Origin of the sequence: Angustibacter sp. Root456 (assembly GCF_001426435.1) — a bacterium.
Lineage (GTDB): Bacteria > Actinomycetota > Actinomycetes > Actinomycetales > Angustibacteraceae > Angustibacter.
The window spans coordinates 399,808-444,421 of the sequence record NZ_LMER01000001.1 but is presented as its reverse complement, the minus strand read 5'-3'; the positions used below and the strand labels follow the sequence as shown (position 1 = coordinate 444,421).

The following is a 44,614-nucleotide window of genomic DNA, read 5'->3' as shown; positions in this document are numbered from 1 at the left end:
CGTGCACTTCGGGTCCGAAGTGCACGCGCGCCGCGCCTCAGGCGTACACGTTGGATCCAAGGTGCACGCATCCCAGCGGCGGTGTCGGCGGCGCGGGCGTAGCGTCGAGTTCATGAGCGACCCGACCGTCCCGCGCTGTGCGCTCTGCGAGCGCGATGCCCCGCACGACGGATCCTGGCGCCTCACCTGGGTGGCGGGGCTCGAGCGCGGACGCGAGGTGTGGACCTGCGACCGCTGCGCCCGCACCCACCTGCGCAGCATCGAGGCCAAGATCGACACCGCCTGGTGGTGAGTGGCGGCTAGTGAGCCGTCAGGGTTCGGGGTCGAAGCCGGGCAGGTGCTTGCGCAGCACCTCGCGGACGGCGACCTCCCCCTCGATCTGGCACAGCACGCCGATGCCGCCGAGCCACACGCGGTGGATCAGCAGGTACTGCGGCGGCAGGTTGAGCTTCAGCCCCACGCCCCACTGCGGCCGGCGAGGGTCGTTGATGTGCGCGAACAGGTCGCGCAGGAACTCGCGGGTGAACCGGAAGGTGTCGTCGCGGGCCGGCTCGAGGAACGGCTGGAGGTAGGTCAGCAGCGCCTTGCCGTCGACGTTGATGGACGGCTTGATGAACCCGTCGTCGCGCAGGCCCTGCACGACGGCCTCGTCGTCGCCGTCCAGCGCGCGCGCCAGGAGTGCACCCATGTGCGGTGGCAGCCCGTCGGGCAGCCGGTTGACCGCGCCGTAGTCGAGGATGCCGAGCCGCCCGTCGTCCGTCATCCGGAAGTTGCCGGGGTGCGGGTCGGCGTGCAGCAACCCCGCGCGCTGCGGGCCGGCCAGCAGGAACTCCAGGTAGCGCGCGGCCGCCGCGTCGCGCTCCTCGACCGTGCCGCTCGCGATGATGCGCGACAGCGGCGTGCCGTCGAGCCACTGCGAGACGATGACGTGCTCGGTGTTCGCGACGACCGCCGGGATGGCGAAGCTGTCGTCGCCCTCGAAGGCGGCGTGGAAGCCGGCCTGGGCCTCGGCCTCCATGGTGTAGTCGAGCTCCTCACGGGCTCGGGCGATCAGCTCGTCCATGATCGGTTTGATGTCGATTCCGGGCACCCAGCCAGCCGACACGCGCGCGACGCGCGACACCTGCGTGAGGTCGGAGATCAGCGCCTGTCCCGCCCCGGGGTACTGGATCTTCACCGCGACCTCGCGGCCGTCCTTCCACACCGCGCGGTGCACCTGGCCGATGGACGCCGCCGCTGCGGGCTTGTCGTCGAACGACGTGAACTTGCGCCGCCACTGCCGGCCCAGCTCCTCGGCCAGCACCTGGTGCACCGTGGCCGCCGGGAGGGGAGGTGCGGCGTCCTGCAGCTTGGTGAGCGTCGCGCGGTAGGGGCCGGCGATCTCCTCGGGCAGGGCTGCCTCGAAGATGCTCATCGCCTGGCCGAACTTCATCGCGCCGCCCTTGAGCTCGCCGAGCACCTTGAACAGCTGCTCGGCGGTGCGGGCCTGCACCTCGGCGGCCACCAGCTCGGCCGGACGGCCCCCGACGCGCCGCCCGAAGCCGAGCGCGGTGCGGCCGGCGAAGCCGAGCGGGAGGCTCGCGAGCTTCGCCGTGCGCGTCACGGCCTTGCGGGGCAGGTCAGTCACGTCCGCCATTGTGGGTCACGGCACCGACGCGCGCATGGGTGCCCCGCTCCCGGCGCTCCCGGCGCTGCTGGCGCTGCTGGCGAGAGCGCGAGGGATGGCGAGCGCCTGGCACCCGCACGCCGAGTGCGGCCGCCACCGCCGTCGTTCGACCAGCCCGTCGGGCAGTTCCACCTCGAGCGTGCGCCCCACGGACGCTGGCACGGCGCATCTGTCGAGCTGGGTGAGCACCTGCAACGACGCCAGCCCGGCGGCGAGCACCGTCGACGCCGTCTCCCGCGGCACCGCGCCGGTTCGCTGTCGCACCAGCTGGGCGACGACGTGCGGCCAGGCGGGGTCGCGGTCGGCGCGGTGCAGATCGAGGCAGCGCAGGCACGCCGAGCGTCCGGGCAGCACCATCGGCCCCACCACGAGACGTTCGCCGCAGACGAGCACGGCCAGGTGCACCTGGTCGGTGGCCACGAGCGCGTCGGCCTCGCAGACGTCGACCGCGTCGGTGCGCACGAGCACGTGGACGTCGGCGCGGGGGGTCTGGGCGCTGCGAGCTCGTGAGACCGTGCCGACGCCCGCTGCGGCGAGGGTGGTCGCGATGGCGTCCGCCAGCGGCCCCGCGCCGTCGACGAGCACGTGCCGGCGCGTGCGGGCGGCCACCAGCGCGATGCCGTCGGCTGCGGTGGCTTGGGGTTCGGTGGGGTAGACGCCGGCCCACACACCGGCGTCCGGCGCCAGCCGCGCGCGGCGCTGGGGGCCGAGGCGGGTGACGTCGTCGCGCTGCTCGCGGGTCAGGTTCGGCGCGGCCGCGGCGTCCGAGATGACTCCCGCGCTGGCCAGCACCGCGAGCAGCGCGTCGACCCGCTCGGCCGACACGCCGATCGAGGCGGCCAGGCCGTGCAGCGCAGCGAGGTCGCGCAGGCCGTCCATCGCCTCGACGAGCACCTCGTCGCCCGGCTGCAGGCCGCTGACGACGACCCCTCGCTCGGGGCGCAGGCCGACCTGCAGCGTGCTGCGGTCACGCCACAGCACGCGAAGCGAGGGATCCAGTCGGGGTCGAAGCACTCTTCGAGCCTGGCAGGTCCGACGTCCGGGCCGCGGCCGCCGTCCACAGCCCCCACCGTGCGCCGCGTGGGTTTGGCGCGGTGGCACCCCGTCGCCTACCTAGTGAAGTAGGGGCACCCAGCGGCCACCAACGAATGAAGTGAAGCGCCCCAGTGACAGCGAGACGGCGTCGCCACGCGCGTCGACGGTGGGGAAGATCGCTTCACTCGGCGATGGCCACTGGGTGCCCCTACTGCCTTAGGAGTGCAGCAGGGTGCCACCGCGCTCACAGTCGGGGGCGGGCGCCGCCCTCGCCCGGACACGCCGAAGGGCGGCCCGCCGTGCGGACCGCCCTTCGGTGCTGTCGAGCTCGATCGAGCCGACTGCGTAGCTCAGGCCTTGCCGAGGATCCGGTTGAGGTTGGTGCCGCACACGGGGCACACGCCCTTGGCCATGCGACGGCCGTTCGTCTCGACGACCTTGCCCTCGGCCTCGCGCTTCTCCTTGCACTTNNGGGGTCGTTCGGTGGCGGTCGGCGCCCGAGCGGGTCAGGGCTCGTGCCTGGCCGCCTGTCGGGGTTGTCCACCTCCGGACGCAGGGTCCGGACGGCGCACCGAGCCTGGGGCGTGCGCCCTCGTGCTCACCGATCGGCCCTCACCATAGACCAGTCCGTGCTCAGGTGAGGGGAGGCGGGGTCCCCACGACACGCGCGAAGCCCCCTGGGGCGCGCGCGGGAGCCACCCGCATCTTCCCCAAGTGCAGGTGGTCCCGGGTTATCCCAGGGGGCCTCGTTGAACGCAACGCTAGGACCGCGTCACTGGCGCGGTCAACGTCGTCGGCGCGTCGCCTGTGCACAACCTGTGGACAAGCTGGGGACAAGGGCTTCCACGCCTGTGGGACGCCGGGGGACGGCCCTGTGGACAACCGGGGACGACGGCTGCCCGCGACGCGCTGACCTGCAGCGGGAGCGTCCACAGACTGTGGACGGAAAGTTCTCCGGACCTAGCAGCCGGGCACCGCCACGGTCACGGCGTCGGACGTCTCGTCGCGCGCCTCGAACCACATCGGCGGTTGCACCGCCAGCGCCTTGCGGACCACCCGCTCGGGGCCAATCTGGAGGGTCACCGTGAAGGCCGTCCGCGGGAATGGTTTCGCGACGCCGTTCGGGCTCGGACGCCGGTCGATGCCGGGAGTGAAGGTCATGTCGCCGTCGTAGCTCTCGGCCATGGTGCGCGGCACGTTGTTGAGGTCGTTGCCGCTCGCGCCGCCGTCGATGGCGTAGATCTGCCCGTACACCAGCCCGACGGCTCGCACGTGCGCAGTGAAGTAGCCGTCGGTCGGGGGCTTGGCCGCGCAGTCGCGCCTGACGTCGGTGACCTCGAGCGTCGGCGTGGGCGCGTGCCACACGCCGTCTCTGCACGACGGGACCACCACGGCGTTCGGGTGGGCAAGCGCCTTGGTCGAGTCCGCCGTGACCAGGACGACTCTCCAGCCGGAGGACTCGCCCGCAGTGATCGCGGGTCCGGCCACCTGGCGCAGCGTCCAGGTGTCGCGCAGTCCGTAGGACGGGACGCTGCCGTCGCTCCCCGGCCCGGCGTCGGTCATCGACGGCAGCCTCGCGCTCGACCGCAGGAGCCGGCCCGCTCGGTCGATCATGAGCAACCGCACCTGCTGGCGGCGCAGCTCGCCCACCTTGAACCGCACCTGCACGGCGTTCGGCGCCGTGCACGAGCGGCTCACGGTCAGCACGCGCTGCAGCCCGTCGAAGTGCCGCTCGTCGAGGTTTCTCACGTGGACGCCGGGGGCCGTGGTGCCGGGCGGCGCCGCCACCTTGCTCGTGGCCGACGCGGTGGCGGTCGGTGACCCGCTGGCCGTCGTCATCGGGCTGGTCGCAGTAGTCGAGGTAGCGCTCGCCCCGACCGCGTGGGTGTTGCCGGCGACTGCGCTGCCACAGCTCGACACGGCGAGTACCGCGGCGGCGACGCACGCCAGCGTCATGGTCATGCGTCGTCCCGCCACGTCGGCCCCCTCGCGCGCTGCGTTCGTGGGGTCATGGTGACGCCCTGTGGACACGCTGCACAAGGACCCGGGAATGTCCGGAGCGCGAGGTACCGTCCACCTATGGCCACTGAGGTCGAGGTGCGTCGCAGCCGGCGCCGGCGCCGCACCGTGAGCGCCTACCGCGACGGCGGGCGCACCGTCGTGCTCATCCCCGCCCGGTTCACCCGGTCGGAAGAGGCCGAGTGGGTCGCCGCCATGGTCAAGCGGCTGGAGGCCCAGGACAAGCGCCGCCGGCCCAGCGACGCCGCACTCGCGCGCCGGGCCGGTGAGCTGTCGGCCCGCTACCTCGGCGGCCACGCGCGGCCGGCGTCCGTGGCCTGGGTGAGCAACCAGAACTCCCGGTGGGGGTCGTGCACGCCCATGGACGGCACGATCCGGATCAGCTCGCGCGTGCGCGGCATGCCGTCGTGGGTGCTCGACTACGTGCTGCTGCACGAGCTCGCCCACCTGCTCGAGCCGCGGCACGGCCCGAGCTTCTGGGCGCTGCTGCAGTCCTACCCGCGCACCGAGCGCGCCCGGGGGTACCTCGAGGGCGTCTCGGCGGCGTCCGGCCTCGACGTCAGCGACACCGACGACGAACTGGGCGACGAGCCGGACGACCAGCCCGACGCCCAGCCCGACGCCGACCCCGACGACCAGCCCGACGCCCAGCCCGACGCCGACACCGCGGGGTGAGCCCGCCCGCGGTCGATCCGCCGTCCGGTGTCGACGCCCTGCTCGCCGAGGCGCGCCGTGGGCTGCGGCGCTACTCAGCGCGCGAGGCGTACGCCGCCCTGGCGCGCGGCGCGCTGCTCGTCGACACGCGCACGCCGGAGCAGCGCCGCGAGCAGGGTGAGCTGCCGGGGGCGGTGGTCATCGACCGCACGGTGCTCGAGTGGCGGCTCGACCCCGCGAGCGGTGTCGCCATCGCGGAGGCGGGGCCCGACGTCGAGGTGATCGTGATCTGCCGGCAGGGGTACAGCTCGAGCCTTGCCGCCCGCAGCCTGCGCGACCTCGGCCTGCACCGGACCACCGACGTCGTGGGCGGTGTCGAGGCGTGGCTGGCAGCCGGCTTACCAGTGGACGACGGCCCCGCTGACGTCCGCCGCTGACTCGCAGACCCGCAGACCCGCAGACCCGCAGACCCGCAGACCCGAAGTGCACGCGCGGGCGCTCAGGAGTGGGCGGCCAGGCGCAGGGTGCGAACGGCGGCCGGCAGCCGCACCGGCAGGTCGACGACCACGTTGTCGGGCAGCGCGTCGAGCGGCCACCACGCGACGTCGTGGCTCTCGTCGCTGACGGCCGGCACGGCGTCCGCGTCGGCCACGGCAGCGAACGCGACGTCGAGGTGCTCGCGACAGCGCCCGAACGCCGGCGGCAGCGCGTGCCGGTTGAGGTCGACGATCGCGGGGGCCCCGGCGAGATCGCCCCCGACCAGGCGCAGCGCCACGCCCGACTCCTCGGTGCCCTCGCGCAGCGCCGCCCCGGCGAGCGTCGCGTCGCCCCGCTCGAGGTGACCGCCGAACTGCACCCAGAAGTTGCCCTTGCGGTGCAACGTCATGAGCGTGCGCTCGCCGGCGGGGTCGAAGACGAAACAGCTCGCCGTCACGTGCTCCGGTGGCCCCTCACGCCAGATCCCGTTGGGGTGCGCGGCCAGGTGGGCGAGGTAGTTCGCGCGCAAGGCCGACTGCGCGTCGTCCGGCGGCGACCAGGCCGACAGGGTGCGGACGACGTCGGCCAGCAGGTCGCTCACGCGTCGTCGCCGGAAGCGTCCTCGCCCGACAGCAGCCGCTCGATGGCGGCGTCGACGTCGGCCGAGGTGGCGTCGGCGTCGGCGCGCCGCTCGGCGTAGCCCATGGGGTCGTCGAGGTCGTCGGCCGTGGGCATGAGGTCGGGGTGCGACCAGACGCCGTCGCGTCCCTCCACACCGCGCGAGCGCTCGATCACCTGCCACAGCGCGGCGGCGTCACGCATCCGCCGCGGCCGCAGCTCGAGGCCGACGAGCGCCGAGAACGTCTGCTCCGCCGGGCCGCCGATCGCCCGGCGCCGGCGCACCGTCTCGCGCAGCGCGCTCGCGTGCGGCAGCGCGGACGCCGAGGCGTCCGTGACCACCTCGACCCACCCCTCGAGCAGCGCGAGCGCCGTCTCGAGCCGGTCGAGCGCGGCCTGCTGCGCGGGCGTGCGCTCGGGCTCGAACAGCCCGCTCGACAACGCCTGCTGCAGGCCCGCGGGGTCGCTCGGGTCGGCCTCGCGCAGCGCCGCCTCGATGCGGCTGGTGTCGATCGTGATGCCGCGCGCGTAGTCCTCGACGGCGCCGAGCAGCCAGCCCGCCAGCCACGGCACGTGCGCGAACAGCCGCGAGCGCGCCGCCTCGCGCAGCGCCAGGTAGAGGCGCACCTCGTCGGCGGGCACGTCGAGCCCCTCGCCGAACGCCGCGACGCCGGCTGGCAGCAGCACCACGGACCCCGCCTCGACGAGCGGCAGGCCGATCTCGGTGCCGCTGACCACCTCGGTGGCGAGCGTGCCGACCGCCTGGCCCACCTGCATGCCGAACACCGACCCGCCGACCTGGCGCATCATCTGCTGCGCCGAGCCGCCGAGCATCGCGCCGAGCGGGCCGCCCAGCTGGGCGGCGAGCTCCGGCGGCGCCTGCTGCGTCATCGCCTCGGTCATCGCGTTGCCCACGCTCTCGGCCACCGGCTCGACCAGCCGCCGCCACACCGGCCGGGTGCCCTCGACCCACTCGGCCCGGCTCCACGCGAGCGCGCGGGCCCCGGCGGCGGGCAGGCTCGTGTGGTCGTCGAGCCAGGTGTCGGCCAGGCGCAGCGCCTCGGCCACCGCCCGCTCCTCGGACGCCGACACGCTGGCGTCACCGTGCTCGCTCACCACCTGGCGGGCGATCTCGATGGCGAGGTCCCAGTTCACCGGGCCCCCGTCGCCGGGCGTGGCGAGCATGCGCTGCACCTGGCTCATCATCGCCGTGACCTGCGCGGCGTCGACGGGGCCGGCGCCCGCGGCCTGCAGCGCCTGGGCCAGCGCCTCGGGGTCGCCTGCGCCGCCGAACAGCGCCGCGAAGGGGTTGGCGCCGTCGCCCGGCTGCTCGTCACGGTCTCGGCGGTCGCCGTCGCCGCGGTCGCCACCGCCGCCGTCGTCGTCGTCGTCGGGGCCCGCCGGACCGAAGCCCATCGGTCGGTTCATCGCGCACGCTCCTCGCTCGTGTGGGCTCGCTCGCGGACGGCGAACCGGGCGGTCGTCGCGCCCGCCGCACGGGGTGCCTGAGAGGATGGCGCCCCAGCAGGTGCGATCTGGGCCTGTCACGACCTTAACCAGGGAGGTGCCCGGTGAGTTCCCCCGCCGAGGGTGCCTCCACCCAGGGTTCACGCAGAGCGAAGTCGGCCCCGCGCCGCGGAGCGCGTCGGGGCGGGCGTGGCGGCCGCCCCACCGTCGCCGTCGTCGGCGCGGCCGACGCCCTGGGGACGCTCGTCGTCGAGCGGCTGCGCGCGCGGGCCGAGGCCGGCGAGGTCGGCAAGATCATCGCCCTCGACGTCGAACGTGGGCCGGCCGACGCCAGCTGGCGGATCGGGCCGCTCGACGTCCCGGAGGTGGCCGGGCGGCTGCGCGGCGCTGACGTCGTCGTGCTGCTCGCGGCGGCCACCGACCTCGCCGCGGCGCTGGCCACGCCGTCGGGGGAGCGGCGCGACCACGCCGTCCGGCAGGCGCAGGCGGTAGCCACCGCTGCTGCGGCCGTGGGGGCAAGCCGGCTCGTCGCCGTCACCAGCGCCATGGTGCTCGGTGCCACTGCTGACAATCCCGTGCCCCTGCCCGACGACGCCCCCGTCGCCGCGCTGCCGGACGGCGGGGTGGTGGGCGACCTGCTCGAGGTCGAGCAGGTGCTGGCCCGGGTGAGCCGCACGCACCCCGGCGTGTCGGTGACCGTGCTGCGGCCGGCCGCGCTCGTGGGCCCGGGGGTCGACACGGTCACCACGCGGCACTTCGAGGCTCCCCGGCTGCTCGCCGTGCGCGACGCCGGCACGCGCTGGCAGTTCTGCCACCTCGCCGACCTCGCCGAGGCGGTGGCCGTCGCGATCACCGCGGGGCTCGACGGCTCGCTCACGGTGGGCTGCGAGGGGTCGCTCGAGCAGGGCGAGGTCGAGAAGCTGTCGGGCATGCGGCGCGTCGAGCTGCCCGCGTCGCTGGCCTTCGGGACGGCGGAGCGGCTGCACCGCGTGGGGGTGCTGCCCGCGCCGGCGAGCGACCTGGCGTTCGTGGTGCACCCGTGGGTCGTGGCGGCGTCCCGGCTGCGCGAGGCGGGCTGGGCACCGACGTATGACAACCAGACCGCCCTCGGCGAGCTCCTGGAGCAGGTGCGCGGGCACCACGCGCTGGCGTCGCGGCGGCTCGACCGGCGCGACGCGGCGCTCGGCGCTGCGGGTGCGGCGGTGGCCCTGGTGGGAACGGCGGCGATCGTGCGCCGTCGGCGGCGAAGGGAACCCTGATGACGGACGCGACGGTGCGGCTGGTCGACATCCGCGAGACGGCCCTGTCGGTCGACGAGGTGCACGCCGCCGTCGCCGACCCGCGCGCCGGTGGCCTGGCGCTGTTCGTGGGTTCGGTGCGCGACGCCGACCACGAGCGCGAGGTCAACGCGCTGGCCTACTCGGCGCACCCGACGGCGGCAGAACGACTTCGTGAGGTCTGCGAGCAGGTGGCCGCACACCACGACGTCGTCGCCGTGGCCGCGGTGCACCGGGTGGGTGACCTGGCCATCGGCGACCTGGCGGTCGTCGTCGGCGTGAGCGCCGTGCACCGCGGCGAGGCCTTCGACGCGGCGCGCGACCTGATCGACACGCTCAAGTCGACCGTGCCGATCTGGAAGCACCAGGAGTTCGGCGACGGCACCCAGGAGTGGGTCGGCCTGCCGTGAGCGGCAGTTACGCTCGTGAGGTGAGTGGCCGTGGGTGAAGCGATCGAGGCAGTGACGGCGCCGTCGGCGCGCGCGTTGGCGTCCGGGGTGTCAGTGTCGAGCGCGCCGTTCTGGTTCTGGTGGCTCGTGCCGGTCGTGCTCACGCTGCTGGTCGTGGCGGGGGTCGCGTTGGCCCGGCGTGAACGGCCCCGCAAGGGCGTGGAGGCGGTCGACGACTACGCCCGCTTCCGCCAGGCGATGGCGCAGGTCCGCGAGAGCACACGGAGGAACGGGTGAGCCGAGTCGACCAGACGGTGCCGGTGCTCGGGAGGCCACCGTCGTCGTCCGGGCTGTCGCCGCGGGCGCTGACCATCCTCATCACGGGGGTGCTCGCGATCGCGCTCGCGGCCATCGTCGCGCTGATGCCCGCGCCGTACGCGATCTACTCGCCGGGCCCGGCCACGAACGTGCTCGGCAAGGTGGGCGGGACGCCGCTCATCAGCATCGACGGGCAGCCGAGCTATCGGCCGACGTCGGGCACGCTGGACATGACCACGGTCGCGGTCTCCGGCGGCCCGGGCCACGAGGTGGGTCTCGGCGAGGTGCTGAGCGCGTGGGTGTCGCCCACGCAGGCGGTGATCCCGGTGGAGCAGGTGTTCCCGCCCGGGCAGAGCGAGCAGCAGACCGAGCAGGAGAACGCCGCCGAGATGTCGCAGTCGCAGGAGGACGCGACGGCGGCGGGGCTGCGCGAGCTGGGCGAGAAGGTGCCCGAGGCGGTGAAGATCGTCGAGGTCAGCAAGGACGTGCCGGCGGCGTCGGTGCTCAAGGCCGGTGACGTCGTCCTGACGCTGCAGGGCGAGCCGGTGAAGACCGCCGAGGGCCTGCGCTCGAGGATCCAGGGGCTGAAGCCCGGGCAGAGCGTGCAGCTCACGGTGCGCCGCGACGGCAAGCCGGTGGACGTCACGACGACGACCACGACGTCCGACGGGCGCACGGTGCTGGGCGTCGGGATCTCGTCGTCCTACGACTTCCCGGTCGACGTCAAGTTCGCGACCAAGGACGTCGGTGGGCCGAGCGCGGGCATGATGTTCGCCCTCGGCATCTACGACCTGCTGACGCCGGGCAGCCTCACCGGCGGCGCGAAGATCGCCGGCACCGGCACGATCGACGGCGCGGGCGAGGTAGGGCCGATCGGCGGCATCGCGCAGAAGCTCGTGGGCGCTCGCGACGCGGGAGCGCAGTGGTTCCTCGCGCCGGCCAGCAACTGCGACGAGGTCGTGGGCAACGTGCCCGACGGCCTACGGGTGGTGCGCACGTCGTCGCTGCACGAGTCGAGGCTGGACGTGGAGAAGATCGCGAGCGGGCAGGGAGCGTCCCTGCCCACCTGCACCACCGCGGGCTGACCTGCCTCGAGCAGGACGCCGGAGGGTCAGTCCTCGAGGGTGGCGGCGAGGGCGGCGACCAGGCCGGGCACCAGCTCGGGCCCGACGGCCACCGACCCGGGCTCGTCGTGCGTGCGCTGACGCAGGCCGCACTGGTGCTCACCGGAGCGCAGGACGGCGACGGTGAGCCGGACGTCCTCGCGCTGCGGGTGCTGGGCCAGGTGCTCGACGGCCTCCTCGGGCCGCGAGGGCAGGTCTCGCTCGGCCTCCGGCGGGACGACGAGCCGCTCGACCGTGAGCGCCACGCCGTCGACGTCGGGCCCCCACGCCATCTGGCGCAGCATCGACTCCAGGCTGCTGGTGGCGGGTAGCCCTTCCTGCTCGACGGCGATGAGGTGGCCGGCGTCGGCGTCCGCGGCGGCGATCGTGCCAGGATCGAGCTGACCGCGCAGCGCCGGCTCGCGTTCGAGCAGCGACGCGGTGCGCACGAGGGCGAACAGCCGCGGCGGCTGGTCCCAGCCGGCCTCGGCCACGTGGCGTTCGGTCTCGAGCAGGGCGCGCGTCAAGGAGTCCACGCCTTCGATTGTCCCAGGCGCCGACCGCGTCGATCACGGCGGGAACCTCAGCGGCCGCCGGTAAGTTGAGTCGTGGAGGGCGCTGCTGCGCGCCCCGAGGGCAGCCGGAGAGGGAACGCCGTGAGCTTCAACCCACCCTGGGGTGGATCGTCGCGTGGGGGCGACCGGCCGGTGGTGCGGCCGCGCAAGCGCAGCCCGCTGGTGCCCACGATCGTCGTGGTGGTGGCCGTCATCGTGCTGGCGGTGTTCGCCTCGCGGCTGTGGGTCGACGTCCTGTGGTTCGACTCGATCGGCTACCTGAAGGTCTTCACGACGACGCTGGGTGCGCGCGTGCTGTTGTTCGCGGTGGCGGCGGTGCTCACGGGCGGCGCGGTCGCAGCCAGCCTGTCGATCGCGTATCGCACCCGGCCGGTCTACGCACCGGTGTCGCNCGAGCCTCGACCACTACCGCGCGCAGGTCGAGCCGCTGCGGCGGGCGGCCGGCGTCGTCCTGCCGGTGGCGGTGGGCCTGATCGCGGGGGCGGCGGCGTCCGGCAAGTGGCAGGTCTACCTGTTGTGGCGCAACCGCACGCCGTTCGGGGTGAAGGACCCGCAGTTCAAGATCGACCTCGGCTTCTTCGTCTTCACGATGCCGTTCCTGCGGCTGGTGCTGAGCGTGCTCATGGCCGCGGTGGTGCTGTCGGCGATCTCGGCGTTCGTCGTCCACTACCTGTACGGCGGCCTGCGCCTGCAGGGTGGCGACCAGCGGACGACGAAGGCGGCGCGGGTGCACCTGTCGGTGCTGCTGGGCCTGTTTCTGCTGCTGCGCGGCGCGAGCTACTGGCTCGACCGGTACTCGCTGACGACGGCGCAGCACTCGCTGGCGCGGGACTTCACGGGCATGACCTACACCGACGTCAACGCGGTGCTGCCGGCGAAGATGTTCCTGGCCATCGCCTCGGTGGTGGTGGGGCTGCTGGTGATCGGTGCGATCTGGCTGGGTTCGTGGCGCTTGCCCGGGCTGGGCGTGGCGCTGCTGCTGATCTGCGCGATCGTCGTCGGTGGGCTGTATCCGGCTGCGGTGCAGCGGTTCCAGGTGAAGCCGAGCGAGTCGTCGCGCGAGACGCCGTACATCGCGCGCAACATCGCGGCGACGCGCGAGGCCTACGGGCTGAAGAACGTCGAGATCCAGGAGTTCGACGCCAAGACCACCGCGACCAGCGGCCAGCTGCGCGACGACGCCGAGACGGTGCCGGGGATCCGCCTGCTCGACCCGGCGCTGGTGTCGGACGCGTTCCGCCAGCTGGAGCAGGTGCGGCAGTACTACGCGTTCCCTGACTCGTTGGACGTCGACCGCTACACGATCGACGGCAAGTCGCGCGACACGGTGCTGGCGGTGCGCGAGCTCGAGCTCGACGGCCTGGCCGACGCGCAGCGCAACTGGGTCAACGACCACACCTACTACACGCACGGCTTCGGAGTCGTTGCGGCGTACGGCAACCAGCGCGAGCCCGACGGCAAGCCGCGCTTCTACGAAGGTGACATCCCGCCGTCCGGGCAGCTGGGGGAGTACGAGCCGCGCATCTACTTCGGTGAGAAGTCGCCGTCGTACTCCATCGTCGGCGCGCCCAAGGGGACGACGCCGGTCGAGCTCGACTACCCAGACACCAGCGCGTCGGGGCAGAAGAACAACACGTACACCGGCAAGGGCGGCGTAGCGATCGGGTCCTTCGCGCGGCGGGTGGCGTTCGCGATGGCGATGCAGGAGTACAACATCCTGCTGTCCGACCGCGTGAACTCGCAGTCGCGGATCCTGTTCGACCGCAACCCGCGACAGCGCGTCGAGAAGGTCGCGCCGTGGCTGACGGTGGACGGCGACCCGTATCCGGCCGTGGTCGACGGCCGGATTCAGTGGATCCTCGACGGCTACACGACGTCGGACATGTACCCGAACGCGCAGAAGGCCCTGCTGGGCGACGTCACGGCCGACTCGCTGACGGCGCAGACGACGAGCGTCGCGGCGTTGCAGAACAGCCGGATCAACTACATCCGCAACTCGGTGAAGGCGACCGTCGACGCGTACGACGGCTCGGTGAAGCTGTACGCGTGGGATGACTCCGACCCGGTGCTGAAGTCGTGGATGAAGGTGTTCCCCGGCACGGTGCAGCCGCTGTCGAAGATCTCGGGCGATCTGATGTCGCACCTGCGCTACCCCGAGGACCTGTTCAAGGTGCAGCGCTCGCTGCTCGCGCGCTACCACGTGAGCGACCCCGGCGCGTTCTACGGCGGCTCGGACTTCTGGCGGGTGCCGGACGACCCCACGCACACCGGCGCGGTCGACCAGCCGCCGTACTACCTGACGCTGCAGATGCCGGGGCAGAAGCAGCCGTCGTTCTCACTGACGTCGACGTTCATCCCCAGCGGTAGCGGCACGCGCAACGTGCTGACGGCGTTCGCCGCGGTGGACGCCAACGCCGGCTCCGAGGCGGGCACCAAGCGCGACGGCTACGGAACGATCCGGGTGCTGCAGCTGCCGAAGGACACGGTCGTCTCCGGCCCGGGCCAGGTGCAGAACAACTTCAACTCCAACACCACGGTGTCGAACACGCTGAACCTGCTGCGACAGGGCGGCTCGACGAAGGTCGAGAACGGCAACCTGCTGACCCTTCCGGTCGGTGGCGGCCTGCTCTACGTGCAGCCGGTGTACGTGCGGGGCACCGGCACCACGTCGTACCCGTTGCTGCAGAAGGTGCTCGTGAGCTTCGGCGACAAGATCGGCTTCGCCGACACCCTCGACGAGGCGCTCGACCAGGTGTTCGGCGGCAACTCGGGTGCGTCGGCCGGGGACGCCGGCACGGGCGGCTCGACGGGCGGCTCGACCGGCGGCGGCACCACCACCGGCGGCGGGACGACGGGTGGCGGGGCTTCGGCGTCCGCTGACCTGAAGCAGGCGCTGGCTGACGCGCAGAAGGCGATCCAGGACGGCCAGGCGGCGCTGGGCAAGGGCGATTTCGCGGCCTACGGCGAGGCGCAGAAGCGCCTGCAGGACGCGCTGCAGCGGGCGGTGGACGCCGAGAACTCGTCGACGCCGGCTCCGACCGCGACGGCCACGCCGACGCCTTCGCCCAGCGCGACGCCGTGAGCGTGCGGTCGTAGGTGCGGCGGGGCGGTCGCGATCGCGACCACTCCGCCGCGCCCATCACCGCACGTCGGGCCGGATTTGGCGCTCTCGCCGGAGTGTCGTAACCTAGAGGAAGTTCGGCCGCGAGGCTGACGGCGCGGGGTGGAGCAGCTCGGTAGCTCGCTGGGCTCATAACCCAGAGGTCGCAGGTTCAAATCCTGCCCCCGCTACCACCGACGAACGGCCCTCACAGCGACTGTGAGGGCCGTTCGTCATGTCTCGGCGTGCGCACGCTGTCCAGGCGGCCGGGCGCCGAAGAGCGTCAGCACCGACCCGGCCACGAGCAGCCCGGCGGTGAGAGCGACGCCGCGAGAGCCCCAGGTCGCCAGCAGCTGCGCGCCCACCAGGGCGCCCCCGGCGATGCCGACGTTGAACGCGGAGTTGACGACGGCGGAACCGGCGTCGGGTGCCGTCGGCGCGCTGCGCAGGGCCAGGGTCTGGACCACCGTCGGCAGCGCGCCGAACCCGAGTCCCCACACCACCAGTGCGGCCGCGCCGACGAGCGGCGAGGCTCCGAGGGCCCAGAGGCCGAGCAGGGCCACGACGACCAGCACGCCTGCTGTGCGCAGGGTGCCGGTGAGGTGCCGGTCGGCTGTGGCGGCCGCCACCAGGACGCCGGCCACCCCGGCGACGCCGTAGCCGAACAGGGCGGCGCTGAGCGCGAGGGGCCCCAGCCCGGCGTCCGCCATCAACACGCTCACGTAGGTGTAGGCGGTGTAGTGGCCCAGCATGAGCAGCGCCACCAGGGCCCCGACCCGGAGGATGGCGCGGCCCCGGACGGCGGTGAGCACCGGCTCGTGCCCCTGGTGGGCGGGCGGGGGCGTCGCGGGCATGACGACGCTCACGATGACCGCGAGCAGGGCGAGGGCGAGGCCGACGAACCCGAAGACCCAGCGCCAGCCGACGACCGCGCCCACCGCCGTCCCGACGGGTATGCCGAGCGCCACCCCGAGCGCGTTGCCGGCGCTGATCACGGCGACCGCACGTCCGACGAGCTGCGGCGGCACGGCAGCCGCGGTCGCGGCGAAGACGACGGAGAAGAAGGCGGCGTGAGCCAGGCCGCCGACGAAGCGGGCCGCGAGCGCGACCTCGTAGCGTCCGGCGAGGGCGAACCCGATGCTGCTCAGCGACAGTCCGGCCAGCGCGACGGCCAGCACCCGACGCCGGCTCCAGCGCATCGACAGCGCGGTCAGCGGGATGCAGGTGACGGCCACGACGACGGCGTAGGCGAACACCAGGAGGCCGCCCACCGACTCGCTGCTGCCGAAGGTGCGGCTGATCTGGGGCAGCAGGCTGACCGGCAGCACCTCGGTGGTGATGGCAGCGAAGACGGCGGCCCCGGCGGCGCCGAGGAAGGGCCACGGCAGGCTGGTCAACCGGCCACGTCTCAACCGGCCACGTCTCAACCGGCCACGTCTCAACCGGCCACGTCGCCGTCGAGCCACTCGCGGAGGGCCTGCGTGTGCTCGCCGAGCATCGGCGGCGGCTGGTGGGCTGCGCGCGCGGTGGAGCGGCCGTCGGCGTCCTCCAACCGCAGCGGCGGCCCCGGCAGGTCGACCCGACCGAGCACCGGGTGCTCGACCTCGACCAGCAGTCCCTGGCTCGCGACCTGGTCCCACGCGTACACCTGGTCGAGCGTGCGCACCCGGCCGGCCGGTACGCCCGCCGAGCGCAGGCGAGCGAGCCAGGTGGCCGCGGGTTCGCGGCTGAGGGCTGCCTCGAGCTCGTCCTGCAGCTCGGTCCGGTGCGCCACGCGCAGGGCGTTGCTGACGTAGCGCGCGTCCTGCGCATCGACCCCGACGACCCGCGCCAGCGCGAGCCACTGGCTGTCGTTGCCCACGGCGATCTGCAGCAGCTCGTCAGCCGTCCGGAACGCGCCGTAGGGCGCGATCGACGGATGGTGGTTGCCGCTCGGCTCAGGCACCTGCCCGGCGACGGTGAACCGCGTGCCCTGGTAGGCGTGCACGCCGACGAGCCCGGCGAGCAGCGACGTCCGGACGACCGTGCCCCTGCCGCTGTGCTGGCGGTCGACCAGGGCGCTCGCCACACCGAAGGCACCGTGGATCCCGGCGAGGAGGTCGGCGATCGGGACGCCGACCTTCGTGGCGGCGCCGGCCGCCGCCCCGGTCAGCGACATCAGGCCGGCTTCGCCCTGGGCGATCTGGTCGAAGCCCGGCCGATCCGCGTCGGGCCCGTCGTGGCCGAAGCCGGTGATCGACAGCACGACGAGCCCCGGGTTGAGCTCGTGCAGCCGGCCGGTCGACAGCCCCAGCCGGTCCATCACGCCAGGCCGGAAGTTCTCGATGAGCACGTCGGCCCGCTGCACGAGCGCCTCGAGCGCCTCGTGGTCGCTCGGGGACTTCAGGTCGAGCTGGATCGACTCCTTGTTGCGGTTGGCGCACAGGAAGTACGTCGACACGGGGGAGTCCTCCGGCCCGACGAAGGGCGGTCCCCAGCTGCGCGACTCGTCTCCGGTCGGGGACTCCACCTTGATGACGCGTGCCCCCATGTCGCCGAGCATCATCGCCGCGTGCGGGCCGGCCAGTGCCCGGGAGAGGTCGACCACCACGACGCCGTCCAGCGGACCGGCCGGAGACGGCTCTGTCACCGAAGACTCCTCCCGAGACGAATGGAAGTAATGAATATGTCTTACCAGGCGACGCAACGCCAGGGGGCTAGCGAGGGTGACGCCGAACTCGCATAATGGTTATGTGCGCAATCACCCCAGCCCGACGCTGCTGACGGTCGGGCGGATCAACCTCGACCTGTTCGCCGAGCCCGGTGCCGGTGGCATCCGGGCCGCTCGCTCCTTCGCGCCGTCCGTCGGCGGAAGCCCCACCAACAGCGCGATCGCTGCTCACCGTCTCGGAGTCCCCTCGGCGGTGCTGACCGCCGTCGGCGACGACGAGGTCGGCGACCTGGTGCACGACCAGCTCGAGGCGACCGGGGTCGACGTGCGCTGGGTGAGCCGCGTCGCGGGTCGCCGGACCTCGATGGCGTTCCTGGCCACGCTCTCGGCCGACGAGGGCGACCGGGTCTTCTACCGACAGAGCGCTGCCGACACCTGGCTCGAGCCTGCGGTCGTGTCGACGCTGCCGTGGGACACCCTCAAGGTGGTGCTGCTTTCGCTCGACTCCCTCGCCGCGGGCAGCACGCCGGATGTCGTCCGCCTCGTCGCGCAGTCAGCCCACGAGCGCGGCGTGGCCGTGTGGTGGGACCTCGACCTGCGACCTGACAGCTGGGCGTCGTCGGCCAGGTACGCCGACGCGGGCGCCCAGGCTCTCGTCGGTGCCGACCTGGTCATCGGCACCGAGGAGGAGTTCGCCGAGCTGTTCGGCATCGCTGCCGCCGCCTCGGCGGCCGACGTGCTGACGGACCGCGTCCGCCGGTTGGAGGCGCCGGTCACGGTGCTCAAGCGTGGCCCGCGAGGCGCCACGCTGATGCGGGCCGGTCAGGACGATGTCGACGTCCCGGCCGTTGCGGCGCAGCCGGTGTGCACGGTCGGCGGGGGAGACTCCGCCACCGGCGGACTGGTCGCCGCCCGCCTCGCCGGCTGCTCCTGGCTGGAGGCGGTGCAGCTCGCGATGCTCGCAGCCGGCCACACCGTGGGCCAGCCCGGCTGCTCGCAGGGCTTCCCGTCACCGCAGGACCTCGGGCTGTCGGCAGTGCAAGCGGATGCGTTGGCGCGCTTCTCGACGCGGTCGTTGACCCCCCGTTCAACCGGCGAATACGTTCAGCGCCAGTAGCCGCCGCGGTCGTTCCCATCCTTCCTGGTCCCCTGAGCGGAGGCGACGCATGTCAGGCAGCAGCCACACCACGTCCCTGGCGATGGTGGGTGTCAGTCACCCCCACTCGTCGGCCCGGTTCAGGAGCGCGAGGGGTCTCGGCGCCGAGGTGGTCGGCGCCTGGGATCCCGACGACGCGGTGCTCGAGGCGTTCTGCGCCGAGGTCGGCACCGTGCCGGCCGGCCTGGACGAGCTGCTGGCCAGCGGGGCGGACGGCGTGCTCGTGCACTCGAAGTCCAAGGACATGGTGTCGCTGGCCGAGCGCGCGCTGGCCGCGGGCAAGGCGGTGCTCGTCGAGAAGCCCGGTGGTGGGTCGCTGGCCGACCTGCGCCGGCTGCACGACCTGGGCAGCCGGGACGGCGCGCTGGTGCGGGTCGGGTACAACTTCCACTACGCGCCGGCGCTGGAGTGGGCGAGGTCGGTGCTCGACCGCGACCCGATCGGGCGGGTGAGCCTGGCCCGAGCGCACGGCGCGAGCTCGTCCGGCGAGCACCTCTCGTCGCACCTGAACCAGGCGGCGGACATGGGGGGCGCGCTCTGGGTCATCGGGTGCCACGTCATCCACCTCATGATCGACCTGCTGGGTCGGCCTCGGGCGGTGCGGGCAACAGTGGAGAAGCTGCCTGGATGGTCGGACGCGTCGTCGCGGGAGGACGTCGCGGCCCTCACCTTCCTCTACGACTCGATGATCGCCAGCTTCGACTTCACCGTCCACGACAACGGTGAGTGGTTCGAGTCGTCCGAGATGACCCTGCACGGCGACGGCGGCCAGCTCACCTTCGGCGTCCTGCCTGCGCGCAGCCGGCTGCTGAGCCTCGGTGGGGTCGATGGCCTGGCCCCGGGGTGGCACGACTGGCGCGAGAGCAGCTTCGTCAGCTCGTGGACCGGCGACGTGTCGGGCTTCAGTGACCTCGCGCAGGTGGGCAACCGGACGTTCTTCGACCGCGAGCTCGCGGAGTTCGTGGAGGCGATCCACGGGGCGCCTCCTCGCGGTGTCACCACGCAGACGGCCCTCGACGTCGCCCTGATCGTGGCCGCCGCGTACCAGTCGGCGGCGCAGGACGGTCGGTCGGTGGTGCTCGACGAGCTCGAATGAAGCGATCACCGTTGACAATCAAGCATAACGAATACAATGATACGTGGAGTAGTGCATCGAGCCTGGCGGGGCAGGCGCAGCCGGTACGGACCTGGAGGACGGCGTGACCGATCAGATGCTCACTCGCGAAGAGGTGATCCAGCGCAACCTGGAGGCTGTCGAGGCCCACTTCCACAACGAGACGCCGGAGACGATCCAGCACGCGATCGCCCTGTACACCGATGACGTCTACTGGGAGGGGCCGGGGCGGGGCCTCGTCTTCGACAACGCGGACGACGCTCTCGCGGGCTACCACGACATCTTCAACTCCCTCGTCATCCACAAGCACACGCACCTGCGCCGCTTCGCCACCGAGGAGTTCGTCTTCGACGACTGCATCTACGAAGCCACCTACGTGGCCGACCACATGGCGAACTTCCCGTTCCCGGCCGGCACCCGGGTCAGCATGCGCCTGGCTCACGTGTTCGAGATGCGCGACGGCAAGATCGCCAAGGAGATCGCCTACGAGATCATCCGAGAGGCAGGCGGACCGGCCGACCACGACAACATCCCTCCCGGCGCCGAGGTGACCGTCTTCGACGAGCCGTCGGCGGTCTCCGGCGAAGGCGCCTGATGCCGGCGACGGACCTCTCGCAGAGCAGTCCCGAGCTGGTTGTCGAGGTGCGGGCTGACCTGCGAGACCTCCCGGCGCCGGAGGTCGCGGAGGTCGCGCGTTGGCTGATGCAGGTCGACGGCGGCCTCACTGCGAGCGAGTCGGGGGAGTGGCTGGTGAGCCGCAGCCCGGCGACCGGGCACGTGATCGGCCGCTTCCCGCGCGGCACCGGCGCCGACTCCCGCCGCGCCGTGCTCGCCGCCCGACGCGCGCTGGCGACGTGGCGGACGGCGAGTCCCGCGGTGCGCGAGGCCGCGTTCCTCGCGGCTGCCGACGACGTCGAGGCGCGGGCGGACGAGCTGGCGCGGTTGCTGTCGCGCGAGACCGGCAACGCACTGCGCACCCAGGCGCGTCCCGAGATCGCGAGCGTCATCGACCTGCTGCGCTACTTCGCAGGAGCCGCGTACCAGGCCCAGGGCGTCACCGTGCCGGCCCTGCCCGACGTGCTGACCTACACCATCCGCGAGCCCTTCGGTGTGGTGGCGGCCGTCGTGCCGTGGAACGCGCCCGCGCAGCTGTCGGTGGTGAAGATCGCGATGGCCCTCAGCATGGGCAACACCATGGTGCTGAAGCCGGCCGAGGACGCGTCGCTGGTCGTCCTGGAGGTCACGGCCATCCTGCAGCGGCATCTGCCACCCGGGGTGCTCAACGTCGTCACCGGCCTCGGCCCCGAGATCGGCGCCGCCCTGATGAGCGACCCCGACGTCGACAAGCTGTCGTTCACCGGTTCTACCGCCGTGGGTCGGTCGGTCCTGGCCACTGCGGCGCAACGGATCCTGCCGGTCTCCCTCGAGCTCGGGGGCAAGAGCCCGGCCATCGTGTTTCCCGACTCGGACGACGACCGGACGGCCGCCGGCGTGGTGGCCGGCATGCGCTTCACCCGACAGGGTCAGTCCTGCACCGCCGGATCCAGGCTCTTCGTCCACGAGTCGGTCTTCGAGTCGTTCCTGCAGCGGGTCGCCGACGCCGTCAGCAGGCTCGTGGTGGGCGATCCCCTCGACGACGCGACGGACATGGGCTCGATCATCAACGAGAAGCAGTACGCCCGGGTGGTCTCGTACGTCGCGAGTGCCCTTGCGGACGGCGCCACCGCGCGCACCGGAGGTGTGCCGCAACGGGAGCCGCACCAGCAGGGTGGCTGGTTCATGCAGCCGACCATCCTCACGGGCCTCGACGCGACGGCGGCGGCGGCGTGCGAGGAGATCTTCGGCCCCGTGATGGTGGCGATCCCCTGGCACTCGGAGGACGAGGTGGTCGAGCAGGCCAACGCGAGCTCCTACGGGCTGGCCGGCTACGTCTGGTCACGGGACGTCGCCACTGCCCTGCGGATGGCGGGCCGGCTCCAGGCGGGCTGGGTGCAGGTCAACCGGGCGGGCGGCCAGTACCCGGGACTGTCGTACGGCGGCACGAAGGAGAGCGGGATCGGCCGGGAGTTCTCGATCCAGGGCGCGATCGACTCGTACACGTACGCCAAGAGCGTGTCGGTCGACGTGTCGACGCAGCCGTAGCCCCCAGCCCTCCGACGTCGATGTCGGTGCTCAGGAGCGAGGTGGTGCCGTGCTGTTGCGCACGACCAGCTGCGGCGCGACGTGGATGCGCCGGGGCGGCTGCTCGTCCTCGCTCTCGAGCGCGGCGCACAGTCGCGACGCGGCGATGGCGCCCATCTCCTGCAGCGGCTGAGCCACCGTGGTCAGGTCGATGAAGCGCAGGCCGGTGAGCCGGGCACCGTCGAACCCCACGATCGACAGGTCGCCCGGCACCGACAGGCCGCTGTCGCTGGCGGCGGCGAGCGCGCCCATGGCCGCGAAGTCGTTCGCCACGAAGAGCGCGGTGGGTCTCGAGCGCGATCGCAGCGCCTCCATGGTGCCGCGGTAGCCGTCGTCGTCCGTGAAGCCACCGACCACGCAGCGCACCCGGTGCTTGAGGTTGCGGCGCACCATCGCGCTCACGTACCCGCGTTCTCGCTTGTGCGCCACGCCGCTGCTCCCACCGGTGACATGCACGATGCGCTCGTGCCCGAGGTCGGCCAGGTGGTCCACCGCTAGCGCCGCGCCGTTCAGGTCGTCGGTGCTGACGGAGGTCACGTGCGGCTGGCTGCGGGGCTCGGCGCCGACCAGCACCGCAGGGCAGGCCTGCGAGATGGCGTCATGGGCGCCGAGCGGCAGCCGGTGGCCGAGGGCGATGAGCCCTTCGACCCGGAACTCCATGAGCTTCTCGAGCTCGGCCCGCTCGGCTCGGCGGTCCTGGCCGCCGAGGACGACGATGGTCCGGTAGTCGTTGCGCCGGGCCTCGGCCTGGACGCCGTCCAGCATGTCCGCGTAGATGGGGTTGTGCAGGTCGAGGACGAAGACGCCGATGGTGCGGCTGCGGCTGGCTCCGAGCGACCGGGCGTTGGCGTTGGGTCGGTAGCCCAGGTCGTCGGCGGCCTGACGGATCACCTCACGCGTGCTCGCGGCCACGCGGGGGGAGTCCTGCAAGGCCAGTGAGACAAGGGACTTCGAGACGCCGGCTCGCGCTGCGACGTCTCGGATCGTGGGTCTACCCGAGCCCACGAGGCACCTCGACCGGCACCCGCTGGCGCAAGGACTCCGCTGCAGCCGCGGCGATCACCAGCGGCGCGCGGCCGTCGCGCACGGAGACCGGCGACGGGCCACCGTCCCGGACGAACCGCTCGAAGGCCACCCACTCGCGCTGGTACGCCTCGGCGTAGCGGTCGATGAAGAAGTGCATCAGCGGCTGGCGGCGACTGCCCGCCCCGTCCGTGACCTCGGCGTAGTGCAGCCGCCGGTTGCCGGACGACGCCATGCCCAGCGACCCGAACGCCTCCACGCGCTGATCGTAGCCATAGGTCGCGAGGCGGCTGTTGTCGATGACCGTCACGCTGCCGTTCTCGTGGGTCAGCACCGTGACCGCGGTGTCGATGTCGCCGGCCTCCCCGATCGCCGGGTCGATGAGCACGCCGCCCTGCGCGTAGACGGCGACGACGGGGCCGGCGACGTAGCGCGCCATGTCGAAGTCGTGGATCGCCATGTCCATGAACAGGCCGCCGCTGCCCTGCAGGTACTCCGGCGTGGGCAGCTCCGGGTCGCGGCTGGTGATCCGCGTCAGGTGCACCTCACCGATGCTGCCGTCGGCGACGGCTTCGCGGACGGCCTGGTGGCCCGGGTCGAACCGGCGGTTGAACCCGGTCATGAAGGGGATGCCGGCCTTCTCGACGAGGTCCACCGCGTGCTCCACCCCGTCGAGCGAGCTGCTCAACGGCTTCTCGCACAGCACGGCCTTGCCGTGGAGCACCGCCAGCTCGATGAGCTCGAGGTGGGTGCTGGTCGAGGAGCAGATGCCGATGGCGTCCACCCGGTCGGATGCCACGAGCTCGGCCGCGCTGCTCGCCGCGTCGACGTGCAGATCGGCGGCGACGAGGCGCGCGCGCGTGGTGTCGGCGTCGTACACCGTGGTCAGCTCGATACCGGGCACGTGCCTTGCCACGATGTCGGCGTGCATGCGGCCGATCCGGCCCACCCCGACGATCCCGACGCGCAGGTTGGCGCTGTTCGTCATGACACTCTCCGTTCTGCGTGGGCGACCAGCTGCTCGGTGAGGACGTCGGCCGGCGTCTGCTGCTCCAGGGCGCGCAGCACCAGCGCGCGCTGGGACGCCGGGGCCAGGCCGTCGACCGGCGGGTCGCGGTCGAGGTTCGTGGGGAAGGCATAGCCTTCGGTGGCGGCGGCCACGGCGTTGGCCAGCGCTTCCCAGGGCGCGCCCGAGGCCTGTGCCGCCAGCAGTGCGGGGTACACCGCCGTGGTCACGGCGAGCCGGTCCACCGCCTCCGTCGAGCGCCCGAAGGCCGACGACACCTGCAACAGGTTCACCAGCCGTTCGACGTCGGTGGTGCGGTTGGTGCCCGCACCGTGGATCACCGCGGGGTTGAAGAACACCGCATCGCCCTTGGCGAAGGGCACCTGCACGGCCGCGGCGGCGATCACGTCGGCGACCGCTGGGTCGCTCGTCGCGAGATAGCCGGGCAGGTACTTCTGGCTGTGCGGAACGAAGACCGTCGGGCCGCTCTCGAGCGGGACGTCGCTGTGCGCCACCGCCCCCTGAAGCGTCAGCGCCGCCGAGAGGCGGTGGACGTGAGTGGGGTAGCGCTCGAGGGTGTCGAGGTCGTCGATGAAGCCGAGGTGGTAGTCGCGGTGCGGCGTCTGGGCCGCGCCGCCGGGGCGCACCAGGTTCACCTGGGTCGTGACCTGGTAGCCGGGGCCGAGCCAGGCCTCGGACGCGAAGGCGACGACGTCGTTGGCGAAGTACTCCGCGAAAAGGCGCGCATCGCGGCGCGCGAGCTTCTCCAGCGAGTTCCAGACGCGAGCGTTGGCGCCCGGGGTGCCGAAGTGGTCGCCGACGGTGGCGGACTGCGCGTCCTGCTCGTGGATGATCGAGAAGAACACCTCGCTCACCGCGTCGATGACACCGAGGTCGCGGTAGGCACCGGCGAAGCACACGATGCCGGGCCCGTTCAGCAGCGCGTCGCCGACCTCGGTCATCAGCGCGCGGCGCTGCGCTGGTCTCGTGGCGGGGGGCACCGTCGAGCCGTCGTACACCGGGATGCCTTCTCGCACGTCGATGCACGAGGGGTAGTCCGTGCGGACGCACCGCAGGCTCGTCAGCTCGGCGAGCTCGACGGCTGCGACGTCCGTGCGCGTCGTCCAGTAAGTCATGGCGTCACTCCCCTCCAGGAGAGTCCTTGCGCGGTCGTGGCCCAGCGTGGCACAGTCTGTTGGAACGGTCCAACACTTTCGGAGGCGAATGTGCCGAACTTCCTCTCGCGGGTCGCCTCGGCGCCGATCTCCTGGGGCATCTGCGAAGTGCCCGGATGGGGAGCGAACCTGCCCACCCCCCGGGTGCTCGGCGAGATGGCTGCCCTCGGCCTACCCGCAACCGAGCTCGGAGCACCCGGCTTCCTGCCCGACGACCCGGCGCGCATCCGCACGGAGCTCACGGCCCACGGCCTGTCGCTCATCGGTGGGTTCACGCCGCTGGTGCTGCATGCCGCGTCCGAGCGCGACGAGGCGCTGCACACCGCGCAGACGACGGCCGCCATGCTGGCGGAGGCCGGCGCCACCACGTTCATCACCGCCGTCGTCCGCGACCTCGACTGGAGCGTGCCGCGACCGCTCGACGCGTCGGAGCACCGGCATCTGACCGAGATGTTGCGTCGGGTCGAGGACATCTGCCTCGCAGCCGGTCTGGCCCAGGTGCTGCACCCGCACGTGCAGACCGTCGTCGAGACGGCCGACGACGTCGACCGGCTGCTCGAGAGCAGCGACGTCAAGTGGTGCCTCGACACCGGCCACCTCGCGATCGGCGGCAAGGACCCGGTCGAGTTCGCCCGGCAGCACGCCCACCGCGTCGGTCACGTGCACCTCAAGGACGTCGCCCTGCAGCACGCCGGTGCCCTCATGCGACGCGAGACGTCGATCATGCAGTCGGTGCAGGCCGGGCTGTTCACGCCGCTGGGCCAAGGCGACGTCGACATCGCGGGCGTCATCGCCGCGCTGGAGGGCGCCGGGTACGACGGCTGGTACGTGATCGAGCAGGACACCGCCGTGGTCGGTGCGCTGCCCGAGCCGGGACAGGGACCCATGACCCGCGTCAGCGCGTCCCTGGACTACCTGCGGGACGTCGTCGTCCCGCAGCTCGCTTCATCGTCGCGCAGCGCGCAGCGGTGACCCCTCCCACCGCGGCGCCTGACAGGAGCATCGGATGACCGACCACGAGGTGCTGGACGACGCGGCCTACGCCCGCATCCTGCAGGCTCGCCTGAGCGAGCCGCGGTCGCTGCGGCGCGCCCTCGCCGAGCGGCCACGACGGGCGCTGCTGCCCCCGGACCAGCGGCTCGTCGTCCTCGCCGCCGACCACACCGCCCGAGGCATGGTCGCCGCCGACTCCGACCCGCTCGCCGCCGCCGACCGCCGGGGACTGCTCTCCCGCCTGCTCATCGGGCTCGAGAACCCGCTGGTCGACGGGGTGATGGCCAGCGCCGACATCCTGGAGGAGCTCGCCCTGCTCGGCGCCCTCGACCACCGGCTGGCCATCGGCACGATGAACCGCGGCGGCATCATCGGCGCGGCCTGGGAGCTGGACGACCGGCTCACCGCCTACGACGCCGACCACGTGGCCGAGTGCGGCCTGGACGGCGGCAAGATGCTGCTGCGCCTGGAGATGACGGACGCCGGCGTGGCCCGGACGATCGAGCTGGCGGCCCGGCTCACCACCGCCCTCGCCGACCAGGCGCTCATGGCGATGATCGAGCCGCTGCCCTACCGCAAGGACGACACCGGACGGGCGGTGCTGGACACCTCCGAGCACGGCCTGGTCCGCGCGGTGGGCATCGCCTCGGGCCTGGGGTCGTCCTCGGCTCACACCTGGCTGAAGATCCCCGCCACGGCGAACCCGGCGCTGGTGGCGGCCGCGACGACCTGCCCGATCCTGCTCCTCGGCGGAGACGCCGGCGCGGCCTGGGAGGCCGTCTTCGATCGATGGCGACAGGCCCTCACCGTGCCGAACGTCCGTGGTCTCGTGCCCGGCCGGGCGCTGCTCTACCCCTCCACGATGACCCCCCGCGAGGCCGTCGGCCGGGCCACCGACCTGGTGCACGGACCGCAGAGCGAAGGAGCCCGCTGATGACCTGGTTGCGACGTCCGGCCCAGGAGGTGACCGACGGGGTCATCACCTCGGTGGATCCCGACACGGCGGGCTGGGACTACTCGGGCCTGGAGGTGCTCGACTTCTCGCAGTCGCCCACGTTCGTGCGGTCCCTGACGGCCACCGAGGGCGTCCTGGTGCCGCTGTCGGCGCAGGACGTGCAGGTGAGCATCGACGGGGAGTCGTATCTGCTGCGTGGGCGCGCCGGCGTCTTCGCCGCGGTGTCCGACTGGGTGTACGTCCCCGTGGGTAGCACGGTGGAGCTCAGCGCCCCTCACGGCGAGATCGCCCTCTGCACGGCCCGGGCCACCGAGCGGCTCGAGGTGGTCCACGTGGACGCGCCGGACGTCCCGGTGGAGGTGCGGGGCGGCGGCGCCGCGACGCGGCAGGTCACCAACATCGCCACACCAGAGTCGTTCTCGGGGGCTCAGCGCATCAACGTGTGCGAGGTGCTGACTCCCGGCGGCAACTTCTCGTCCTGGCCCCCGCACCGGCACGACGGCCTCGAGGGCTGCCCGGTGCAGAACGAGGAGATCTACTACTTCCGCACCGGACGCCGGGACAGCCCGCACGGCGACCCGGCCGGCCAGGCGCAGTTCCGCGTCTACACCGTCGACGGCAGCGTCGACGAGACCGTCACCGTCTTCGACCACGACATCTACCTGGTGCCGCAAGGCTTCCACGGCCCATCGACCGCACCTCCCGACCACCCCCTGTACTTCCTCAACGTCCTGGCCGGCCACGGAGAGCAGCGAACCATGGGCTTCTGCGACGACCCGGCCCACACCTGGGTCCGGGAGTCCTGGCAGGACGTTGCCCAGGACCCTCGGTGCCCCATGACCTCGGCGGCCGGGCGGGTGGCCCGATGAGGCGCACCCTCGGGATCGCCGTCCTCGGGCTGGGGTGGATGGGCCAGGCGCACAGCCGCTCAGCCCTGCGGATCCCCACCCACTTCGCCGACCGCTCCTTCGACCCACGGCTGGTCGTGTGCGCCGATCCGGACGCCGATCGACGGGCGAGCGCGCTGGAGGACTTCGGGTTCGCCCGGGTCACCGACGACTGGCGCGCGGCCGTCGCCGACCCCGACGTGGACGTCGTCTTCGTGACCGCGCCCAACATGTTCCACCTCCCGATGATCGAGGCGGCGACGGCGGCGGGAAAGGCCGTCTTCAGCGAGAAGCCGATCGGAGGGACACCTGCGCAGGCCCGGCAGGCGTGGGCGCTCGCCACGGCCGCCGGGGTGCGCACCGGTGTCGGGTACTGCTACCTGTGGTCGCCCTTGGTGCTGCACGCCCGCGAGATGATCGCCAGCGGCCAGCTGGGAGACATCGTCCACTACCGCGGCTGCTTCCTGTCGATGTACGGCAGCGACCCGTTGGGGCTGCTCACCTGGCGCTTCCTCGCTGACCAGGCCGGCTACGGCGTCTCCAGCGACATCCTCAGTCACTCCGTCGCGCTGGCCCAGTTCCTCGTCGGCGACCTCACCGAGGTCGTCGGCATGGCGAAGACGACGATCCCGACCCGGCCGCTGCCCAGCGCCCAGGCGAGCCACTACAGCACGGGCTCGGCGGACGACCCCGTCGGTGAGGTCGAGAACGAGGACTTCGCGTCCATGCTGTGCACCTTCGCCAACGGTGCCACCGGCACGTTCGAGGCCAGCCGCACCATCGTGGGCCCCGAGAGTCGCAACGCGTTCGAGGTCTTCGGCACCAAGGGTTCGCTGAGCTGGAACCACGAACGCATCAACGAGCTGCTCTACTACTCCGGTGCCGACCCGGTGAACTCCGGCTACACGACGATCCTGGGCGGCGACCGCTTCCCGTTCCACGGGGCCTTCGTTCCCGGCAAGGGCAACAGCATCGGCTTCGAGGACCTCGTCGCCATCCAGGACTTCGCGTTCCTGGAGGCCCTGGCCACCGAGTCCGACTTCCCGGCGGGGTTCGATCAGGCGGTCGACGTGGTGAGCGTCCAGCAGGCGCTCATCAGCTCGTGGGCATCGCGCTCCTGGGAACCCGTCGTCGACCTGAAAGGCACACCGTGAAGACCCTCCGCCTCACCGCGGCCGACGCGCTCGTCCGCTTCCTCATCGCCCAGCGCTCGGTGATCGACGGCGAGGAGGTGCCGCTGTTCCCCGGTGCCTTCGCGATCTTCGGTCACGGCAACGTCACGAGCCTCGGCCACTCCCTCGAGATGCACCAGGACGCTCTGCCCGTCTGGCGCGGGCAGAGCGAGGAGGGCATGGGCCTGGCCGCAGCGGCGTTCGCGAAGGCCTCGAGGCGTCGTCAGATCATGATGTGCACGTCGTCCATCGGGCCGGGCGCGACCAACATGGTGACGGCGGCCGGCGTCGCGATGGTCAACCGACTGCCGGTGCTCTTCGTCTCCGGGGACGCGTTCAACTCCCGGCTGCCCGACCCGGTGCTGCAGCAGGTGGAGCACTTCGGGTCACCGGGAACGACGGTCAACGACGCCTTCCGACCCGTCGTGCGCTACTGGGACCGCATCACGCACCCCGCCCAGATCCTCAGCAGCCTGCCGGCCGCCGTCGACATGATGCTGGACGTCGCCGACTGCGGGCCCGCGTTCATCGGCCTGCCGCAGGACGTCGCAGCGCAGGCCTACGACTACCCCGAGGCCTTCTTCGAGCCTCGGGCGCACACCCTCGTCCGTCCGCGAGCGGCCCGCGACCAGCTGGCCGCGGCGGTCGACGCGATCCGAGCCGCGCGCCGTCCCGTGATCATCGCGGGGGGAGGGGTGCACTACTCGGTGGCGGAGCCCGAGCTCGACGCCTTCGCCCGCAGGCACGGCGTTCCCGTCGTCGAGACCGTGGCGGGCAAGTCGTCGCTGCTGGCCGACCACCCGCAGTACGTCGGGCCGCTGGGCGTGACCGGCGCGGACGCCGCCAACGCCGTCGTGGCCGAGGCCGACCTCGTCGTCGCCGTCGGCACGCGCCTGCAGGACTTCACGACGGGCTCGTGGACGCTCTTCGCCCCCGACACGCGCATCGTGACGCTCAACACCTCACGCCCGGACGCCACGAAGCACTTCTCGCTTCCGGTCGTCGGTGACGCGCGCGAGAGCCTGGCGGAGCTCTCGGCCCAGCTCGACGGGTGGAGTGCCGCGCAGGACTGGCGAGCACGCGGCGACGAGGCCCGCGAGGCCCTGCTGCGGCTGGTCGCCGACCGGACGGGCGACCACGGGACGTCGCAGCTGAGCTACGCGCAGGTGGTCGGAGCCGTGCACGCGGAAGCGACGGCGCAGGACTACGTGCTCACCGCGGCCGGGGGGCTGCCCGGTGAGCTCAACGTCAACTGGCTCAGCAAGGGCATCGGCACCTTCGACTGCGAGTACGGCTTCTCGTGCATGGGGTACGAGATCGCCGGGGCCTGGGGCGCCGCGATGGCGCGCACCCAGGGGGAGGTGTTCGCCCTGGTGGGGGACGGCTCCTACCTGATGCTCAACAGCGACATCTACGCCTCCGTCCTGTCCGGTCACAAGTTCGTCCTCGTGGTGTGCGACAACGGTGGCTTCGCGGTGATCGAGCGCCTGCAACGAGGCAAGGGCGGCCGGTCGTACAACAACATGCTGCGCGACTCCCGAGGCTCCGGCGCCGCGGTGCGCGTCGACTTCGCGGCCCACTCCGCAGCCCTCGGCGCGCACACCGAGCGCGTGCACGACCTGGACGCCCTGCACCGGGCGCTCGCCGACGCTCGCACTCACGACCGCACCAGCGTCATCGTGGTCGACGTCGCTGAGTCGGACTGGACCGACGGCTCGCTGTTCTGGCAGGTGGGGATCCCGGAGGTCAGCGACCTGGCCGACGTGGTGGAGGCCGGGCGCAGCGCGAACGAGGCGTTGGGCAGGCAACGACGTGGTTACTGAGACGACGGAAGGGACCGAGGGCTGATGCAGCAGACGAACCGGCCGGAGCTCGTGGCCACGTGCTGGCTGACGGCGGGTGCCGCCGCCCCGCTGACCGCGGACGAGCGGAGCCCGGAGCGGATCGAGGACCGCGTGCGGGTGGCGGCTGAGGCCGGGTTCACCGGCTTCGGGCTGCTGCACGCCGACCTGGTCACGGTCCGGGACACCATGGGCTACAGCGACTTCCGGCAGCTGCTGGTGGACGCGGGCATCCAGTACCTGGAGCTCGAGATGCTCGTGGACTGGTTCCGCGACGACAGCGCCGGGGAGGCCTCAGCGCTGGTGCGCCGCGACCTGCTGAACGCCGCAGCCCAGCTGCCCGTGCGTCACGTCAAGGCCGGCGGCGACTTCTCCGGCAGCCCCTGGCCTGTCGAGGCGATGGTCGCCGAGTTCCGCACGCTCTGCGAGCAGGCGGCCGACGCCGGAACGCGACTGGGCATCGAGCCCATCGCCTTCGCCAACATCCGCACGCCCGCTGACGCGCTCCGACTCGTCGAGGACGCCGGCCATCCCGCCGGTGGGATGGTGCTCGACGTCTGGCACCTCGGCCGGCTCGGCCTGCCCATGTCGGTCGTGCAGGACGTGCCCGTCGAGGCGATCGTGACCACCGAGCTCGACGACGCGGTCGACGAGGTCGTCGGGACCCTGCTCGAGGACACGCTCAACGAGCGGCGCCTTCCCGGTGAGGGGACGCTCGACGTCGTCGGCTTCATCCGAGCCGTGCGGGCCACCGGCTACACCGGCCCGTGGGGCCTGGAGATCATCTCGCACGAGCACCGAGCCAAGCCGATGGCCCAGGGCGTCCATGACGCGGTGCGAGCGGCGCTCGCCCAGTTCGCGCTGGCCGACGAGGCTGCCCCGCAGGCCTAGCTGCTGCTACGACTCAGCCAGCTCGTGCTGCGCCACCGCACGCTTGGCTGCCCGCACGTCCTGGTTCTCGACGGCGTCGACGATCGCGGTGTGCACCTGCAGGCGCTTGCGCTTGTAGGCGGTGCTCTTCGACTCCGGCACGACGCCGAGGGTCGCGTCCTCGACGAGGGTCAGGATCCCGAGGTACAGGTCGGTCAGGATCGGGTTCGACCCCGCGTTGGCGATCTCCTCGTGCAGGTGCCAGATCTGGCGCAGGAACTGCTCGTCGTCGTCGATGGCCTTGGCGATCAGGTCGAGCCGCTGGCGGAGCCGGCGCACCGACGCCGCGCTCCGGTGCTGGACCGCCTCCATGACCGTCAGTGGCTCGAGCGCCTGACGCACCGCCACCGCGTGACCGATCGACTGCGGTCGCCCTCGCACCGCCAGGAAGGTCTGCCCGAGCCGCACCACGGGGTCCGGCGTCGTCGTGAAGACGCCACCGCCAGGGCCCGGCTTGACCTCTACGACGCCGCGCTCCTGCAGCAGTCGCAGGGCCTCGTTCAGTGTGCCGGCGGCGACGCTCAACCGTTGCTGCAGTTCGGTTTTCGTGCCGATGCGCTGGTTCGGCTCGATGTCGCGCAGCTGCTCTTCGAGGTGGTCTGCTGCGTCTCGAGCGCGGCTGTTGGACGACGACTTCACGGCGGTAATCACGTGGCCAGCATATTCCTTATGCCTGATCTCGCGGAGCAGGGAGCGATGACGTGTTGCGGGGAGTCCGCTCTGCAGCGCGCCAGGGGGTTGACGAGGGGGCGGTGAAGTGCTTAGTTACCCCTATTCAATATTACGAATATGCGGGTCAGCCTGAGGCTGGACTGTCCGCCAGGAAGAGGTGAGGGCCAGACATGAGGCTCATCGGTGTGGACGCTCCCCAAGGACCCATGATCGCGGTCGTGCGCGACGAGCTCGTGCAGCCACTGACGTCGGTCGAGTCCTTCTACGCGGACGTCGACGGCTGGCTGGCCAAGGCCGAGGCCCTGACGCCGGGTGGGACGTCGGTGTCGAGCGTCCGGCAGGTTCCGTTCGTCCCGGGCTCGGCCAAGGTGCTGTGCGTGGGGCTGAACTACCTCAACCACGCGAGCGAGGCGTCGATGGACCTGCCCGAGTACCCGACCGTCTTCGGGCGCTGGACGTCGACCCTCGTCGTCGACGGGGCTCCGATCCCCGTCCCCGACCACGAGGACGGCCTGGACTGGGAGGTCGAGCTGGCGGTCGTCGTCGGACGCCGTCTCACCGACGCGAGCGAGGAGCAGGCCCAGGCCGCGATCCTCGGGTACAGCGCCTTCAACGACGTGTCGGCCCGTCGGCGCCAGTTCGAGAGCGCACAGTGGACGCTCGGCAAGAACGCCGACTTCTCGGCGCCCATCGGGCCCGTCATGGTCACCGCCGACGAGTGGGACGGCACGCCCGACCTGGCGCTGGAGACCCGGGTGAACGGGGAGGTCATGCAGTCCTCGCGGACCTCTTCCATGATCTTCTCGCCCGCGGCCATCCTGTCCTACATCAGCAAGACCACGACGCTGGAGCCCGGAGACGTGATCGCCACCGGCACTCCAGAGGGAGTCGGCTTCGTCCGCACTCCCGCCCGGCTGCTCGTCGAGGGCGACCTCCTCGAGAGCAGCGTCGAGTCGATCGGGACCTTGCGTAACCCGATCGCGGGATCGGCCCAACGGCACCCCAACCAGCGGCCATGACCCCGCACCGCACGCGGCTACGGCACCTCCCCGCCCTGCCGTTCACACGGGAAGTATCAGCGGCGTTCGCGCCCGAGCACGAAGGAGCACCATCGTGATGCGTTTGTCAGGACGTCAGGCAGTGGGCGCGGTCGGGGTGGGGCTGGGTGCGCTGACCCTGGCGCTGAGCGGCTGTTCCTCCTCACCGGCACCCGCCGCGGCCCAGGACACCAAGGCTGGCGGCAAGACGACCGTCGCCCAGTTCCTCCCGCACACCCGAGCGGTCCGGTTCAAGACCATCGACGCGCCCGAGTTCGAGAAGGCGGTCAAGAAGGAGTGCCCGGACTGCGGGGTCATCCTGCAGAACGCCGAGGGCGACGCGGGCAACGAGCAGCGCCAGATGGACGCCGCCATCGGCCAGGGCGTCGACGCCATGGTCGTCGACCCGGTCGACGGCCAGGCGCTGGCGGGCGTGGTCAACAGCGCCCGGCAGAAGAAGATCCCCGTCATCTCCTACGACGCGCTGATCCAGCAGGTGCCGATCGACTACTACGTGTCGTTCGACAACGTCACGGTCGGCAAGCAGATCGCGACGTCCCTCGTCGAGCAGATGAAGGCGATCGGCACGACGGACAAGTGCCTCGTGGTCATCAAGGGTGACGCGAAGGACAACAACGCCTCCGTCTTCTGGTCGGGCTCAGAGCCCGTGATCAAGGCGGCCGGCCTGAACATCTGCTTCGAGACCAACACGCCGGACTGGTCGGACTCCAACGCTCAGCGCGAGATGGACCAGGCCATCACGAAGATCGGCAAGGACAAGATCGGCGGCGTCTACAGCATGAACGACTCGATGGCCGCCGGCATCGTCGCGTCGCTCAAGGGCGCCGGGGTCGATCTGTCGAAGGTGCCGGTCACCGGTCAGGACGGCGACACCGCCGCCATCCAGCGCATCCTCGTCGGAGAGCAGTACATGACGGTGTGGAAGAACACCTACTCGCTCGCGAGCGAGGCGGCCAAGGTGGCGCTGCAGCTGGCGAAGGGCGAGAAGCCGCAGGGTCAGACCACGGTCGACAACGGCTCTGGCACGAAGATCCCGGCGACGTTGCTGCCGCCGGAGGTCGTGACCAAGGCGAACATCGCTCAGACGGTCATCGCCAGTGGTTTCATCAAGGCGTCCGACCTCTGCGCCGGGCCGTACGCCAAGGCCTGCGCTGACGCAGGTATCAGCTAGCCGTCCTCAGCACGAAGAGTCCGGAGTGGCGGATGTGGGCTGCCAGCACGTGGGCCCGCATCCGCCGCCTGATGAGGAAGAAGCGTTCAGCATGGAGGCTCAACCTTCCGGCCAGGCGGTGCTCGAGCTGGTCGACATCCGCAAGTCGTACGGCGCAGTGCAGGCACTGCGAGGCGCGTCCCTGAAGCTGCGGGCGGGCGAGGTCCACGCGCTCGTCGGTGACAACGGCGCCGGCAAGTCCACGCTCATCAAGACGATCGCCGGCGTCCAGGCCTTCGACCAGGGGCAGATCCTCTGGAAGGGCGAGCCGGTCGCGCTCAACGGGCCTCGTGATGCCGCGAAGTTGGGCATCTCGGTGGTCTACCAGGACCTCGCGGTGTGCGGGAACCTCAGTGTCTCCGACAACGTGTTCCTCGGCGGGGAGTCCATGAGCAAGGGCCCGCTCGGGTCGCTGCTGCGCCGCATCGACCGCAGGGCGATGGAGCAGGAGACGCTCGGCCTCCTGAAGTCCCTGTCGGTGAACCTGCAGAAGGTCCGCAGCCCCGTCGAGGGCCTCTCCGGCGGTCAGCGCCAGTCGGTCGCCATCGCGCGGGCGCTCCTCGGCCGGCCGGAGGTCATGCTGCTCGACGAGCCGACCGCAGCGCTGTCAGTCGCCCAGACCGCGGAGGTCCTGAACCTCGTCCGGCGCCTTCGCGACCAGGGCCTCGCCGTCATCATCGTGAGCCACAACCTGGCCGACGTCTTCGCGGTCTCCGACGTCGTCACGGTGCTGCGCCTGGGCCAGATCGCCGGACGCTTCGAGGTCGCGAGCTCGTCCCAGCAGGAAGTCGTCGCCGCCATCACCGGCGCCGAGTGGGGAGTGGTGTCGTGAGCGCTCCCGGTCACGTCCATCTCATCAGCAAGGAGCCGGCCCGATGACCGTGCACACGCCGACCGCCAACCAGTCCGGTGGCCAGCCGACGCCGCAACCGCCTACGGCGGACCGGCGGCGCGCCCTCTCGACAGGCGCGCGCGCTCTGTTCTCGCGCCGGCCGAGCGGCATCAACCTCGCGCCCGTGATCCTGGGGCTCTTCGTCGTCTGCGTCGGGTTCCAGACGGCCAACTCCAACTTCCTGACGCCGTGGAACATCACCAACCTGTCGCTCCAGGTGGCGTCGGTGGGCGTCATCGCCGTCGGCGTCGTGGTGATCCTGCTGCTCGGCGAGATCGACCTGTCGGTCGCGGCCACCAGTGGCTTCTGCGGTGCCGTGCTCGGTGTGCTGAACGTCGAGCTCGGCTGGAACGCGTGGCTGTCGATCGTCGTCGCCGTCCTGGTGGGTGTGGGCATCGGCACCTTCCAGGGCGCGGTGGTGACGTTCTTCCGCGTGCCGGCCTTCGTCATCACCCTGGCCGGACTGATCGGCCTGCAGGGCTGCACGCTGGCGATCTTCGGCGACCGCACCGCGATCAACTTCGACTACGCCGGCCAGGTCGCCAAGCTGACCTCGACGTTCATGACGCCCGCCGCGGGCTGGGTCATCGCGATCGTCAGCGTCGCCCTCGTCTCCTACCTCACCCTCAACGAGCGCGCGAAGCTGAAGGCCGCCGGGCTCGAGCACGCCGAGCTGCGCACGCAGGTCGCCAAGCTCGTGGGCCTCGCCGTCGTCCTGCTCGGTGTGGTGGCGGTGTTCAACCGCGACCGCGGCGTGCCCGTCGCCGTGTTCGTCTTCGTGGTCATCGTCGTGGGGATGGACTACATCATCCGCCAGACGCGGTTCGGGGTGCGCCTGCTGGCGATCGGCGGCAACGCCGAGGCCGCTCGTCGGGCCGGCATCCCCGTGCAGCGGGTGCGCGTCACCGCGTTCGCCGTGGGCTCCGGGCTGGCCGCCTTCGGTGGTGTGCTCGCTGCCTCGCGGCTCATCGCCGCCACGACGCAGTCCGGCGCGGGCGACACCCTGATCAACGCCATCGCCGCCGCGGTCATCGGCGGGACGAGCCTGTTCGGTGGCCGCGGCTCGGTGTACTCCGCACTCGTCGGCATCCTGATCATCGGGTCGATCTCCAACGGCATGGACCTGCTGGCCCTGCCGTCGGCCGCGAAGTTCATCATCACCAGCCTGGTGCTGCTGATGGCCGTCATCGTCGATGCCATCGCAGCGCGCAGTGGCCGCTCACAGGTCAAGGAGTGACACCGTGAAGATCTCGCTGCCCGACGTCGTCGTCCTCACGGGCGCGTCGTCCGGGCTGGGCAAGCAGCTGGCGGAGATCCTCGTCGCCGAGGGGCCCGTCGTCATCGGTGTCGACGTCGTCCCGCCGCCGGACGCGCTGGCGGCTCACGACAGCTTCCGCAGCATCGCCGGCAGTGTCGACGATCCGGCGACCTGGCAGGCAGTGGCCGAGCTCGTCGAGACCCTCCCGGGCAGCGTCGGGCTGGCCTCGGTGGCGGCGACGCTGGTGCAGGGGACGGCCGCCGAGATCGCACCGGCCGACTGGCAGCGGGCCTTCTCCGTCAACGTCATCGCAGCGGGGCTGGCCATCAAGCACCTGCAGCCGGTCATGACCCAGCGCGGTGGTGGGCCGATGGTGTTCGTCGGCAGCGTCGACGCCACGTACGGCGAGGAGGGTCTCGTCGCATATTGCGCCTCGAAGGGCGCTCTGCGCCAGGTCGTGCGGGCCTCCGCCCTGGACTTCGGGCGGTCAGGGATCCGCTGCAACCTGGTCAGCCCCGGGCCGATGACGACCGAGATGTTCTACACCCACCTCAACAGCAGCCCGGACCCCGACCAGCTGCTGGCCACGCGCGAGGCGCGCCAACCGCTGGGGACCATCACCAGCCCGCTGGACGTCGCGAACGTCGTCGCGTTCTTCCTGAGTGACCAGGCGCGCGGCGTCAGCGGCGTCGACCTCATCGTCGACGGCGCGCTCACCGCCGGCTACGAGTTCCGCAACATCCCGATGAGCGCGGGAGCGACGGCGTCGTGAGGGCGCTCGTCATCGGCAGCGGCCGGATGGCCGGGATCCGAGCGTCGGCGCTGCGGGAGCTCGACGACGTCGAGCTGCTCTTCGCCACGCGCGACCTCACCCGGGCGCAGGCCCTCGCTGAGCAGTACGACGGCTCGGCCACCACCGTGGAGGCCGGCGTCCAGGACTCTCCCGACCTGGTGTTCGTGACCAGCGCCACCGCGCACCACCGGGCCGACCTCGAGCTGGCCCTCACGGCCGGCGTGCCCATCCTGGTCGAGAAGCCGCTCGCAGCGAGCATCAGCGACAGCGAGGCGTTGTCCGCCAAGGCGTCCGAGCTCGGCGTCCCGGTGATCGCAGGGTTCCAGCGTCGCTTCGACCGCGGCTTTCGCCGGCTCAAGGACGCGATCGACTCGGGGGAGGCGGGGCGGCTCTACGTGATGCGCTCGGCGTCGATGGACCACACGCCGGGGCGGCCGGAGTTCATCGCCGCCAGCGCCGGCATCTTCCACGACCTGTTCGTCCACGACATCGAGACGGCCATGTGGCTGACCGGCCAACGCGTCGTCTCCGTGTACGCGGTGGGCGACAGCCGGGTGTCGCCCGCCTACGCCGAGCACGGCGACGCCGACGTCGCGACGATCATCGCGCATCTGGACGACGGCCTCACCGTCACGATGCACGGTGTGCGGCACGAACCGCTGGGCCAGGACGTCCGGTGGGAGGTCTACGGGTCGGGCTCGGCGCTGTCGGCGGGGTTGAGTCAGCGCACGCCGGTGCTCGCCGTCGAGGAGCCGGGGCTCACGAACGTCGGTGCGCCGCTGACGTTCCAGGAGCGGTTCGCCGACGCGTTCGTGGAGGAGACGCGGTCGTTCGTCCGGTCGTGCGCCACCGGGACCGAGTTCCTCGGCTGCACCGCAGCCGAGGCGGTGCTGGTGTCGCGGGTGGCGGACGCGTGCACCCGGAGCAGCGCGGCCGGTCACGCCGTCGTCGTCGAGTACTGACGTCGCGGCTGCGCGGTGACCATGGCCGGTCTCAGCCCCCAGGGCTGGGCCCTGCTGGCGGTCGGTGCGTCGTTCCTCGGCTTCTCCAAGACGGCGGTCAACGGGCTGTCCATGGTGAGCGTGGCGCTGTTCGCCGCCGTCCTCCCCGTGCGCCTGTCGACCGGGACGTTGCTGCTGCTGATCTTGGTAGGCGACGTCTACTCGGTGCGCGCGTACCAGCGGCATGCCGACTGGCGGGTGCTGCGGGGCCTCACGCCGTCGGTGGGGGTGGGGATCCTCGCCGGCACGTGGTTCGTGAGCGCTGTCGACGACACGGACCTGCGGCGCACGATCGGCGCCGTGATGCTGACCCTGGCCGTGGTGCAGACCGTGGCGCGGATGGCGCCGCGCTGGCGAGGGTCAGGGTCGGACCGGTACCAGACGCCGGTGCTGGGCGGCCTGTCCGGATTCACCAGCATGGTGGCGAACGCCGGGGGCGCCTTCATGAGCATCTACCTGCTGCGCGCCGGTGTCGGCGTCATGAGCTTCATCGGTACGGCGGCGTGGTTCTTCTTCGTCGTCAACCTCGTGAAGCTGCCGTTGTCGATCATGCTCGGACTCGTGACGGTGCAGTCCCTCTACGTGCTGGTCGCGCTCGCCCCGCTGGTGCTCGCTGGAGGGTGGCTGGGGCGCAAGATCGCTCCGCGGCTGTCGCCGCGGGTGTTCGAGGTGCTGGTGATGGTGTTCACCGTCCTGGGTGCGCTGAACCTCCTGCGGTGAGGCGGGGCCGAATGCATTGTGCTGCAACTGGTGTAGCGCGTGTGAAGCGTCGTCCGCCCGTCGCGGGTGATAGTGCTTTCCGTGGGTGCAGCATGATGCCGACGGCCGGAAATATCTGGCGCGGTTGGGCGCGCATACGATTGCGCATACGAATGCGCGTGGTGTAGAAACGCCTCTGTGACTCAGACCACACGCTCGTCACAGACCGCCGGCACCCGCGCTGACGCGCCCGCTGTGGAGTTCGCGTCGGTGCGCAAGACCTTCGGCGCGACGGTGGCCTGCGAGGACGTGTCGTTCGGCGTCCGATCCGGCGAGATCGTGGCGCTGATCGGCGAGAACGGTGCCGGCAAGAGCACCTGCGTGAAGATGCTCGCCGGCGTCCACCGCCCCGATGGCGGCACCATCCGCGTCGGCGGTGTCGACGTCGTCCTCGGCGACGCGCGGGTCGCCCGCGCCGCCGGCATCGCCGTCGTCAACCAGCACCCCGAGCTGTTCGCCGAGCTCTCCGTCGCCGAGAACGTCTTCGCGGGCTACGCGCTGCAGAAGTCCGGGATCGTGCAGCGGGCCGAGATGGAGCGGCGTGCCCACGCTCTGCTCACCGAGCTCGGGCTCGACGTCGACACCTCGCGTCCGCTGGCGCAGCTGCGCGTCTCGGAACGGCAGCTGGTCGAGATCGCGCGGGCGCTCGCCGGAGACGCCTCGGTGCTCGTGCTCGACGAGCCCACGGCGGCGCTCACGACCACCGAGGCGATGCACCTGTTCACCGTCGTGCGCAGGCTGCGCGACCGCGGGGTCGCCGTGCTGTTCGTCGGCCACCGCCTGGAGGAGATCCTCGCGCTGTCCGACCGCGTCGTCGTCCTGCGCGATGGTGAGGTGGTCGGCGTCCGCACCACGGCCGGCACCGACGAGGACGAGCTCGTGCGGCTGATGGTCGGACGCTCCCTGGCCGACATCTACTCGCGCCAGCCCACCGAGCTGGGTGGCGTCGTGCTGCAGCTGGAGGGGCTGGGGCGTCGCGGTGTGTTCGAGGACATCTCGATCTCCGTGCGCGCCGGCGAGGTCGTCGGACTGGCCGGCCTGGTCGGCAGCGGCCGCTCGGAGGTCGCGCGCGCTGTCTTCGGGGTGGAGCCGGCCGACGCGGGGCAGATCAGGATCGACGGCGAGCCGTACCGGGGGCGGACCCCGGCCGACGCCATGGCCGCGGGCGTCGCCTACGTGTCGGAGGACCGCCGCGGGCAGAGCCTGGTCGAGGAGTTCTCGATCCTCGACAACGCGGTGCTGCCCGTGGTCGACCGTGCCACGACGGCTGGGCTCGTGGACGACGACAAGACCGTCCGCCTGGTGGCGGACCCGTTGCAGCGCATGCGGCTTCGCTTCGAGAGCGTCACCCAGCCGGCCAGCTCCCTGTCGGGCGGCAACCAGCAGAAGGTCGTGCTCGCCAAGTGGCTGGCCACCAACCCACGCCTGCTGATCCTCGACGAGCCGACCCAGGGTGTCGACATCGGCGCGAAGGCGGAGGTACACCGGATCATCGACGAGCTGGCGCAGTCGGGCCTGGCCATCGTCGTGATCTCGTCCGACATGCCGGAGCTGATCGGCAGCTGCGACCGCATCTACGTGATGAACCGCGGGCGCATCGCGGCCGAGTTCACCGGCGACGAGATCGACCCGATCGCCATCGGCCGCGCGGCCACCACCTCCGTCGAGCCGACGACGGCGGGGGAGGAGCCTCCCGCCGTGGAGCCTGGTGACGCACTCTCTGGGGGGCGCCCCAGCTCGGTCGTGACCGCCGTGCGGGCGCGGCTGGCTGGGCGTCCGGAGCTCGCTCTGGCGGCGGCGCTGCTGCTGCTTATCGTGCCGCTGAGTGCGTTGAACCCGAACTTCTACTCGGTGAACAACCTCCAGGACGTCGCCGACTACTCCTCGATCGTCGGGCTGGTCTGTCTGGGGGAGATGCTCGTCATCCTCACCCGCAACATCGACCTGTCCGTGGCGAGCACCGTCGGGCTGAGCGCGTACGTCGCCGCCGTCCTCATGCGTGACGTCAGCGGGACGCCGGTCGTCGTCGCGGTGCTCGTCGGCCTCGCCGTCGGAGCGCTGTGCGGTGCGTTGAACGGGCTGCTGGTGGGCTACGGCCGCATCCCCTCCATCGTGGTCACGCTCGGCACTTTGGCCATGTACCGCGGGCTGCTCAGCCAGATCTCCTCGGGCGACCGGGTCAAGCCGGGCGACGTCCCCGGGGCGTGGCTCGACTGGAGCAAGGCCTCGCTGGGGCCGGTGAGCACCGTCAACGTCGTCGCCGTCGTGTTGTTCCTCGCTGCGGGATTTGCGTTGTCTCGCACGACCTTCGGCCGTTCGGTGTACCTCGCCGGCTCCAATCCCGCGGGTGCCGAGCTGCTCGGGGTGCGCACCGGGCGCCGAGTGCTCGCGGCGTTCACGCTCTCCGGTTTGCTGGCGGGGCTCGCCGGCGCGACCTGGGCGTCCTACTACCCGTACGTCGACGGGCAGGTGGCCATCGGGCTGGAACAGGCCGTGATCGCTGCCGTGGTGGTCGGAGGGGTGGCGCTTCGCGGAGGTCACGGGTCGGTGGGCGGCGTGGCCGTCGGAGTCGTCGGCCTGCTGGCGCTGCGCAAGGTGCTCATCGTCTCCGGTGTGCCCGACCAGTACCTCCAGGCCGTCTACGGCGCCAGCATCATCGCCGCCGTCACCGTCGACGTCCTGCTCAACCGCCGCCGCCTCGCCCGAACGCAGAGGATCCGATGAGCACCCTCGACCGCACTGAGCTGTCCGACGTCCGCTGGCGCCCGCGCGCCCCCTGGCGCGCCCGGCTGACCGGCGTCCTCGTCGGGTGGGAGGGGATCCTCGCCCTCATCGCCCTGGCGCTCATCGTGACGGCGGTGGCGACGACCGCCGGCTTCGCTGACAGCTACAACCTGGAGTCGTCGCTGTCGCGCATGAGCGCCCGGGCGATCATGGTGCTGCCGCTGGTGCCGCTCATCATCGCTCGCGAGATCGACATCTCGGTCGCCTCGATCGCCGGCCTGAGCGGCATCGTGATGGCTTTGGTCACCGGCGCCGGGGCGCCGTGGTGGGTCGCAGTGCTCGCCGCGGTGCTGGTGGGCGCCGGCTGCGGTGCGGTGAACGCCTTCTTCGTGAGCGTGGGGCTGCCGTCGCTGATCGTCACGCTCGGCACCCTCGCCGTGTTCCGCGGCCTCTGCTACGTCCTGGTGGGTGGGACGCCGGTCAACACCGTGCCGGACGTCGTCCTGCAGCTCAGCTACACCGACGTGCCCGGGACGTTCGTGCCGTGGACCTTCGTGCCGTTCCTCGCGCTGCTCCCGGTCTTCTGGATCGCGTTGCACCGCACCGCTTGGGGACGGCGCGTGTACGCGATCGGCGGCAACCCGGAGGCCGCGCGGTACGCCGGGGTGCGCAACCGGCGGCTCATCGCGCGGATGTTCGTGGTGTCGGGCGCTGTGGCCGCACTGGCCGGCGTCGTGCACACCGGGCTGAACTCCTCGGCGTCGCCTGACGCGATGCTCGGCTTCGAGCTGGATGTCGTCACGGTCGTGTTCCTCGGCGGCGTGAGCTTCCTGGGCGGTCAGGGCCGGATGAGCGGCGTGCTCTGGGCCCTGGTGGCGGTCGTCGTCCTGCGCAGCATGCTCCAGCTGCTCAACGTGGGCGCCTACTCCCAGTCCGCGGTCGTCGGCTTCCTCCTGATCCTCTCGCTCCTGGCGGCCAACCTGGTCGACCAGGCGCGCGATTGGGCCGCCACCCGGCGGCGCAGACAACGCCATCCCAGCAGCACCTCGACGAAGGAGAGCGCGCACCTATGAGAAAGAGCACCCCACTCACCGGCCTGACGGCATTCATCATCTTGGCGGGGGCCCTGGCAGGTTGCGGCTCGTCGAAGGGCGACACCGCCGCTGCGGCGTCCAGTGACTGCAAGAAGGGCGACATCACCATCGGGATCATCCCGAAGCTGGGTGACGACCCGTACATGACGACGGTCCGCGACGGGATGACCGCCGAGTCGAAGGCGTCGGGAGCCAACGACACCATCATCTACACCTCGCCCAGCGAGGCCACCGGTTCAGCGCAGATCCCGTTCGTGCAGCAGCTGATCTCCAAGAAGGTCGACGTCATCGCGATCTCCGGCAGCGACCTCAAGGGAGCGGCTGCCGAGCTGAAGAAGGCGCGGGCCCGCGGCATCAAGGTGCTGTCGTTCGACTCCGACGTCGACCCCTCCGCCCGCGCGATCTTCGTCAACCAGGCCAAGATCTCCGAGCTGGGCACCAAGATGCTCGACAGCATGTACGACCTGCTGGGCGGCAAGGGCGACTTCGCGGTGCTGTCGTCGACGCAGACGGCCGTCAACCAGAACGCCTGGATCGCCGACATGAAGAAGCGGCTGGCCTCGGACCCCAAGTTCAAGGACATGAAGCTGGTGGCCGTCGCCTACGGTGAGGAGAAGGCCGACGTCAGCGCGAACCGGGCCAAGGAGCTCGTGACGACCTACCCCAACCTCAAGGGCATCATCATCCCGGCCGGCATCTCGCTGCCGGCGGCGGCCACGGCGCTCGCCGACCGCGGCGACCTCGGCCGGGTCAAGCTCACGGGCCTCGCACCAGCCACGCTCATCGGTAAGTACATTCAGACCGGGGACGTACAGGACATCTGGTGGAACGTGACCGACCTGGGGAGGCTGTCGTACCACGTGGCCAAGGGGCTGGCCTCGTGCGACCTCACCGGCAAGAAGGGCGAGACGTTCACGGCGGGAGACCTGGGGAAGTTCACGGTCGGCGAGCAGGGTGAGGTCATCCTCGGCCCGGCGAAGGTCGTCACCCCCGCCAACCTCAACGAGTTCAAGTTCTGAGAACCGGTCGGATCGAGCGGCCCAGCCTGGGTCGCGGATGAAGGAGAGTGCGTGAACCAGGGGCACCCGCAGTCGGTCGTCGATGCCACTGTGCAGAGTCTGGCCGACCGGCTGCGGGTGCTCAGCGCCGCGGCTCCCCGCACGATCATCGGGCTGTGCGGGGCGCCGGGCGCGGGCAAGTCGACGCTCGCGGCCGAGCTCGTTCGCGAGCTCGGCCCGCGCCTGGCGGTCGTGGTGCCGATGGACGGGTTCCACCTCGCCAACCAGGTGCTGCGCGACCTCGGGCTCGCGGGCCGCAAGGGCGCGCCGGAGACGTTCGACGTCCACGCGTACGTCGCCACGCTGCGCCGGCT

At 71.7% G+C, this 44,614-nt stretch carries 41 protein-coding genes, 1 tRNA gene and 2 pseudogenes (1 of these 44 cut by a window edge); 31 read left to right on the top strand and 13 right to left on the bottom strand.

Going from position 1 to position 44,614, the window contains the following annotated elements; genetic code table 11:
• Positions 1-112: 112 nt before the first annotated feature.
• Positions 113-292: a hypothetical protein gene (locus ASD06_RS02120; protein WP_056672416.1), complete on the top strand. Its 180-nt coding sequence runs from the start codon at positions 113-115 to the stop codon at positions 290-292.
• A gap of 18 nt (positions 293-310) precedes the next feature.
• Here ASD06_RS02120 and ASD06_RS02115 read toward each other — a convergent pair whose 3' ends face one another.
• The 4 genes and pseudogenes from ASD06_RS02115 to ASD06_RS02105 all read right to left on the bottom strand — a co-directional run bounded on the left by ASD06_RS02115 (position 311) and on the right by ASD06_RS02105 (position 4,663).
• Entirely contained in the window at positions 311-1,627 is a 1,317-nt protein-coding gene (locus ASD06_RS02115) for an AarF/ABC1/UbiB kinase family protein (protein WP_056673004.1), read from the bottom strand.
• A 15-nt stretch (positions 1,628-1,642) separates the two neighbouring features.
• Positions 1,643-2,680: a hypothetical protein gene (locus ASD06_RS02110; protein WP_157371436.1), complete on the bottom strand. Its 1,038-nt coding sequence runs from the start codon at positions 2,678-2,680 to the stop codon at positions 1,643-1,645.
• 371 nt (positions 2,681-3,051) lie between these two features.
• Positions 3,052-3,171: pseudogene (locus ASD06_RS19525) on the bottom strand (DUF5679 domain-containing protein); the annotation flags it as partial.
• Between the two features lie 490 nt (positions 3,172-3,661).
• The gene (locus ASD06_RS02105; RefSeq protein ID WP_157371435.1) at positions 3,662-4,663 is read right to left on the bottom strand and encodes a hypothetical protein; all 1,002 of its coding nucleotides are present in this window, start codon (positions 4,661-4,663) and stop codon (positions 3,662-3,664) included.
• A 117-nt stretch (positions 4,664-4,780) separates the two neighbouring features.
• Here ASD06_RS02105 and ASD06_RS02095 point away from each other — a divergent pair, with 117 nt between their 5' ends.
• Entirely contained in the window at positions 4,781-5,395 is a 615-nt protein-coding gene (locus tag ASD06_RS02095) for a YgjP-like metallopeptidase domain-containing protein (protein ID WP_082537593.1), read from the top strand.
• A complete protein-coding gene (locus tag ASD06_RS02090; RefSeq protein ID WP_056672408.1) occupies positions 5,392-5,811 on the top strand; it encodes a rhodanese-like domain-containing protein in 420 nt (139 codons plus the stop codon). The genes ASD06_RS02095 and ASD06_RS02090 overlap by 4 nt, the downstream gene beginning before the upstream one ends.
• A gap of 62 nt (positions 5,812-5,873) precedes the next feature.
• Here ASD06_RS02090 and ASD06_RS02085 read toward each other — a convergent pair whose 3' ends face one another.
• Both ASD06_RS02085 and ASD06_RS02080 read right to left on the bottom strand, forming a co-directional pair.
• The gene (locus tag ASD06_RS02085) at positions 5,874-6,452 is read right to left on the bottom strand and encodes an NUDIX hydrolase (protein ID WP_056672406.1); all 579 of its coding nucleotides are present in this window, start codon (positions 6,450-6,452) and stop codon (positions 5,874-5,876) included.
• Positions 6,449-7,897 carry a zinc-dependent metalloprotease gene (locus ASD06_RS02080; protein WP_056672404.1) on the bottom strand — a complete coding sequence of 483 codons (1,449 nt, stop codon included), beginning with the start codon at positions 7,895-7,897 and terminating at the stop codon, positions 6,449-6,451. The genes ASD06_RS02085 and ASD06_RS02080 overlap by 4 nt, the downstream gene beginning before the upstream one ends.
• Before the next feature lie 143 nt (positions 7,898-8,040).
• On the opposite strand from ASD06_RS02080, the gene ASD06_RS02075 reads away from it, so the two are divergent.
• Genes ASD06_RS02075 through ASD06_RS02060 form a run of 4 tightly spaced genes read left to right on the top strand, consistent with a single transcriptional unit; the run spans position 8,041 to position 11,005 of the window.
• Positions 8,041-9,195: an NAD-dependent epimerase/dehydratase family protein gene (locus ASD06_RS02075; RefSeq protein WP_056672402.1), complete on the top strand. Its 1,155-nt coding sequence runs from the start codon at positions 8,041-8,043 to the stop codon at positions 9,193-9,195.
• A complete protein-coding gene (locus ASD06_RS02070) occupies positions 9,195-9,623 on the top strand; it encodes a molybdenum cofactor biosynthesis protein MoaE (protein WP_056672400.1) in 429 nt (142 codons plus the stop codon). The genes ASD06_RS02075 and ASD06_RS02070 overlap by 1 nt, the downstream gene beginning before the upstream one ends.
• 30 nt (positions 9,624-9,653) lie before the next feature.
• On the top strand, positions 9,654-9,899 hold the full coding sequence (locus ASD06_RS02065; RefSeq protein WP_157371434.1) for a hypothetical protein: 246 nt from the start codon (positions 9,654-9,656) through the stop codon (positions 9,897-9,899).
• On the top strand, positions 9,896-11,005 hold the full coding sequence (locus ASD06_RS02060; RefSeq protein ID WP_056672396.1) for a PDZ domain-containing protein: 1,110 nt from the start codon (positions 9,896-9,898) through the stop codon (positions 11,003-11,005). The genes ASD06_RS02065 and ASD06_RS02060 overlap by 4 nt, the downstream gene beginning before the upstream one ends.
• Before the next feature lie 26 nt (positions 11,006-11,031).
• On the opposite strand, the gene ASD06_RS02055 is transcribed toward ASD06_RS02060, so the two are convergent.
• Positions 11,032-11,559: a PPA1309 family protein gene (locus tag ASD06_RS02055; protein WP_200941796.1), complete on the bottom strand. Its 528-nt coding sequence runs from the start codon at positions 11,557-11,559 to the stop codon at positions 11,032-11,034.
• Positions 11,560-11,631: 72 nt separating this feature from the next.
• Between ASD06_RS02055 and ASD06_RS19875 the strand changes: the two are divergent.
• The 3 genes and pseudogenes from ASD06_RS19875 to ASD06_RS02045 all read left to right on the top strand — a co-directional run.
• Positions 11,632-11,989: pseudogene (locus ASD06_RS19875) on the top strand (UPF0182 family protein); the annotation flags it as partial.
• A 36-nt stretch (positions 11,990-12,025) separates the two neighbouring features.
• The gene (locus tag ASD06_RS19745; RefSeq protein WP_369853654.1) at positions 12,026-14,680 is read left to right on the top strand and encodes a UPF0182 family protein; all 2,655 of its coding nucleotides are present in this window, start codon (positions 12,026-12,028) and stop codon (positions 14,678-14,680) included.
• Positions 14,681-14,815: 135 nt separating this feature from the next.
• Positions 14,816-14,892 (top strand) — tRNA-Met (locus ASD06_RS02045).
• A gap of 39 nt (positions 14,893-14,931) precedes the next feature.
• On the opposite strand, the gene ASD06_RS02040 is transcribed toward ASD06_RS02045, so the two are convergent.
• Together ASD06_RS02040 and ASD06_RS02035 are read right to left on the bottom strand one after the other, a co-directional pair.
• Positions 14,932-16,095 (bottom strand): MFS transporter, encoded by a 1,164-nt coding sequence (locus ASD06_RS02040; RefSeq protein ID WP_056672392.1) that lies wholly within the window; start codon positions 16,093-16,095, stop codon positions 14,932-14,934.
• A 41-nt stretch (positions 16,096-16,136) separates the two neighbouring features.
• Entirely contained in the window at positions 16,137-17,327 is a 1,191-nt protein-coding gene (locus ASD06_RS02035; RefSeq protein WP_200941795.1) for a CaiB/BaiF CoA-transferase family protein, read from the bottom strand.
• 103 nt (positions 17,328-17,430) lie between these two features.
• On the opposite strand from ASD06_RS02035, the gene ASD06_RS02030 reads away from it, so the two are divergent.
• From ASD06_RS02030 to ASD06_RS02015, 4 genes are all read left to right on the top strand, one after another.
• On the top strand, positions 17,431-18,465 hold the full coding sequence (locus ASD06_RS02030) for a PfkB family carbohydrate kinase (protein ID WP_056672388.1): 1,035 nt from the start codon (positions 17,431-17,433) through the stop codon (positions 18,463-18,465).
• 49 nt (positions 18,466-18,514) lie between these two features.
• The gene (locus ASD06_RS02025) at positions 18,515-19,600 is read left to right on the top strand and encodes a Gfo/Idh/MocA family protein (protein ID WP_082537590.1); all 1,086 of its coding nucleotides are present in this window, start codon (positions 18,515-18,517) and stop codon (positions 19,598-19,600) included.
• A 103-nt stretch (positions 19,601-19,703) separates the two neighbouring features.
• Positions 19,704-20,213, top strand: a complete 510-nt coding sequence (locus ASD06_RS02020; RefSeq protein ID WP_200941794.1) for a nuclear transport factor 2 family protein — start codon at positions 19,704-19,706, stop codon at positions 20,211-20,213.
• Entirely contained in the window at positions 20,213-21,760 is a 1,548-nt protein-coding gene (locus tag ASD06_RS02015) for an aldehyde dehydrogenase family protein (RefSeq protein ID WP_082537589.1), read from the top strand. The genes ASD06_RS02020 and ASD06_RS02015 overlap by 1 nt, the downstream gene beginning before the upstream one ends.
• A 30-nt stretch (positions 21,761-21,790) precedes the next feature.
• Here ASD06_RS02015 and ASD06_RS02010 read toward each other — a convergent pair whose 3' ends face one another.
• From ASD06_RS02010 to ASD06_RS02000, 3 genes are read right to left on the bottom strand one after another with little or no spacing between them, the layout of a single operon-like run.
• A complete protein-coding gene (locus tag ASD06_RS02010) occupies positions 21,791-22,804 on the bottom strand; it encodes a LacI family DNA-binding transcriptional regulator (RefSeq protein WP_082537588.1) in 1,014 nt (337 codons plus the stop codon).
• A complete protein-coding gene (iolG, locus tag ASD06_RS02005; protein ID WP_056672382.1) occupies positions 22,791-23,810 on the bottom strand; it encodes an inositol 2-dehydrogenase in 1,020 nt (339 codons plus the stop codon). Before iolG ends, ASD06_RS02010 begins: the two co-directional genes overlap by 14 nt.
• Complete coding sequence (locus tag ASD06_RS02000; RefSeq protein WP_056672380.1) at positions 23,807-24,964, bottom strand: phytanoyl-CoA dioxygenase family protein; 1,158 nt, start codon at positions 24,962-24,964, stop codon at positions 23,807-23,809. Before ASD06_RS02000 ends, iolG begins: the two co-directional genes overlap by 4 nt.
• Positions 24,965-25,054: 90 nt before the next feature.
• On the opposite strand from ASD06_RS02000, the gene ASD06_RS01995 reads away from it, so the two are divergent.
• Genes ASD06_RS01995 through ASD06_RS01970 form a run of 6 tightly spaced genes read left to right on the top strand, consistent with a single transcriptional unit; the run spans position 25,055 to position 31,742 of the window.
• Positions 25,055-25,975, top strand: a complete 921-nt coding sequence (locus tag ASD06_RS01995) for a TIM barrel protein (protein ID WP_056672379.1) — start codon at positions 25,055-25,057, stop codon at positions 25,973-25,975.
• A 34-nt stretch (positions 25,976-26,009) separates the two neighbouring features.
• Complete coding sequence (locus tag ASD06_RS01990; protein WP_082537587.1) at positions 26,010-26,930, top strand: hypothetical protein; 921 nt, start codon at positions 26,010-26,012, stop codon at positions 26,928-26,930.
• Positions 26,930-27,820 carry a 5-deoxy-glucuronate isomerase gene (gene iolB / locus ASD06_RS01985; protein WP_056672377.1) on the top strand — a complete coding sequence of 297 codons (891 nt, stop codon included), beginning with the start codon at positions 26,930-26,932 and terminating at the stop codon, positions 27,818-27,820. The genes ASD06_RS01990 and iolB overlap by 1 nt, the downstream gene beginning before the upstream one ends.
• Positions 27,817-28,992, top strand: coding sequence for a Gfo/Idh/MocA family protein (locus ASD06_RS01980; protein WP_157371433.1), 1,176 nt, complete (start codon positions 27,817-27,819; stop codon positions 28,990-28,992). The genes iolB and ASD06_RS01980 overlap by 4 nt, the downstream gene beginning before the upstream one ends.
• Complete coding sequence (iolD, locus tag ASD06_RS01975) at positions 28,989-30,833, top strand: 3D-(3,5/4)-trihydroxycyclohexane-1,2-dione acylhydrolase (decyclizing) (protein ID WP_056672374.1); 1,845 nt, start codon at positions 28,989-28,991, stop codon at positions 30,831-30,833. The genes ASD06_RS01980 and iolD overlap by 4 nt, the downstream gene beginning before the upstream one ends.
• Positions 30,834-30,857: 24 nt before the next feature.
• Entirely contained in the window at positions 30,858-31,742 is an 885-nt protein-coding gene (locus ASD06_RS01970) for a sugar phosphate isomerase/epimerase (RefSeq protein WP_056672373.1), read from the top strand.
• Between the two features lie 6 nt (positions 31,743-31,748).
• On the opposite strand, the gene ASD06_RS01965 is transcribed toward ASD06_RS01970, so the two are convergent.
• Positions 31,749-32,432 (bottom strand): FadR/GntR family transcriptional regulator, encoded by a 684-nt coding sequence (locus tag ASD06_RS01965; RefSeq protein WP_082537586.1) that lies wholly within the window; start codon positions 32,430-32,432, stop codon positions 31,749-31,751.
• A 191-nt stretch (positions 32,433-32,623) separates the two neighbouring features.
• Between ASD06_RS01965 and ASD06_RS01960 the strand changes: the two genes are divergently transcribed.
• From ASD06_RS01960 to ASD06_RS01910, 11 genes are all read left to right on the top strand, one after another.
• The gene (locus ASD06_RS01960) at positions 32,624-33,472 is read left to right on the top strand and encodes a fumarylacetoacetate hydrolase family protein (protein ID WP_056672370.1); all 849 of its coding nucleotides are present in this window, start codon (positions 32,624-32,626) and stop codon (positions 33,470-33,472) included.
• 97 nt (positions 33,473-33,569) lie between these two features.
• Positions 33,570-34,682, top strand: a complete 1,113-nt coding sequence (locus ASD06_RS01955; RefSeq protein ID WP_235502195.1) for a sugar ABC transporter substrate-binding protein — start codon at positions 33,570-33,572, stop codon at positions 34,680-34,682.
• A gap of 91 nt (positions 34,683-34,773) precedes the next feature.
• Positions 34,774-35,553 carry an ATP-binding cassette domain-containing protein gene (locus tag ASD06_RS01950; RefSeq protein ID WP_082537584.1) on the top strand — a complete coding sequence of 260 codons (780 nt, stop codon included), beginning with the start codon at positions 34,774-34,776 and terminating at the stop codon, positions 35,551-35,553.
• A gap of 43 nt (positions 35,554-35,596) precedes the next feature.
• Complete coding sequence (locus ASD06_RS01945) at positions 35,597-36,850, top strand: sugar ABC transporter permease (protein WP_056672364.1); 1,254 nt, start codon at positions 35,597-35,599, stop codon at positions 36,848-36,850.
• 4 nt (positions 36,851-36,854) lie between these two features.
• Positions 36,855-37,643, top strand: a complete 789-nt coding sequence (locus ASD06_RS01940) for an SDR family NAD(P)-dependent oxidoreductase (RefSeq protein ID WP_056672362.1) — start codon at positions 36,855-36,857, stop codon at positions 37,641-37,643.
• The gene (locus tag ASD06_RS01935; RefSeq protein ID WP_056672360.1) at positions 37,640-38,626 is read left to right on the top strand and encodes a Gfo/Idh/MocA family oxidoreductase; all 987 of its coding nucleotides are present in this window, start codon (positions 37,640-37,642) and stop codon (positions 38,624-38,626) included. The genes ASD06_RS01940 and ASD06_RS01935 overlap by 4 nt, the downstream gene beginning before the upstream one ends.
• Positions 38,627-38,647: 21 nt before the next feature.
• The gene (locus tag ASD06_RS01930) at positions 38,648-39,385 is read left to right on the top strand and encodes a sulfite exporter TauE/SafE family protein (RefSeq protein WP_082537639.1); all 738 of its coding nucleotides are present in this window, start codon (positions 38,648-38,650) and stop codon (positions 39,383-39,385) included.
• Between the two features lie 177 nt (positions 39,386-39,562).
• The gene (locus tag ASD06_RS18305; protein WP_157371432.1) at positions 39,563-42,148 is read left to right on the top strand and encodes an ATP-binding cassette domain-containing protein; all 2,586 of its coding nucleotides are present in this window, start codon (positions 39,563-39,565) and stop codon (positions 42,146-42,148) included.
• On the top strand, positions 42,145-43,221 hold the full coding sequence (locus ASD06_RS01920) for an ABC transporter permease (protein ID WP_056672356.1): 1,077 nt from the start codon (positions 42,145-42,147) through the stop codon (positions 43,219-43,221). Before ASD06_RS18305 ends, ASD06_RS01920 begins: the two co-directional genes overlap by 4 nt.
• Positions 43,218-44,261, top strand: coding sequence for a substrate-binding domain-containing protein (locus tag ASD06_RS01915; protein ID WP_082537581.1), 1,044 nt, complete (start codon positions 43,218-43,220; stop codon positions 44,259-44,261). The genes ASD06_RS01920 and ASD06_RS01915 overlap by 4 nt, the downstream gene beginning before the upstream one ends.
• Positions 44,262-44,312: 51 nt before the next feature.
• Positions 44,313-44,614 carry the start of a nucleoside/nucleotide kinase family protein gene (locus ASD06_RS01910; RefSeq protein WP_235502177.1) on the top strand. Its footprint extends 388 nt past the window's final position, so 302 of the gene's 690 nt are visible here — the first part of the coding sequence; the start codon lies at positions 44,313-44,315; its stop codon lies off the right edge, out of view.

Coding starts and splice junctions, on each gene's coding strand:
- ASD06_RS02120 (WP_056672416.1), top strand. CDS start 113: ATGAGCGACCCGACCGTCCCGCGCTGTGCGCTCTGCGAGCGCGATGCC.
- ASD06_RS02105 (WP_157371435.1), bottom strand. CDS start 4,663: ATGACCATGACGCTGGCGTGCGTCGCCGCCGCGGTACTCGCCGTGTCG.
- ASD06_RS02095 (WP_082537593.1), top strand. CDS start 4,781: ATGGCCACTGAGGTCGAGGTGCGTCGCAGCCGGCGCCGGCGCCGCACC.
- ASD06_RS02080 (WP_056672404.1), bottom strand. CDS start 7,897: ATGAACCGACCGATGGGCTTCGGTCCGGCGGGCCCCGACGACGACGAC.
- ASD06_RS02070 (WP_056672400.1), top strand. CDS start 9,195: ATGACGGACGCGACGGTGCGGCTGGTCGACATCCGCGAGACGGCCCTG.
- ASD06_RS02025 (WP_082537590.1), top strand. CDS start 18,515: ATGTCAGGCAGCAGCCACACCACGTCCCTGGCGATGGTGGGTGTCAGT.
- ASD06_RS02015 (WP_082537589.1), top strand. CDS start 20,213: ATGCCGGCGACGGACCTCTCGCAGAGCAGTCCCGAGCTGGTTGTCGAG.
- iolG (WP_056672382.1), bottom strand. CDS start 23,810: ATGACGAACAGCGCCAACCTGCGCGTCGGGATCGTCGGGGTGGGCCGG.
- ASD06_RS02000 (WP_056672380.1), bottom strand. CDS start 24,964: ATGACTTACTGGACGACGCGCACGGACGTCGCAGCCGTCGAGCTCGCC.
- ASD06_RS01990 (WP_082537587.1), top strand. CDS start 26,010: ATGACCGACCACGAGGTGCTGGACGACGCGGCCTACGCCCGCATCCTG.
- iolB (WP_056672377.1), top strand. CDS start 26,930: ATGACCTGGTTGCGACGTCCGGCCCAGGAGGTGACCGACGGGGTCATC.
- ASD06_RS01980 (WP_157371433.1), top strand. CDS start 27,817: ATGAGGCGCACCCTCGGGATCGCCGTCCTCGGGCTGGGGTGGATGGGC.
- ASD06_RS01970 (WP_056672373.1), top strand. CDS start 30,858: ATGCAGCAGACGAACCGGCCGGAGCTCGTGGCCACGTGCTGGCTGACG.
- ASD06_RS01960 (WP_056672370.1), top strand. CDS start 32,624: ATGAGGCTCATCGGTGTGGACGCTCCCCAAGGACCCATGATCGCGGTC.
- ASD06_RS01955 (WP_235502195.1), top strand. CDS start 33,570: ATGCGTTTGTCAGGACGTCAGGCAGTGGGCGCGGTCGGGGTGGGGCTG.
- ASD06_RS01950 (WP_082537584.1), top strand. CDS start 34,774: ATGGAGGCTCAACCTTCCGGCCAGGCGGTGCTCGAGCTGGTCGACATC.
- ASD06_RS01945 (WP_056672364.1), top strand. CDS start 35,597: ATGACCGTGCACACGCCGACCGCCAACCAGTCCGGTGGCCAGCCGACG.
- ASD06_RS01930 (WP_082537639.1), top strand. CDS start 38,648: ATGGCCGGTCTCAGCCCCCAGGGCTGGGCCCTGCTGGCGGTCGGTGCG.
- ASD06_RS01920 (WP_056672356.1), top strand. CDS start 42,145: ATGAGCACCCTCGACCGCACTGAGCTGTCCGACGTCCGCTGGCGCCCG.
- ASD06_RS01915 (WP_082537581.1), top strand. CDS start 43,218: ATGAGAAAGAGCACCCCACTCACCGGCCTGACGGCATTCATCATCTTG.